The sequence below is a fragment of the Alterinioella sp. B-7 genome (assembly GCF_056857775.1).
In genome coordinates, this window is sequence record NZ_JBSXNT010000031.1 from 225,294 (window position 1) to 282,964 (window position 57,671).

Below are 57,671 nucleotides of genomic sequence, written 5' to 3' on the forward strand. Positions count from 1 at the left end.
AGGCTTTGACCGCCGCGCATGCGGTTCCGCTCAACCGCCTCAATGCGCCGGTGACGATCACCACGGGGCGCAGGCTGCGGGATGAGGGCTGGCCGCACGGGGCCGACAGTCTGGTGATCATGCTGGACGGCGAGTGCAGTTTCCGTGCGCTCGACCCCGACGGCCTGCATATCTGGTGGAGCGCCTATGCCGGGATGGCGGAGGAAATCACCTTCTCCGGCCCGGTTGCGGAGGTGACGGAGAAGATCGTGGACACCCGCGCCAAGGCCCGCGCACGCCACGGATGGATCATGGACATCTACCTGCTGCGCTACGACACCCCGGCCTGAAACCGACGCGAATGCCGTCGCGGATGGGCGGTTACAGAGCTGTCCCGGCGGTAGGCTTCAAGCCATGACACTCGCCATCCCCGCCCCTTCGCCGGTCTTTCAGCGCATCGCGCGGTTCACGCTGGACCAGTCTGCCCGCGACATTCCCGAGGCCACACGGGCGCGCGCCGCCCTGCTGCTGCTCGACACGCTCGGCATCTGCGCGGCGGCGGCCCCGATGGAGGCGGGCCGCATCGCGCGCAATATCGCGGTGGCGCTTTACGGCGCGGGAACGCCCGACCTTTCCGCGCCGATCCTCTTCGACGGTCGCCGCGCCAGCCTGGCCGGGGCCGGGTTTGCTGCCGCCAGCCAGATCGACAACCTGGACGGGCATGACGGCTACAACCCGACCAAGGGCCATATCGGGGTGGCGGTGGTGCCAGCGCTGGCCGCTTTGGCCCAAGCCCGCCCCGATCTGCGCGGCACGGATGCCCTCGCCGCGCTGGTCATGTCCTACGAAGTCGCGGGCCGGGCGGCGATCGCGTTGCACGCCACGGTCAGCGACTACCATACCTCGGGCGCCTGGAACGGGCTTGGCGTTGTGGCGCTGGCGGCGCGGCTGCGGGGCCACAGCGCCGATCAGCTGCGCCACGGGTTCGGCATCGCCGAATATCACGGCCCCCGCAGCCAGATGATGCGCGAGATCGCCAACCCGACCATGCTGCATGACGGGTCAGGCATGGGGGCGCTGGTCGGGCTATCGGCGGCGATCATGGCCGAGCAGGGCTTTACCGGGGCCCCCGCGATCACGCTGGAGGGGGAAGAGGCCGCCCCCCATTGGGACGATCTGGGCACGCTCTGGCAGACCGATCTGCAATATATCAAGCCCTACCCGATCTGCCGATGGGCGCATGCCCCGATTGATGCGGCGCGAATGCTGCGCCCGAAACTGGACCCCGACCGGATCAGCGCCATCAGAATTCGCAGCTTCGCCAATGCGGTGGCCCTCTTTCCCGGCATGCCGGAGACGACCAGCCAGGCGCAATATTCCCTGCCCTTCGCGGTCGCCACGATGCTGGTGCATGGCGAGATCGGAGTGCCGCATATCTCGGGCGCGGGCCTGCGCGATCCCGACGTGGCCCGCCTGGTTGCGCGCACGCAGCTTGAGGTCGCGCCCGAACATGAGGCGCGCTTCCCCGAGGGGCGATTGGCCGATCTCTCGATCACGCTGGAGGATGGCGAGGTGCTGCAATCGGGCGAGGTTCACGCGCGCGGCGGGCCGGAGCATCCGTTCTCCGAAGCCGATATCTGCGCCAAGTTCATGGGCCTCGCAGCACCTGTCCTGGGCGACGCCCGCGCCGGTGCCATTCGAGACGCAACACTGGCGCTGGCCTGCGAGGACGTCCCCTTCTCGACCCTGACAGACCTGCTGACCGATCCGCCCTAGGCGCTGGCGAACAGCCCCGCGTGCTCTTCACGCAGGGCGTTCTTCTGCACCTTGCCCATGGTGTTGCGTGGCAGGTCATCGGCGATGATCACCCGGCGCGGCTGCTTGAAGCGGGCAAGCTCGCCCTCCAGCCCTGCCAATACCTGCGCCTCCATCAGGCCCCGCCCCTCTTGCGGGACCACCACCGCCACGACCGCCTCGCCCATATCGGGATGCGGCACGCCGATCACCGCGCTTTCCAACACGCCGGGCAGATTGTCGATCACCGCCTCGACCTCTTTCGGATAGATATTGAACCCGCCCGAAATGATCAGATCCTTGCCGCGCCCGACAATATGGACATAGCCATCTTCATCGACCCGCCCCAGATCGCCGGTGAGGAAAAAGCCGTTCTCGCGCAACTCCTCCGCCGTCTTTTCCGGCATTTTCCAATAGCCCGAAAAGACGTTTGGTCCCCGCACTTCCAGCATTCCGATCTCGCCCCGCGGCAGCTCCGCCCCGGTCTTGGGGTCGCAGATTTTCAACTCCACCCCCGGCAGCGGAAAGCCCACCGTGCCCGCGCGGCGTTCGCCGTCATAGGGGTTGGAGGTGTTCATGTTGGTCTCGGTCATGCCGTAGCGTTCAAGGATCGCATGGCCGGTGACCTCCTGCCATCTGGCGTGCGTCTCGGCCAGAAGCGGCGCGGAGCCGGAGATGAAGAGCCGCATGTTGCGCGCGGCATAGGCCAGCCCGAACTGCCGGAGCAGCCGCGTGTAGAAGGTCGGCACGCCCATCAACGCGGTGGTCTGCGGCATCACGTCGAGGATCGCGCCTTCGTCGAAGCCCTGCAGGAACAGGCAGGAGCCGCCCGCCATCAGGGTGATGTTGGTGGCGACGAAGAGGCCATGCGTGTGAAAGATCGGCAGCGCATGGATCAAGACGTCATCGCTGGTGAAGTGCCAATAGTCGCGCAAGGTCTCGGAGTTCGAGGCCAGCGCCCCGTGGCTCAGCATCGCCCCCTTCGAGCGGCCCGTCGTGCCGGAGGTGTAGAGGATCGCGGCCAGATCGTCGGCGTTACGCGGGACGGGGTCGAACCCGGGCCGTTCCGCATCGCGCGCGTCCGCGAGGGTGCCGGTCTCATCCGCCGCGATGGTCATGAGGTTCGGCACGCCGCAGTCGCGCGCGAGCCCTTCAAGCGCCGCATGTTTCTGCGCATCGCAGACCAGCAGCGTGGGCGTCGCGTCGCCCAGGAAATAGCGCAGCTCGCTTTCCGTGTAGGCGGGGTTCAGCGGCAGGAACACCGCACCGGAGAGGACACAGCCGAGATAAAGCTCCAGCATGGTTTGCGTCTTGGGGGCCTGCACCGCCACCCGGTCGCCGACGTGAACGCCCATGCGCCGCAGCGCGTTGGCGATCCGCTCGGCATTGGCGAAGAAATCACCATAACTGGTAACGCGGTCGGTGCCGACATGGCGCAGGAACGGCGCGTCCTCGCGCCCGACCGAGGCGGCGCGCAGGCGGTGGGCAAGATGGTTGGCGTCATACATCGGGCAAACGGGCCTTTCCGTTGTGGGTTTTCGGGTCAACCATGCGTCACCACCGGATCAATCGGCCCGAGCGGCCCGCCCATCGCCATCTCGACCGCGCGCGCGACCTGCAACAGGCGTGCCTCGCCGCGCGGGGGGCCGATCAGTTGCAGGCCCACGGGAACGCCGTGCCGGTCGCGTCCGACGGGCACCGACAGCGCGGGCAGACCGGCGGTCGCGGCCAGGAAGGAAAACCGCAGCCAGTCGATGTAGTCGGTCAGCGTCTGCCCCTCGATCTCGGTCGGGAACTCTTCCTCCACCGGGCCGGGCATCAGGCCGACGACGGGGCAGGCCAGCACGTCGAAATGTTTGAGGAAGGCGACCATGCGGTCGAAGATGTCGGATTTGGCGCGGCCCGCCGTGACGATGTCATCAAGGCTCAACTCACGCCCCTGCTGGATGTTCTGCCGCAGGCTGGCCTTGAACTGCGCCTGCACGGTCTCGGGCAGTGCGCCCGCGCCGTTGGCCCAGAGAAGCGCCCGCGCGGTGCGGTAAGCATGGTCGAGGCCGGTCACGTTCGGGCAATCCTCGGAGATCATGGCGCCCGCGCGTTCGACCTGACCCAGGGCGCGGCGCAGATGGGTCTCGACCTCCGGCGCGCAAGGAGCAAACCCGCCCAGATCGGGGGTGAAGGCGATGCGCACATGGGGGTCGGCCTCGGCCACCGCCTGCTGATAGGAGGTCTGGGGCGGCGGAAAAGAAATTGCCCAATCGGGGTTGAACCCCGCCATCGCGTCGAGGAACAGCGCGCAATCCCGCACCGAGCGCGCCATCGGACCCTGCACCGCCTCAAGGTGGAACCCGTTGCCCGCCGGCCCCGGCCCCGCGATACCCGGCGAGGGGCGCATACCCACGACACCGCAGAAGGCTGCCGGCGTGCGGCAGGAGCCCGCGAGGTCCGAGCCGTGGCTGAGCCAGACCTCGCCGGTGGCCAGCGACACCGCCGCCCCGCCCGACGATCCGCCCGCGTTCAGCGACGTGTCCCAGGGATTGCGGGTCATGCCGAAGACCGCGTTGAAGGTGTTGGCGCCCGCCCCCATCTCGGGCGTGTTGGTCTTGCCCAGGACGACGCCACCGCGCGCCTCCAGCCGCAACACCAGCGGCCCGCTTTCCTCGGGCACGAAATTGGCCAGGCCCGGCGTGCCCCAGGTGGTGCGCACGCCCGCGACGGGCGTCAGGTCCTTGATGCCGATGGGCAGCCCGGCCAGGTATCCGGGGTGATCGACCTGCGAACCGTCCAGCTCCGCCTTGCGCGCGCGGGTCTCGCAGAGCGTCGGCATGGCGTTGACATCGGGCTCAACCGTGCCAATCCGCGTGATCGCGACGTCGATCAACTCATCCCGGCTGACCTCGCCCTTTTTCAACAGCGCGACAGCCTCATGGGCCTGCAATGCGCAAAGCTCGGGCCCGGTGAATGGGGGCATTTCTGGTGTCATGGCACTCCTCCGTCAGGGCCGAACATGGCCCATCCCTCCCCCCTAGGCAATCGCCGCCGCGCCGATCATACTCGGCCCCATGACAGTGACCCCGCCCCGACCCCGGCCAATGCGAACGGCGATGCGCAATCTTGCGCTGCTGGTCTTGCTGGCCATCGGTCTGGCGCTGGCCGCCCTGCCAAGGATCGAGCGTTATTTCATCGCCGAGACGGCGGCGCGCGAAGAGGCGACGCTGCGCCTGGCCACCGCGTCCCTGCGCGGCGCGCTGGCCCGGTCCGAGGCGCTGCCCGCGCTGCTGGCCGAACGCCCGATCCTATCCGAGATCCTGCGCGACCCGGACAACGAGGGCCTCTTGCCCTTTGCCAATGAACAATTGCGCCAGACCGCGCTGACGCTGGAGCTGGCCGACATCTTCGTCATGGACCTGCGCGGCAACACCATCGCGGCCAGCAATTACCGGCGCGAGGCGTCCTTCGTCGGACGCAACTTCGCCTACCGGCCCTATTTCACGGACGCGCTGTCGCTCGGGCGCGGGCGGTTTCACGCGCTTGGCGTCACCTCCGGGCAGCGCGGCTACTATTTCGCCGCCCCGATCATCGACAATACCGAACTTCTGGGCGTGGTCGCGGTCAAGATCCATCTCGACACGTTCGAGCAGACCTGGCGCGACGGCGACAACACCATCATCGTGATGGATTCGAGCAATGTGATCTTCCTGTCGGACCGGGAGGAATGGCATTTCAACACGCTCGGGCCGATCCCCGATGGCGCGCGGGGCCGGATCGCGGCGACCCGGCAATATCCGCTGGACCAGTTGACCCCCCTGCCCGCCACGCGCGAGCCGCTTGGCCCCACGACCGAACTGCTGCGCATCGGAGCCGAGGAATATGTCACCAATATCGGCCTCATCGCTGCCGCGGGCTGGCGCGTCTGGGTGCTGACGCCGACCCGCCACGCGATCTTGCAGGCACGTCAGGCGCTGGCCTCGATCATCCTCGTCATCCTCTTTGCGGGGCTGGTCGGCGCGCTCTTCATCCAGCGCCGCGCGCGGCTTCTGGAACGCTTCGACCAGCAACGCCACCACAGTGAAGTTCTGGAGGCCCGCGTCACGGAACGCACCGCCGACCTGCATGACGCCAACGCGCAGCTGCGCCAGGAGGTCGAGGAACGCCGCCTGACCGAGGCGCGGCTGCGCAAGACCCAGACAGACCTGGTGCAGGCGGGCAAGCTGGCCGCATTGGGGCAGATGTCGGCAGCCCTCAGCCATGAGTTCAACCAGCCGCTTGCCGCCGTGAAATCCTATGCCGACAACGCCGCCACCTTCCTCGACCGCGACCGGCCCGAGGAAGCACGCCAGAATATCGGACTGATCAGCCAGATGGCCGACCGGATGGCCGCGATCTCGAAACACCTGCGCAACTTCGCCCGCCGTCCGCAGGAGAAAATCGGGCCGGTGCCGCTGCTGCCCGTTCTCGACGACGCGCTGGCACTGATGCGGGCGCGGCTGGCCGAGGTGGGGGCCGAAATCAGCTATGACCGGCCGGAAGAGGAGATCACCGTCATGGGCGGCCAGGTGCGGCTGCAACAGGTGCTGGTGAACCTTCTCTCCAACGCCATCGACGCGATGGAGGATCAGGAGGTGCCGGTCATCGAGATCAGCGTCGAGACCCGCGGCGGGCGCTGGCAGGTTTCGGTGCGCGACCACGGGCCGGGCCTGTCGGAGACCTCGCTGGCGCAGCTATTCGACCCGTTCTTCACCACGAAGAGCCCCGGCAAGGGGCTCGGGCTCGGCCTGTCGATCTCCTACAATATCGTGCGCGATTTCGGTGGCAGGCTGGCCGCGCATAACCATGAAGGCGGCGGCGCGGTCTTTACCGTCGATCTTGCCCCCGCCAGCGATGAGACGGAGATCGCCGCGCAATGACGTCCGAGACCATCCTCTTTGTCGATGACGAGGATCACCTGCGCCTGGCCGCCGAGCAGAGCCTGCAGCTTGAGGATCTGGACGTGACGACCTTCGCCGATGCCGCAACGGCGCTGTCCCATGTCGCGCGCGATTTCGCCGGAATCCTGGTGACCGACATAAGGATGCCCGGCATGGACGGGCAGGAATTGATGGCCCGCGCGCTGGAGATCGACCCGGAATTTCCCGTGATCCTGGTCACCGGGCATGGCGATGTCGAACTGGCGGTGCGGACGATGCGCGACGGGGCCTATGATTTCCTGGAAAAACCCTATGCCCCCGCAAGGCTGGTCTCGACCGTGCGCCGCGCGCTGGACAAGCGGCGGCTGACGCTGGAAAACCGCGCCCTGCGCAGCCAGGTCGGCGGGCGCGACGCGATCGAGGCGCGGCTGACGGGACGCTCGGACGTGATGATCAGGCTGCGCGGCCAGATCCGCGCCATCGCGGAAACCGGGGCGGATGTCTTGATCGAAGGCGCGACCGGCACCGGCAAGGAGGTCGCGGCCCGCGCGCTGCACCGCGCCTCGTCCCGCGCGGCAAGGCCCTTCGTGCATATCAACTGCGCCGCCCTGCCCGCCGACCTCATTGAAAGCGAGCTTTTCGGGCATGAGGCCGGGGCCTTTCCCGGCGCCACGCGACCGCGCTACGGGCGCTTTGAACATGCGCGCGGCGGCACCGTGTTCCTCGATGAGATCGAAAGCATGACGCAGCCCGTGCAGGCCAAGCTGCTGGACGCGATCCAGAACCGGGTGGTGACGCGGCTCGGCTCGAACGATCCGGTGGAGCTTGACGTGCGTTTCATCGCCGCCAGCAAGCAGGACCTCAAGGCCGCCGCCGCCGCCGGTCAGTTTCGCGCCGATCTGCTCTACCGGCTGAATGTCGTGACGCTGCGGATGCCGGACCTGACCGAACGGCGCGAGGATGTGCCGCGCCTCTTCACGCAACTGGTCCACGAGGCCGCCGCCCGATACAAGCGCCCCTCCCCCCCCATCCCCGGTGCGGTCCTGACCGCCGTTGCCGCCCGCGACTGGCCCGGCAATGTGCGCGAATTGCGCAATGCCGCCGACCGCTTTGCCCTGGGTCTCGACCTCGATATCGGCGAGGCGGCGCCGCAGGAGGCCCGCAGCCTGAGCGAGGCGATGGCCGCGCATGAGAGATCCCTCATCGCGGCGAGCCTGACCAGCCATGGCGGCAGCCTCAAGGAGACCTACGAGGCGCTCGGCCTGTCGCGCAAGGCGCTCTACGAGAAGATGCAGAAATACGGGCTGGACCGGGACGCGTTCCGCCGGGACTGACCGCGATGGGCGGATTTCGACACATGATTGCGACGCCATGGGGCCCGACCGACCCATCGGGCCAGGAAATGTCGCGTCGATGCCCCTTGCGGCCCTCAGCGCCCTTGCCCTGGGGGAAGCCGCGCCCGCATGAGGGGGGTTGAGCGGATCGGGGCCTTGTGTCCCTTGCCGCCAATTCCAAAGGGAGAGGAAAACACATGACCTTCAAGAAACTCACCGCGCTTGCCATGACCAGCGCCCTTGCGAGCACCGCCGCCTTTGCGGAAAGCCACGAGGACCGCAGCGACTGGCCCGAGAGCTTCACCGTCGGCACCGCAAGCCAGGGCGGCACCTATTTCGCCTATGGCTCCGGTTGGGCCAACCTTGTGGCGGAAGAGCTTGGCCTGACCGGCGGCGGCGAAGTGACCGGCGGCCCGATGCAGAACATGGCGCTGGTCCATACCGGCGAGGCACAGTTCGGCATGACCACGATGGGCCCGGCGGCGGAAAGCCTGCAAGGCACCAACCCGATCGCGCCCGGTCTGCAAATGACCAATGCCTGCGCCATGTTCCCGATGTACCAGACGCCGTTCTCGATCACCGCGCTGTCGTCGTCGGGCATCATGTCGGTCGCGGATATTCCCGATGGCGCGCGCATCGGCTTTGGCCCCGCGGGTTCCACCTCGGACACCTATTTCCCGCGCATGATGGAAGAGCTCGGCGTCAACTTCGAGCGCCGCAATGGCGGCTGGTCCGACCTTGGCGGGCAGTTGCAGGATGGCCTTCTGGACGTGATCGCCTTTGCCGCCGGTGTGCCGGTTCCGGCTGTCAGCCAGCTTGAGGTGCAGACGGATGTGAACATCATCGAGTTCACCGAGGAAGAGCAGGCCGCGATCATGGAAGCCTTCCCGGTTTCCGCCTTCGAGATCTCGGCCGATATCTACACCACGCTGGAAGAGCCCGCGCGCTCGGTCTCGATGTGGAACTTCGCCATCGCCAATTGCGACCTGCCGGAAAGCTTCGTCTATGCCGTGGTCGATGTCGTGATGTCGGACAATGAGCGGATGATGAATATCCACCGCGCCGCACGTTCCACCCTGCCCGAGAACTGGGACAAGAACACCGTCATGATGTGGCACCCCGGTGCGGCCCGCTGGTTCACGGAAAACGCAGGCGCCGAGATTGCCGCCGACATGATCTACGGCGACATGTGATCGAAACCGGGCCAGTGGCCTGACACAGACGCCGCGTCCGGCTATGCTCGGGCGCGGCATTTTTTCAAACACCGGGGGAATCCCCGTGCGACACGCGCGGGGAAGCGGAGGGGACAATGACCACCAACACAAACGAGATCGACGAGATCGTGCTCGCCGAAGGCGTCGATGAGGAGCCGGTCGAGAAGAACCGCCGCCTCTTCACCGGGCCGTCCTTTGTCTTTATCGCCACCTTCTCGGCGCTCTATGCGGGCTTTCACATGCTGGCGCTCAACGGCGTGTCGATCAGCGACTGGACCGGGATCGAGATCCCCTTCCTGCCGACATTCCCGATGGAAACCTGGAATTTCCGCATTGTCCACGTCTCCGGCGCTTTGGCGCTCGGGTTCCTGCTATTCGCCGCGCGGCTGTTTCCCGATGACGAAAAGCCCGAAACCCGGACCCTGTCGCTGATCGGATACCTGCTGCTGATCCCGGCGCTTCTGGCCGGCTACATGGCCGTGAAATTCGCCTTTGTTATCAACAGCGGCACCTTGCCCGAAATGGGCGGGCTGACCACATGGGCCGCCTTCCCCGGCACCGAGATCTACGCGCAGGAAGTGCGCTGGTTCGGCATTCCGCTGCTCGTCGCCACCGGCGGCGCGATCGTTCTGGGTTGGTTCGAGAACACCCATCGCACCCGCTTTTCCACCTCGGATGTCGTGCTGGCGGTCTGCGGGGTCGTCGTCGCGCTCTACCTTGTGCCGATCTACTCCACCGCCGCGCGCAACTCGGTCGGGACCACCTTCGTGCCGATTGGCGTGGCATTTGCCGCCACCGCCGGCACCGCGCTGATCCTTGAGCTGACGCGCCGGGTCGCGGGGCTGGCGCTGGTCATCATCACCGGTGTCTTCCTGATCTACACCTTCACCGCGCATCTGCTGCCCGGCATCCTGGCCGTGCAGACGCCCTATAACTGGCAGCGCTTCTTCGGCTTCGTCTACACGGATGCGGGTATCCTGGGGCCGACCACGGCCGTCTCTTCGACCTATATCATCCTCTTCATCATCTTCGCGGCCTTCCTTCAGGCGTCGAAGGTGGGCGATTACTTCGTCAACTTCGCCTTCGCCGCGGCGGGGCGCGCGCGGGGCGGGCCCGCAAAAGTGGCGATCTTCGCCTCCGGCCTGATGGGCATGATCAACGGCACATCCGCGGGCAACGTCGTGGCCACAGGCTCGCTGACCATCCCGCTGATGAAGAAGGTCGGCTATCACAAGAAGACCGCCGGCGCGATCGAGGCCGCGGCCAGTACCGGCGGGCAGATCATGCCGCCGATCATGGGCGCGGGCGCCTTCATCATGGCCGAGATCACCGGTATCCCCTATACCGAGATCGCCATCGCGGCGATCATCCCCGCCGTGCTCTACTTCGCGTCGATCTACTTCATGGTCGACCTCGAGGCCGCCAAGCTGGGAATGCGCGGAATGCGCGAGGACGAGCTGCCCAAGTTCAAGCAGCTTGTGCGCCAGGTCTACCTGTTCATCCCGATCATCATCCTGATCGTGGCGCTGTTCATGGGCTATTCGGTGATCCGGGCGGGCACACTCGCGACCGTCGCCGCCGCCGTGGTCAGTTGGCTGACGCCGCACCGGATGGGCCTGCGCGCCATTATCAAGGCGTTCGAGCTGGCGGGTGTCATGTCGATCCAGATCATCACGGTCTGCGCCTGCGCCGGTATCATCGTGGGCGTGATCTCCCTCACCGGGGTCGGCGCGCGGTTCTCGTCCTTGCTGCTTGGCCTGGCCGAGGCCAGCCAGCTTCTGGCGCTGTTCTTCGCCATGTGTATCGCCATCCTTCTAGGGATGGGGATGCCCACCACGGCGGCCTATGCGGTGGCGGCCTCGGTCGTGGCGCCGGGCCTGGTGCAGCTTGGCATTCCGGCCCTGACGGCGCATTTCTTCGTCTTCTACTTCGCCGTCGTTTCGGCGATCACGCCCCCCGTGGCGCTGGCCAGTTACGCGGCGGCGGGGATATCGGGGTCGAACCCGATGGAGACCTCGATGGCGTCCTTCAAGATCGGCATCTCGGCCTTCGTCGTGCCCTTCATGTTCTTTTACAACTCGGCGATCCTGATGGACGGCACCTGGTTCGAGATCATCCGCGCCGCCGCAACCGCGACCGTGGGCGTGTTCCTGTTGTCCTCGGGCGTCCAGGGCTGGTTCATGGGAGGCCGCATGGCCTGGTTCATGCGGGTGGCGATCATCGCCGCGGCGCTGTTCCTGATCGAGGGCGGTTGGGTCTCGGACGTGATCGGGATCGGCGGGGCCGTGGCGGTCTTCTTCATCCAGAAGCTGTTCCACCCCGCCCCAGACGCCACCTTCGACGTGCGCGGCGCGGACTGACGACTGCGCGCAGAGATGAGATAGGGCCGTCCCGGATGCGGGGCGGCCCTTTTCGTTTCCCCCGTAAAGGCCACAAAGAAAAACGCGCCCCGGTCAGGGGGCGCGGCTTTCAGGGCAGCAATATTCGTGTCAGCTCAGGCGGCTTCGGCCTGGCTGCGGCGTTCGCTTTCCTCACGGCTGAGCGCGACAGAGGTGCGCACACCGTTCGAGACAAAGGCCATCAGCCCCGTCACGACACGCTCGTTCGGGTCGATCCCGGCACAGGACAGCACTTCGCGGCCATCGCGCGAGCGTGCCCAACGGGCGATCTGATCGGGCCCGTTGCCGTATTTCTTGTCATCTGCAATGGCGTCATCCAAAGCGGCGAGGACCACGGCGGCAAAAAGCTTGCGCGACCGTTGGCCCTGTTCGAAGTTGAATGCCGTTCCATCAACGAAATCTCTCATTCCGTCGTCCTTTTATTGCTCTTGCATTTCCGGCGGTCCACCCGTTATGCCCAATCAAAGCCGATTCGTGTGTGCAACTTTTGCATATGTGCCATGCGCACCCCGCATGGCTCAGCTCGAATTCGCGCTATTTCCGGTGTCTTGCCACCCTACCAAGCGGCAGATATAGGTCCGGTCAACGAAATCTCAACCTTTTGCCACGGAAATGACACATGCCAAAAATCAACGGCAATGAAATTCGCCCCGGAAACGTGCTGGAGCATAATGGCGGCCTCTGGGCCGCGGTGAAGGTCGATCACGTCAAGCCCGGCAAGGGCGGCGCCTTCGCCCAGGTCGAGATGAAGAACCTGCGCAACGGCTCGAAATTGAACGAGCGCTTCCGCTCGGCGGACAAGGTCGAACGGGTGCGGCTGGAGCAGAAGGATCAGCAGTTTCTCTATGAAACCGACGGCATGCTGGTCTTCATGGACACCGAAACCTACGAGCAGATCGAACTGCCCGCCGACCTTCTGGGCGACCGCCGCCCGTTCCTGCAGGACGGCATGACAATCGTGGTGGAATTCCACGAAAGCGAGGCGCTGAACGCATCCCTGCCGCAAAAGGTGACCTGCAAGATCGTCGAGACCGAGCCCGTGGTGAAGGGCCAGACCGCCGCCAACAGCTTCAAGCCCGCGGTGCTGGACAACGGCGTCAAGGTCATGGTGCCGCCTTTCGTGGGCCAGGACGAGATGATCGTCGTCAACACCGAGACCATGGAATACTCCGAACGCGCGTGACGAAAATCCTTGTCCAAGGGTTTTCACGCCCGAAGAGGTTTTTTGAAAACTCTTCCGACCGCGAACGCTAGCGCCGCCCGCCCCAGGGCGATGACGGCGGCGGCCTGCGCCCCTGTCCGGTACGGGGGATGCGCGTTGTTGCGGTCGGCTCCACCTCGCGGGGGCGCGCGCGGCGCGGTCGGGAAACGGCCCGGTCGTCAAACGCTTCTTCATGCGGCGGGTGGCCGTGGGTCGCATTCCAGAAGGCCGGCCCGCCCCGCCGCAACCAGACCGGCACCGCCAGCACGACACCGGCGATGAAGCCACCGGCATGGGCCCAATAGGCGACCCCGCCGGTCAGCGTGTCGGCCGCCGCGCCATTGACCAACTGCATCCCGAACCACAGCCCCAGCATCAGCCAGGCGGGGACCGTGATGACCCGGAAAAAGACAAACAGGATCAGCAGGAAATCGACCCGCGCACGGGGGAACATCAACAAATATCCGCCCATCACGCCCGCAATCGCGCCCGAGGCCCCCACCATGGGAACCGGCGAATAGGGGTTGGCGATCATCTGCCCGAAGGCCGCCGCCACGCCCGCCGCGAGGTAGAAGACCAGGTAGCCCAGATGGCCCATCTGATCCTCGAGATTGTCACCGAAGATCCACAGGAACAGCATGTTGCCCGCCAGGTGCATCCAGCCGCCATGCAGGAACATCGAGGTGAAGATCGTGTAGGTCTGGTCGCCCTGGCTGACCTGCGCGGGCACCAGCGCCCAATCGGCGTAGAACGCCATCAACAGGCGCGGGGCCTCACCGATCGAGGGGAAATAGCTGAGGAAAACGCCGATATTGATCGTGATCAGAACCCAGGTGACAAAGGGCTTTCGTTCCGACGGGTTGTGATCGCGCAGGGGCAGCATGGGGTTCAGATTGCCCTTCTGCCGGTCCCGGTCAAGGGGGCGTCAGCGCGGGCTGCGCTCAATCCTCCAGGTCGTCGGCGGCCAGCGCGAGGCGAATCTCGCGGCGCACCAGTTTGCGCACATTGCGCGTGATGCGCTGGCCCAACTCGCCCTGCAACTCCTCGCGCACGACCTCGGCGACGATCTCGCGCAGGGTTTCCTCGTCCACGAAACCGGCATCCTCATCGGGGAAGGTAAAGGGCCCCTCGCCCAGATCCTCGACCTCCGAGCGGTCACGCGGCTCCGGCTCAGGCTCAAGATCGGCCGCCAGGTCCGGGGCGGGGTCTTCCGGGGCAACCTCCTCGGGCACCTCCTCCGTCACCGCGTCCTGCGGCTCGGTCTCCACCTCATCCGGCGCCGATGCGTCCTCCTCGCCCTCATCTTCCCGCGCACCCTTGCTGATCACGGCAGAGAGCACACCCGAGACGGCCATCTGGGCGGCCCGCGCCTCGGCCAGTTCGCGCGCGGCGAAGGGCGGTGCCTCGTCGGGGGAGGAAAAGGCCCCCTCCTCCGGCTCATACTCGGCCAGCGAACTGGACCGGCGAATGAAGGAGATCGGCGGGCTGTCGTCAGGCGCGTCCACCGCGTCATCCTCCGCCATGTCATTGGCGAGTTCCGCGGTCTCGGGGGCCTCCCGTGCGTCCGTGGCCTCATCCTCGGGGGGCGCGTCGTCGTCCGGCTCCGGCATGTCAGCCACATCCGCCATATCCGCCTCGGGCTCTGCATCCGTCAGGGGCGGGGAATCGTCGAACGCGACCGGCTCCGCCGGGTCCGCGTCATCGCCCGCGTCAGCATCCTCGACCGGCTCGCCCCACAATTCCTGCGCCCAATCCGTCCCCTCATCGCGGGACGGGTCGGGGTCGTCGCCACGCGGCGTGATCGGCACCCAGGGGTCCTCGGGGTCGGTCACACGCAAGGCGGGCGTCAGCACCAGCTTGTCCGGCGCGGTGGCATCCCCACCCTCGCCGGCCGGGGGCACGGCCTGCGTCCCCTCCGCCGGGTGATGTTCCGAGACAAGCCTGCGGATCGACGACAGGACATCCTCGATCTCATCGGATTTCATTGGGTCTGCCATGTCCTCACCACTCCGGTTTGGCTGCACCTGCCTCATGCGCGCGCCATCATTTTCACGCAAAGATACAGCCACAGGCCCGTTCGCACAATGGATAGGTAAATTTGCAGCGATTTCAGCCTGTCGGCTCAGTCCCGCCCGAGCCGGTCCAGCACCGCATCCAGCCGCTCGCCGCGCACCGTGGGCGTATGGATGGGTGCACGGTTGACCGCGTCGTAATAGGCCGTGGGATCGTATTCCGGCACGTCCAGGTTCAGATGCTCGACCGTCAGCAGGCCCATCGCCGCCAACAGGCCATAGCTGGCCTGGTAAAGCGATGTCTGCGCCTCGATCAGCCCGATCCGGGCATCCAGCAGATCCTGTTCGGCGTCCAGCACATCCAGCGTCGTGCGCGCCCCGAGCGAGGCCTCCTCCCGGACGCCTTCAAACGCCAGCCGGTTGGCGCGGATCTGCTGCTGCGAGGCCTGGATCGAGGCCGAGGCGATGCGGATCTGGGCGAAGGCATTGCCGATGCTCTGGTTGACCCGGCGCACGGTCTGGTTCAGCTCGGCCATGCTGGCATGCAGCGTGGCCAGCGCGATCCGCTCGGACGAGGCCAGCCGCCCGCCATTGTAGATCGGCTGCGAGAGGCTCAGGGTCAGCGAGGCGCTGGCGGAATCCTCGAACCATTCGCTGCGATCGGCGGGATCGACGGAACCCTCGGCGCGCAGGCTGAGGCTGGGGCCGTAATCGGTGCGCGCGGCGGCCAGGTTCAACTCGTCGGCGCGCTGGCCGTGTCTTCCGGCCTGAATCGAGGGGTGGTTCTGGCGCCCGATCTCCAGCGCCTCCTCCTGGCTGTCGGGCAGCGAGGGGATCACGCCCGGGCCGCTCAACGCACCGGGGCGGCGACCGACTGCCAGCAGGAACAGTTCGGAATCGATCATCAGCGCGCCCTGCGCCGAGACCAGCGCCCGCCGCGCCTCGGCCAGGCGCGCCTCGGCCAGCGCCACATCGGTGCGGGTATCCTCGCCGACCTCGAACCGGTCGCGCGCGGCACGCAACTGCTGCGTGATCACGCGCAGATTGCTTTCGCGGACGCTGACGACCTGCGCATCGCGCCAGACCTGCAGATAGGCGGTCACGGCGTCCAGCAACACCTGCTGCTCTAGGCCGATCAGCGATTGCCGCGTCGCCAGCACGGTTTCCCGCGCCGCGTCGCGCAAGAGTCTGCGCCCGCCACCATCATAGAGCAGCATCTCGGCGGTCAGCGTCAGCCGGTCGGTCTGGCGCGTGGTCGGCGTCTGCCACCGCGACGACGCGATGAAGGTGATCACCGGGCGCAAACCCGCCACCTGCTGTGCCACGCCTTCATCCTGTAGCCGCAGAAGATAGCGGTTCTGTTCCAGCACGTCGGAATTGCGATAGGCGGCCGCCAGCGTGTCGGCCAGGGTTTCGGCCCGCGCCACCTGACCGAGACCGATGATGGACAGCATCAGGACCGCCAGGAAGGAGGACAATATTCTTGTGAAACGCATCGACTGTCGCCCCTGTTCAACCTGATACCCCGCCCCGGAATGATCGGCGCCCTGCCTCAAAACACGAATTCTTCGGCGCGGCGAAATCCGGGCAATACCGGGGCTGTGGCGTTGAACGACATGCGCCAGAAGACCCGTCCATCCAGCTTGTGGCCGATCCGGGCCTCGCCAAGCGCACCCGTCATGAAGATCGCCGCGATCCGTCCGCCTTCCTTGAGCTGGTCCAGCAGGGCCGGCGGCACCTCTTCCACGCCGCCCTCGATGACGATCGCATCATAGGGCCCGTGCTTGACGCTGCCCTCGGCCAGGGGCCCTTCGATCACAGCGACATTGTCGACACCCTGCGCGGCCAGGATATCCTGCGCCTCGGCGGCCAGGTCCGGCACATCCTCAATGGCGATGACGGCCTCGGCCAGATGCGCCAGCACTGCGGCGGAATAGCCAAGCCCGCAGCCCAGATCCAGCACCAGGTCGCCCGGCTGAATATCCAGCGCGTCCAGGATCTTGCCCATCGTGCGCGGCTCCAGCACCACGCGGCCGCCTTCCAGCGTCACGTTCTCGCCGACATAGGCCACGTCGCGCAGGCTGTCGGGCAGGTAGGCCTCGCGCGCGACATCGAGCATGGCCTCGATGATGTTGAACTTGGTGACATCCTGCGGGCGCACCTGCGTATCAACCATCATGGTGCGGAGAGCGGTGAAATCCTGCATGATCACATCCAGCGGCTTGTTATCGTTTCGCCCGTCTTGCCACAGGTGTCCCGGCAGGGCAACGCAGGAAGGACGCCTGCCGCGAAGGCAAGGGCGAAACGTGGCACGAAAGCCCCGCGAACCTGCTTGCACCCCGCCCCGCTTTGAGGCAAAACCAGCGCCAGACCACAAGCGCGGCGAGTTGGCGGAGTGGTGACGCAGCGGATTGCAAATCCGTGTACACCGGTTCGATTCCGGTACTCGCCTCCACCCTCCTCCGCATCATCCACCTCCCCGCACGTCAGGCCGTCGCACCTGCCGTCCCGCCCGTCCCCTGCCGCCGCGCGGCGCGTTTTTCGCCGAGCATCAGCATCGCGGGCGTCACCACAAGCGTCAGCACCGTGGCCACCACCAGCCCGCCCGCGATGGCGCTGGACAGTTCCGTCCACCATTGTGTCGAAGGCGCTCCGTAGACGATCTCGCGGGTGAAGAAGTTGATGTTGAGGCCGATCACCATTGGCATCAACCCGAGCGCGGTCGTGATCGAGGTCAGGACCACGGGCCTCAGACGTTGCGCGCCCGTCCTCAGCGCGGCCTCCAGCGGCGACTGGCCGGATTTCTTGAGGTCGTTATAGGTGTCGATCAGGACGATATTGTTGTTCACCACGATACCGGCCAGCGCGATCACGCCGATGCCGCCCATCACCACCCCGAAGGGCCGCCCCGTGATCAACAGGCCAAGCAGCACGCCCGCGATGGAGAAGACGATGGCGCTCATCACCACGAAGGCCTGGTAGAAGCTGTTGAACTGGGTCACCAGGATCACGAACATCAGGAAGATCGCCGACAGGAAGGCCGCGACCAGGAAATTCATCGCCTCGGCCTGGTCCTCGGCCTCGCCCGCGAAGGAGAACTCGACCCCCTCGGGCAGGTCCGCGGCCTCCAGCGCCTGCGTCAGCGCGATGACCTGGTCGTTGACCAGGAGTCCGGGGGCCACATTGGCCTCGATGGTGACGACGCGCCGCTCGTCGATGCGCCGGATGGTGCCGGTGCGTTCCACCGGCTCGAAGGTCACGAAATTCGAGATCGGGACCGAGCCCGCCGCCGTCGGCACACGCATGTTGCCAAGCTCGGACAGGGACCGGTCCTCGTAGGGGAACCGCACCCGGATATCCAGCGTGCCGTCGGTGTCGTCGGGGCGGTATTCGGCGACCGCGATGCCGCGTGTCAGCAGTTGCAGCGCCTGCCCCAGCAGGCTGACATCGGCACCGTAGCGGGCCGCCTCGGCCCGGTTCACGATCACCGCGACCTCGACGCCCGGCAGCGGGCGGGTATCGGTCACATCGGTAAAGCCGCCGACGCGGTCCATGATCTCGCGGATCATCTCGACCGCAGCGCCCTGCGCCTCGCCCGTGCGCGCGGTGACCTCCAGGTTGACGGGCTTGCCCGCCGTCGGGCCGCCGCTTTCGGTCTGCACCTGCACGTCGATGCCTGCAAGATCGGTCATCGCCTGGCGGATATCCTCGCCGATCTCGGCGGCCGGGCGGCGGGTGTCCCAGGGCGTCAGCTCAAGCTGGATGGTGCCGATGGTCTCCTCGTCGCCCTGCCCCGCGCTCATGGTCGAGCGGGCGTAGACGCTGGCCACCTCGTCGAATTCCAAGAGGCGGCGTTCCACCCGGCGCACCAGGTCGTCGCGCTGGAAGATCGAAAAATTGTCGCGCGCGCGCACCTGCACCTGCATGAATTCCGGTTCGACCGAGGGGAAGAAGCTGAGGCCGACACCGAATTGACCATAAAGGCCGAAGCTGCCCAGAAGCATCGCCAGTGTCAGCAGGACCGTCGCGGCGGGGCGCAGAATGGCCCAGTTGAGGACGCGGACATAGGCCCCCGTCACCCCGCCGATCCGCCGCGGATCGCCCGAGTCCGCCGCCGCCAGCGCCGCCTTCGAGGCCGCCGTCTGCGGCTGGCGCTTGCCGATGATGCCACCCATGACGGGAATGAAGATCAGCGCCATGAAGAGCGAGGCAAAAAGCGTCAGGATCACCGTGATCGGCAGGAATTTCATGAATTCGCCGACCATGCCGGTCCAGAACAGGAGCGGGAAGAACACGCTGAGCGTCGTCGCGGTCGAGGCGATGACCGGCCAGGCCATGCGCTTGGCGGCATTGGCATAGGCTTTCTTCGGCTCCACCCCTTCCTGCAATTGCCGGTCGGCAAGTTCGGTCGTCACGATGGCCCCATCGACCAGCATCCCCACCACCAGGATCAGCGAGAAGAGCACCACGATATTCATCGTGTAGCCCATCACCCACAGCGCCGTGACCCCGGCCAGGAAGGCGCCCGGAATGGCCAGCCCCACCAGCACCGCCGAGCGGAAACCGAGGGCATAGACGATCACGATCATGACCAGCGCCACGGCGGTGATCACGTTGGCCTCCAGGTCGCTCAGCAGATCCTCGACCTGTTCGCTCTGGTCCTGAAGATAGGTGATCTCGACCGTTTCGGGCCAGTCGACGCGCAATCGCTCGATCCGGTCGCGGACCTCGGCGACGGTCTCGATGATATTGGCGCCCGAGCGTTTGGTGACCTCCAGCGCCAGCGCGGGCTGGCCGTCGATGCGGGCAAAACCCGTGGGGTCGTCGAAGGCGCGCCGCACCGTTGCCACGTCGCCGAAGGTCACGACCGTGTCGTCGCGCACCAGCACCGGCATCGACATCACATCGGCCAGATCCTCGATCAGCCCCGGCACGGTCAGCACGATCCGGCCTGCCCCGGTCTCGATGGCGCCCGCCGCGATCAGGCGATTATTGCGGGTGATCTGGCCGATCAGCTCGTCAAAGGACAGGTCATAGGTCTGGAACACGGTCGAATCGATCAATACCTCGACGAATTCCTCGCGTTCGCCGCCGATATCGACCTCCAGCACGCCGGACAGCGATTCGATCTCTTCCTGCAATTCCTCGGCCAGGTTGTTCAGGGTGCGTTCCGGCACCGGGCCCGAGAGGATGGCAGTGATGATCGGGAAGAGGGCCGTGTTGATCTCGGTCACGGTGATGTCATAGGCATCTTCGGGCAGGTCGCCCGCAATCCGGTCCACCGCCTCGCGGATGTCGCTTAGCACCTCGTCATTGTCGAGGCCCGGCTGGAACTCCAGCTGCACGCTGGCCGAGCCCTCGGCGGCAAAGCTTGTCATGCTGTCGAGGCCGGTGATGCCCGCGAATTCCTGTTCCATCGGCTCGATCAGCAGGCGTTCGGCGTCGGTCGGGCTGATCCCGTCCAGCCCGGTATGGATATAGAACAGCGCCAGCGGCACTTCGGGGCTGGCCTCCTTCGGGATCGAGACATAGGCATAGGTCCCGACCGACAGCATCACGATCAGCGTCATGGCGACGACCCGCGCGCGGGAAAAGGCGGCGTCGATCAACCCGCTCACTGGTCGTCCTCCGCCAGTTGCGGGCGCACGGTCTCGCCGTCGCTGACGAAACCCTGTCCGATGGTGATCAGGCGCACGCTGTCGGGCAGGCCGGTGACCCAGATCCCCTCGATCTCGGCGCGGACGACCTCGATGGGGTGGAACCGGACGATATCCTCGTCATCGACGATCTTGACGCCCAACTGCCCGGCGGGGCTGAGCGAGACAATCGACGGCGACATGAAATGCGCCGTCACTTCCGTGGTCGGGATGGTGATCCGGGCCGAGATGCCGGCGGCAATGGCGCCATCCTCGTTCGGCAGGGTCACCTCGGCCAGGAAGGTCCGCGTGGTCTCGGCGGCGGAGGTGCCGACAAAGCTGACCACGCCCTCGCGTTCCTCGCCGGTGATGAATTGCACGGTGGCGGGCTGGCCGCTTTGCAGGCGGGTCAGCGATTGCTGCGGCACCTGGAAGGACACCGTCAGCGGCGCGTTATCGACCAGCCGCGCGACCTGCGATCCGGCCTGCACGAATTCGCCCGTATCCAGGTCCAGCAGCTCGATCCGGCCCGCGAAAGGCGCGGTGATGATCAGATCCTCCAGCGCCTCCTGGGCGGCGGTCAGCTGCGCCTCGGCCTGCGCGAAGGCCGAGCGCGCCTGCTGCACCCTGTCCTGGGTGGCGACGCCGCGTTCCAGCAGGGTCTCGGCATTTTCCAGGTCGCGTTCGGTGCGGGTCACCTCCTGCTCTGCCCGTGCCAGTTCCGCCTCGGCGCTGGCCGAGCTCAGCCTTGCGATCTCGGCCCCCTCCTCCACGTAGCTGCCCATGGTGGCGGAGACGCTGGCAACCTCGCCCGTGGCCTCGGCCATGATCATGCGGTCGCGATCGGGCATCGCCTGCCCCTCGGCGGTGAAAAGCAGCGTCACCGGTTCCGCCTCGGACGGCTGAACCACGACCGAGACCGGCTGCGGTTCGCCCGTCTCGGGCGCGGCGTCCTCCTCCTCGCTCGGCAGGACGAACCCGCTGCCCATCCAGCCGACAACCGCCAGAAGGATGATCCCGGCGATCCAGGTCGAGCGCGACGCGCCCTTATCGGCGGAAAACTCCAGGGTGTCGCCCCGGTCCGACCGTGTCGCGGAATCTGTCATGGCGTTGTCCCTTTTGTCTGCCGCCCAAGGCGCAGAATTTTCCCGTGGCCAAAGGGCAGTGACTGTCCCTGAAACCCGGCAAGAGTCAAGAATTCCCCGGCGTCTTCGGGTGAGGTAGCGAGGAATCGGTGTGGATCAAGGTGGAAGGGGCGCCCGTCAAATTTCAGTTTGACTGAAGTTTGCTTCATCTTTTTGAGTTTGACTGATGCGACGGCCCGCAGGCATCCTGCCGCAAACTGCGCCGACCGAGAGGACTCCGCCCATGCCCGACACCAAATTCAACCTCATCGCGGGCAGTTGGACCGCCGGAGTGTCCGAGATCGAGAACCGCAATCCCTCGGACATCACCGACCTCATCGGCCTGTTCACCCAGGCCAGCGCCGATCAGCTTGAGGCGACGCTGGACCGGGCGCGCATCGCACAGGCAGACTGGGCGGGCTACGGGTTGGAGCGTAAGCAGGCCGTCCTGATGGCCATCGGGGCCGAATTGATGAGCCGCGCCGAAGAGCTTGGCACGCTCCTGTCCCGCGAAGAGGGCAAGCCGCTGGCCGAGGGCCGTGGCGAGGTCTATCGCGCCGGGCAGTTCTTCACCTATTACGCCGCTGAAACCCTGCGCCAATTGGGCGAGAACGCCGACAGCGTCCGCGCGGGCGTCGAGATCGACGTGCGGCGCGAGCCCGTCGGCACCGTCGCCGTCATTTCCCCGTGGAACTTCCCCACCGCCACCGCGTCATGGAAGATCGCGCCCGCGCTGGCCTATGGCAACGCCGTGGTGTGGAAGCCCGCCAACCTCACCCCCGCCTCTGCCGTGGCGCTGGCCGAGATCATCGACCGGCAGGACATCCCCAAGGGGCTCTTCTCGCTCGTCATGGGGTCGGGGGCGGATATCGGCCAGCGTCTGGTCGAAAGCCCCAGGATCGACGCGATTTCCTTCACCGGCTCGGTGCCCGTGGGCAAGGGGATCGCGGCGGCGGCGATCCAGAACCTCACCCGTGTGCAGATGGAGATGGGATCGAAGAACGCCCTTGCGGTGATGGACGATGCCGATCTTGACCTTGCGGTGACGCTGGCGCTCGGCGGGGCCTTCGGCGGCACCGGACAGAAATGCACGGCCTCTTCGCGGCTTGTGGTGCATGACCGGGTCCATGACGCCTTTGCCGAGAAGCTGGTGGCAGGCGCGCAAGCGATGAAGGTCGGCCACGCGCTGGAGGACGGCACCCAGATCGGGCCGGTGGTGTCGGACCGGCAGCTTTCGGAGAACCTCGATTTCGTGCGCCTCGGCAAAACCGAGGGCGCGGAACTGGCCTGCGGCGGCGTGCGGCTGGAGATGCCGCATGACGGCCACTACATGTCGCCCGGCGTGTTCCTGAACACGCGCAATGACATGACCATCAACCGCGAGGAGATGTTCGCGCCGCTGACATCCGTGATCAAGGTCGGCAGCTACGATGAGGCCCTGGCCACGGTCAACGACACGCGGTTCGGCCTGACCTCGGGCATCGTCACGCGCAGCCTCGCCCGCGCCACGCATTTCCGCCGCAACGCCCGCACCGGCGTCGTCACCGTCAACCTGCCCACGGCAGGCACCGATTACCACGTGCCCTTCGGCGGTCGGGGCGACAGCAGCTACGGCCCCCGCGAACAGGGCCGCGCGGCGGCGGAGTTCTACACCACGGTCAAGACCGCCTATATCAGCGCCGGAAACCCGGCATGAGGATCGACGGGCTGCAATACAGCAACTGGTCGCCCAGGATCTTCCGCCAGCTGCGCGAGGGCGGCGTCGATGCGATCCATGTGACCATCAGCTATCACGAGACTTTCCGCGAGACGGTTCTCAATTTCGAGAAATGGAACCGCTGGTTCGAGGAGCATTCCGATCTGATCATGAAGGGCCACTGGGCCAGTGACATCGACCGCGCCCGCAAGACGGGCCGCACGGCGGTGTTCTTCGGCTTCCAGAACCCCGCGCCCATCGAGGATGACATCGGGCTGGTCGAGATCGTCCACAGCCTCGGCGCGCGCTTCATGCAGCTGAGCTACAACAACCAGTCCCTGCTGGCGACGGGCTGTTACGAGGCGGAAGACCCCGGCATCACCCGCATGGGGCGTCAGGTGATCCGCGAAATGAACCGCGTCGGGCTGGTCGTGGACATGAGCCATTCGGCGGACCGCTCGACCATCGAGGCCGCCGACATTTCCGAGCGCCCCATCGTCATCAGCCATGCCAACCCGCACGACTGGCAACCCGCCCTGCGCAACAAGCGCGACGCGGTGATCCGCGCGGTGACGGAGCGTGGTGGCATGTTGGGCTTTTCGCTCTATCCTCATCACCTCAAGGGGAAATCGGACTGCACGTTGGACAGCTTCTGCCAGATGGTCGCCGACACGGCGGCCCGCTACGGGGTCGAACATCTCGGCATCGGGTCGGACCTGTGCCAGGATCAGCCCGACAGCGTCGTCGAATGGATGCGCGTGGGCCGCTGGTCGAAGGAGATCGACTATGGCGAAGGCTCTGCCGCCGCACCGGGGTTTCCGCCCATGCCCGCCTGGTTCCGTGACAACCGCGATTTCGGGAATGTCGAGGAGGGATTGCGCGCCACCGGCCTCAGCGCCGAGGAGGTCGCGGGCATAATGGGTGGCAACTGGTACCGGTTTTTCGCCGAGAATTTCACCCCGAAAGGATGACGCCGATGCGCGACCCGGCCCGCACCCACATCCCCCGCCGCCCGCCGGCGCAGGTGATGCGGCTGAGCCGGCTCGGGGTTCTGCACCAATCCCGCCTCAGCTTCATGCGGGTGCTGACACGGCGCATGGCGGCTGAAGAATGGACTTTCACCCGGCCCGTCTTCGAAATCGACGCGCAGGGTGTGGGCCATGCCGTCTATACCGCGCATACGCCGGAGCGCCGCTATTCCCTCATCGCCTTCGCGCATGACCTGCCTGCCGATCAACGCTCGGACCGGGTCATCGCCGAGGCCTGGGATGCCACCTTCTGCCTCTACGATGGCGTGCCGACCGGCGCGGATATCGACCGGCTGCGCGCCAATGTGCCCTTGCAGGAGGCAGGCCGCATCTCGGAAACCGAGCTGTCGCTCTCTCGCGCCAACCGCTCCGTCCGGTTGTGGGCGCATGTCGTGGACCGGCTGGCCCGCGGGCAGCAGCCCGACCCGGCCCGGATCGACGCCGTCGGCTACCTGATGCGCACCACCGCCGTCTACGGCTCGGGCAAGTTCGGCGCGGTGGATCGTGAAATAATCGCCGACCGCCCCGAAATGCAGGTGCCGTTCCAGGCCGAAATGCTCTCGGTCTACCTCACGCGCGTCTTCGTGCGCGACCTCGTGCAGCACATGGCGCACGCGACAGGCGGGGACCGGGCGGCGACGCTCGACCCCAGCATCGCGCGACGCCTCGGGATCGGCAATTCGACCGGCCTTGGAATGGCCCCCTTCATCGTCAATCATCCCGTCCTCTTCAACAACTGGATCATGGCGCGGGAAGAGGCGATTGCCCGCGTCCGCTCGGTCGTAACCGCCACCCCGCAGGAGGCCGATACCTTCCGCGCGCTTCTCGACCGCAGCGCGTTTTCCGTCGTCCGCTGGCGCTCCGACCACCCGATCCAGACCGAGCGACTCGGTCTTCTGCGCGCCGATCTGGTCGCGCTGATGGCATATGTGGCGGTGTCCGATCTGGCCACGGATTATCCCTGGAACCGCCTGTATCAATGGGCTGAAGCGAACCTGCATGAGGACGCGCAGGAGCTTGTCGCCTCGCTGATACTGGAACCTTACCCCGATCTGGTGGACGGTCTTGCCTCCTGCATGGCCGATGGCAACCCGGATGCGTTTCATATCGACGGCGCACAAAGCGTGGCCGAAACGCGCGCCGCCCTTGCCGAGTGCTTCAGTTGGGCGTTCGACCTGGACTGGAGCGCGCCGTCGAATTGCGCCCGCGCCTGGTATGTGTCGGAAGAAAAGCTGGAGCCCCGCCTCGGTGAGCGGTTCGACGAACCGATTGCCGATTACGAACAACCCCTCGCGCCCGCCCGCGATGCGGCAGCAGCCTTTCATGCGTTGGACAACTACGCCGGTGACACCGCCATCGCCGAGTTCCTGCTGGCCCATCCCCAGCACCGCCAGAGCATCCGGCGCGCGCAGATCGCCCGTATCGCGCCCTATGCCGAGATCCGCGACAACATCATTTCCGCCGACCTCCTGCCCATCGACATGCTGCGCGCCAAACTCTCGTTCTTCGGGGCCACGCATTTCGACCCGCGATCCGACCGGTGGGTGCGGATTGCCATGTATACCGGCGCGCCCTACCCCGAGGATCTGACGCCCGCCAGCGCCGAGCACTGGATCTACCCCGAGGCCCCGCCATGAGCCTCTCCCTGAACGAGATCGAGGCCACGGCACGCAAGGCTGCGCGCGGGGCGGGCCTGTCCTGGGGCGAGGCAGAGGAGGCCGGGCGCGCCACGCGCTGGTTGTGCGCGCACGGGCTTGACGGCTGCGGTGACCTGGCGGTGCTGCTGCGCGGGCCGCGCCATGCGGGGCCGGACATCTCCCCCGGCCAATGGTCGGCATCGCGCCCGCTCTGCGCGCTGCGCACCGGCATCGCGCTGTCCGATTTCGCGCATCTCCTGCCCGGCGGCCCGATCCGCCTGACGCCCGTCGCGCATCCCCGCCTGCTCCTGCCCTTCGCCAGTGCCGCCGCGCGCGCCTTGTGCAAGACCATCACCCTGCACAGCGCTGGTTTCATTGCCACGACAGACGGCACCCAGACTGCCCTCACCGGCCAGCCGCAGTCCAAGGCCACCGTCACGCTCACCCTCGGCGGCGCGGTCACGCGGCCCCTGCCCAGCGCCCGCCGCGCCACGCCCGCGCCCACAGATTGGGCCCGGCTTCTCTCCTTCGCCGCCCGCACCTACGCCCCCGCGACCGAGGCCTCGCGCCTTGCCGGGGCGGGGGCGGGCCTCTCCGACAATGACTGATCCGAGGCCCCCATGATCCAGACCAAGACCCTGACGCTCTCCGACATCGAAGACCTCGCCATGCGCGCGCTGGTCGCCGCCGGCACCTCCGAGGCCAATGCGCGGCCCCTGGCCGTCGCCACCGCCGCGACCGAGGCAGATGGCGTCGCCTCCCATGGCCTCGCCTATATCCCGATCTATTGCGAACATGTCGGGTGCGGCAAGGTCGATGGCCAGGCGCGGCCCGTGCTGACACATCCGCGCCCCGCCGCGCTCCATGTCGATGCGGCGACCGGCTTTGCCCATCCCGCGATTGATCTGGGGTTCGAGCAACTGATTCCGCTTGCGCGCGACCAGGGCATCGCGATCCTCAACATCCATGACAGCTACAATTGCGGCGTCCTGGGCTATCACACCCACCGTCTGGCCGCCGCCGGTCTGGTAGGGTTGGGCTTTACCAACGCGCCCGCCTCGATCGCGCCCTCGGGTGGGGCGAGGCCCGTCATCGGCACCAACCCGTTCTCGCTGGCCACGCCGGGTGACGGCGGTGAGGTCGATCTGCTCATCGACCAGAGCGCCAGCACCATCGCCAAGTCCGAGGTGATGAAACACGCGCGAGAGGATCGCCCGATCCCGGTCGGGTGGGCGCTGGACCCGGACGGCAATCCCACGACCGACCCGAATGTCGGGCTCAAGGGCTCCATGGCCCCCTCGGGCGGCTACAAGGGCGTTGGTGTGGCGCTTTTGGTCGAGGTGATGGCAGCGGCGCTGTCGGGGGCAACGCTCGGCAAGGATGCGGCCCCGTTTTCGGGCACTCAGGGCGGGCCGCCCAAGACCGGGCAATGCTTCATCGCGATCCATCCCGGCGCCACCAGCGGCGGCCATTTCGGCACCCGCATGAGCGATCTCATCGCCGCGATCCGGGCGCAGGAGGGCGCACATCTGCAAGGCGACGGGCGGCGCGCGAAACGGGCCGAGGCCAAACGATCCGGCGTTGCGGTCAATACCGCCACGCTGGACAAGATCGCGGCGATCGTGAACTGACGCGCCGGTCAAGGTGGGGGCGCTGCCAAGGGGGCCTGACGCGGACCGGACCCCGCTACCCTTTCGCCGCCAACCCCGCCAGCCGCACGCAGACCTTCGTTGCCGCAGCCATATCCTGCACGCTGATCCATTCCAGCGGCCCGTGAATCTCCTGCATGCCGGTGAAGATGTTGGGGCATGGCACCCCCATCTCGGTCAGGCGCGACCCGTCGGTGCCGCCCCGGATCGGCTTGGACAACGGCTCGATCCCCTCCGCCTGCATCGCCGCACGGGCGAGGTCCACGGGGCTCATGTCCTCCTCCAGCCAATAGCGCATGTTGCGATACTGGTGGCGGATCTCGCAGGTGATCCGGGCGCGCGGCTCGCGCGCGGCGACGGTGGCGCAGACCTGTTTCAGCAGCGCGCCCTTGGCCTCCAGCCCCGCCATCTCGAAATCGCGCAGGATCAGCTTGATCGTCGCCTCCGCCGCGTTGCCCTCGATCTCGCCCACCAGGATGAACCCCTCGCGCGCCTCCGTCACCTCGGGCGTCGGGCAGGCATGGGTCAGCGTCTCGACGATCCGCGCCGACAGGATCAGCGCGTTGACCAGCTTGCCCTTGGCGTCACCCGGATGCGCCGAGACACCCGTTACCACAACCTTCGCGCCATCGGCCGAAAAGCTCTCGTAATCCAGCTCACCCAGTTTGGCCCCGTCGAACGTATAGGCGAAATCGGCGCCCAGATCGCCCGGCAGGGGCTCGGTCACGCCGCGCCCGATCTCCTCGTCGGGCGTGAAGGCGATGCGGATCCTGCCGTGCGGACTCTCGGGGGTCTTCAGCAGGTGTTCGGCGGCGGTCATGATGATCGCGACGCCCGCCTTGTCATCGGCCCCAAGCAGCGTGGTGCCGCTGGCGGTGATGATGTCATGCCCCTCCTTGCCCGCCAGATAGGGCGAGGTCCGGGGCGACAGCACCAGGTCGGGCGCGTCGGCAAAGCTGATATCGCCGCCGTTATAGCCGCGATGCACCACCGGTTTCACCCCGGTCGCGTTATAGGCGGGCGCGGTATCGACATGGGCCAGGAGGCCGATCACCGGGGCCTCGACGCCCGGGCTGGCCGGGATCGTGGCCAGCACGACGCCGTAATCGGTCAGCCGCACGTCCTCGGCCCCGATCTCCTCCAGTTCCGCCTTCAGCAGGTTGAGCATGTCATACTGGATCTCGGTGCTCGGGGAGGTGGGCGATGCCTCGTCGCTCTGGCTGTCGATGGCGGCATAGCGCACAAGCCGGGTTTCCAGCGCGGTATCGAAATCGGATCGCATCGGGGGCCTCCTTCTGGGGTTCTGCGCAGAAGAGGCCCGCAAAGCGGAGGCGGTGTCAAGATCGGGGGATGTCAGGCGAGGCCATCCACCAGCACGCCCTCCTCCAGCCGCAAGACCCGGTCCATCCGGGCGGCAAGTTCGAGGTTATGGGTGGCGATGAGCGCGCCCATGCCGGTGTCGCGCACCAGCGCGATCAGCCGGTCGAAAACCTGGTCCGAGGTGGCGGGGTCGAGGTTGCCCGTGGGCTCATCGGCCAGCAAAAGCCGGGGCGCATTGGCCAGCGCGCGGCAGAAGGCCACCCGTTGCTGTTCGCCGCCCGACAGGGCCGAGGGGCGATGGTCGGCGCGGTCCTTCAACCCCACCTGGGCCAGCAGCATCCCGGCGCGCTCCGTCGCCTCGGCCCGCGCGACACCATTGGCCAGTTGCGGCAGCACGATGTTCTCGGCGGCGGTAAACTCCGGCAGCAGGTGGTGGAACTGGTAGACGAAGCCGATCTGCCTGCGCCGCGCCGCCGTGCGCTTGCGGTCACGCGCGCCGCTTAGCCCTGCCCCCATGATCTCGACCGTCCCCGCATCGGGCGTGTCGAGCAGCCCCGCGATATGCAGAAGCGTCGATTTCCCCGCGCCCGAGGGGGCCACCAGCGCCACGACCTCGCCCCGCGCGATCCGCGCCGAGGCCCCGCGCAGCACGCGCAACTCGCCCGGCTGGCCCAGTTTGTAGCCCTTCTCGATGCCGTCGAGGCGCAGCACCGTGTTACTCATAGCGCAGCGCCTCCACCGGGTTCATCCGCGCCGCGCGCCGGGCCGGGATGAAGGTGATGGTGAAGGAAAGGCCAAGCGACAGCGCCACCGCCGACAGGACATCCCCCCATTCCAGCCTTGCGGGAAGGGTCGAGAGGAACCGCACGGACGGATCCCAGACGCCGCCCCCCGCCATCCAGTTGACGAAGCCGAAGATCGGGTCGATCCAGATGGCGAAGGCCACGCCAAGCGCGACACCGGCCAGCGTGCCCGCCACGCCCACGGACGCGCCGCAGATGAAGAACACGCGCAGGATCGAGCCTTCGGACAGGCCCACGGTGCGCAGGATGCCGATATCGCGGCTCTTGTTCTTCACCAGCATGATCAGGCCCGAGACGATGTTCATCGTGGCGATCAGCACCAGGATCGAGAGGATGATGAACATCACGTTATCCTCCATCTGCAAGGCGCGCAGGAACGATCCGGAACTGTCGCGCCAGGTCCAGATGATGGCGTCGGCCCGCGCCGCGCGGGTCAGCGGCAGGACCATCGCATCGACCTCCTCGGGGGTCTCGACGATGATCTCGACCTCGTCGGCAACGCCGTCGCGGTTGAAATAGGTCTGCGCCTCCCCGAACGGCAGATAGGCGCGGACCCGGTCGATATCGTAGCGCCCGACCTGGAAGATATAGACCACCTCATAGGCGGAGATACGCGGGCTGGTGCCGAAGGCCGTGCGCGCGCCATCTGGCGAGATCAGCCGGATCCGGTCGCCCACCCCGACATTGAGGCTGCGCGCCACGCCCGAGCCAAGCGCGATACCCTCTTCAAAGCGCGACAGGTCGCCCTGCGCGACCTCGGGATCGGCCACCAGCGGCACCTGCGCCAGGTCGGCGGCACTGATGCCGATCACCTCGACGCCCGCATTGGCCCCCTCGCCCGTCGCCATCACCTGGTTCCTGATGATCGGGAAGGCATGGGTGACGCCGGGTACTTCGCGCAACCGCTCGGCCACGGCCTCGTAATCCGGCAGGACACGCTGGACCCGCCCCGACTGGTTCTCGCGCGCCATCGGGATCACGCTGGCATGGGCGTTGGCGCCCAGGATGGTGCCGACGAACTCGTGCCGGAAGCCCGAGCGCACGGCCAGCGTCGCGATCAGCGCCATCACCGCCAGCATGATCCCCAGGAAGCTGATCCAGGTCATCACGCTGACCCCACCCTCGGCCCGTTTGGCGCGCAGGTAGCGCCAGGCGATGAGGAACTCGAACCCGGCAAAGGGCCTGGTGGTGGAGGGTCTGGGGGCGGATGGCATGGCTGCTCCTGGATCGCGCGCGCCGCTTGGGGGCGCTTGGCGCGAACCCTACCCCAAGGTGGCGGCGGCGGAAAGAAGCAATGGGCTTTGCGCGGGGGGCCGTGCTAGCGTCGCCGCGACTGACAGATGAAAAGGTGCCCGATGTCCCCGAAATCCACCATGCTGCTTGGCGCGCTGACCGCCGATGCCGCCAGCCTTGGGTTGCACTGGCTCTATGATCCCGCCCGTATTGCCGAAATTGCCGAGGCGCGCGGCACTGCCGCCTTCGCGCCCGTGGAGCCTGCGTTCTTCGACGGGGCCAAGGGCTATTTCGCCCATGCCGGACGGCGCGCGGGGATGCTCAGCCAATATGGCGAGGTGCTGTGGCTGGCGATGCGCGTGACGCGGAGTGAGGGCGGGTTCGACGGGGGTGCCTACCGGCGGGCCTACGCCGCCCATTTCGGCGCGGGCGGGCCCTATCAGGGCTATATCGACCGTCCGACCCGTGCCGCGCTGGCCAATATCGCGGATGAGAAGGCCGAGACCGGGGTCGACGACGATCAACTGCCCGCCACGGCCACCCTGCCCGCCATCATGGCGGCCTATCATGGGCAGGACCACCTTGCGGAGAAGGCCCGAGGGGCGCGCGAAGTGACCAATATCAACCCGGTCGCCGACGCCTATGCCGCCGCTTTCACCGACCTCCTGGGCCGTGTGCTGTCCGGCGAAGACCTGCCGGCCGCGATAGGGGCCGCCGTGGCGGAGGCCGATAGCGGCATCCGCCACGCTCTGACCGACGCGCTGAAAACCGACGAGGCCAGTTCCACCGACTATGCCGAAAGGATGGGCCGCGCCTGTCACCTGCCGATGGCCGGGCCGGTGATCATGCACATCCTGCGCCACGCCACCAGTTATGCCGATGCGGTCGAGCGCAATATCCGCGCGGGCGGCGACAGTGCCGGACGGGCGATCCTGATCGGGGCGGTGATGGGCGCGGTGCATGGGCTGGAGGGGCCACATGGCATCCCCTTGGACTGGGTGCTGCGGCTAACAGATGGTGTCGCGATCTGGGAGGATTGCCGCGCGTTGGCAGGGTAAGTGTGCCGCGATTTCGAAATCGCGTGCGAGGCTTTTCGAAAAGCCTCCGCCCCCTCAGACCATCTGGCGCCGCCGCAAGAGCCGCGCCAGGAGGCCCGCCAGCGCCGCCAGAAGGCCATACCCCGCCAGGAACCCGATCGCGGCAAAGCCCACGCCGAGGAACGAGACGGGCAGCGCCGGCTGGAAATCCTGCATCGCGCGGCGGCCGATCTCGGTATCCAGACGCGCGGGCATCAAGAGCAGCCGCTCCAGCGGCCCGGCGGCGCGCAACAGGGTCAGGTCGGCGCTCAATGCTTCAAACCGGGTCAGGGTGCGGGTCATGTCGGCATTGCGCGCGTTGAGGAACGCGGTGCCGGTCAACTCGTCCAGCGCCTGGTAGCGGGTCAGCCCGGCGGCTTCAGCCGAGCGGTCGAAATCCTCGACCACCACGGCCAGTTCATCGACCGCGCCCGCGAGGCGTTGCACATATTGGGTGGAGGCCTCGGGGAATTGCGCCAGCGCCGCCGCGCCGGTGATCCCCGCTACAAGAGCCAGAATTTTCATGGTCCGCTCTGCCCTGTCTTCTTATTGTTAGCGCCAGACTAGCACAAAAGGACAGGCAGGGGGAGGGGTTAGATCCGGCCCCCAAGCCGGGCCGGTTCTCTCGGTATATCCCGCGCATCGGGTCCTGCCCGCCCCTTCACAAAACCGTGATGACAGGCCCCGCGCCGTGACATCGTGTCCAGAGGACGACAAGGTTGCGCCGCGGCCCCGTGCCGCGATCCCGCGTCATCCGTTCATTTCATGCGGAGCATCATGACGCGCAGACAGCCTTAAAGGAGACGAAAGATTGACCATCAAGACCATTGCGAAAACCGCCATTGCCGCCACCGTCCTTGCCGCGACCGGCACCTCGGCCAGTGCCTTCGGCTTCGACATCTGCGAGGACGTGACCATGCGCCTGCACAACAATTCGGGCCAGGCGGTCCAGGTCTATGATCTGGACTACTACGATTACGGCCAGAGCCTCTGGCGCTCGGAACCGGTGCCGGATCACATTATCCAGGACGGCTATTACTTCACTTTCACCCAGAACCTCGAAGACGTTGAGAACGCGCAGACGCTCCTGCGGTTCCGCTACCGCGTCACCCAGGGGGGCCGGTGGAGCGGCGGCTATACCGTGCAGGGAAACACCTTCACCTGCCGGAACAATTCGACAGTCAATGTCTACCTGAACTGACAGTCTGACAAGAAAACGCCGCGCCTCGGGGATGTCCGGGGCGCGGCGCTTTTCCTCTTGAAGCGAGATCAGCCCCGATGCGCGGCGTAGATCTCGACGATCCTCGCCACCGCTGCCTCGGGCGGCATTTCCTCGCTTTCGCCCGTGCGGCGCGAGGTCAGCTCCACCACCCCGTTCTTGAGGCCACGCGGCCCGACGGTGATGCGCCAGGGCAGGCCGATCAGGTCCATGGTGGCGAACTTGCCGCCCGCGCGTTCATTGCGGTCATCATAGAGCGGATCGAGCCCCGCCGCCGTCAGCGCCTTGTAGAGCGCCTCGCAGGCCGCGTCGGCTTCCTCGTCGCCCTGCTTGAGGTTGACGATGCCGCAATGGAAGGGTGTCACCCCCTCGGGCCAGATGATGCCCTTGTCGTCATGGCTGGCCTCGATGATCGCGCCCAGAAGGCGGGAGACGCCGATGCCGTGGCTGCCCATATGGACCGGAACCTTCTCGCCATCCATCGTCTGCACAGTCGCGCCCAGGGCGTCGGAATACTTGGTGCCGAAATAGAAGATCTGGCCCACCTCGATGCCGCGCGCGACGCGGCGGCGCTCCTCGGGGACGTCGGCGAATTTCGCCTCGTCATGGGTCTCGTCGGTGCGGGCATAGCGGCTGGTGAACTCTTCCAGCACGGCCTGGCACTGCTCGACGCTGTCGTAATCGACCTCGCGGTCGCCGAATTTCAGGTCGGTGATCTGGGAATCGTAGAACACTTCCGACTCGCCGGTCTCCGCCAGCACAAGGAATTCATGCGTGTCGTCGCCGCCAATCGGCCCGCTATCGGCACGCATCGGGATCGCTTGCAGCCCCATCCGTTCATAGGTGCGCAGGTAGCTGACCAGGTGGCGGTTATAGGCGTGCAGCGCATCTTCCCTGGTCAGGTCGAAATTGTAGCCGTCCTTCATCAGGAATTCGCGCCCGCGCATGACGCCGAAACGCGGGCGGATCTCGTCGCGGAATTTCCACTGGATCTGATACATCGTCAGCGGCAGATCCTTGTAGCTGGACACATTGGCGCGGAAGATGTCGGTGATCAGCTCTTCCGCCGTGGGCGTGAACAGCATGTCGCGCCCGCCGCGGTCCTTGATGCGCAGCATCTCCTCGCCATAGGCATCGTAGCGCCCGCTCTCGCGCCACAGGTCGGCGGACTGGATCGTCGGCATCAGCATGGCCAGGTGTCCGGCGCGGGCCTGTTCCTCATGCACGATCTGTTCGATCCGGCGCAGCACCTTGTAGCCCAAAGGCAGCCAGGAATAGATCCCCGCCGCGGCCTGCTTGATTAGCCCCGCGCGCAGCATCAGGCGGTGGCTGACGATCTGCGCCTCGGCAGGGGTTTCTTTCAGGACGGGAAGGAAATAGCGGGTGAGGCGCATCTTGCGGGGGTTCCTTGGCAAAGTGACGTGCCCGCTGCTTATGCGATCACCGGGGGGAAAGGCAATGCGGCGGTCTCTCTGCGTCGACGCAGAGATGCCGCGCGGGGTCGACCCCGCGCCCTCCGCTCCCTCAGCGCTGCTTGTGCTTGACCACCGGATCGGCCCCGATCGCCTGTGCCAGCGCCTCGAACCGGGCCTGCGCGACCTCGCTGAACAGATCCCGTCCCATCTTGGAGCGCAGGGTCAGTTGCAGGATGCCTTTCTTGGGATAGAGCTTGAGCGCCCCGTGATCTTGCGGCCGCTCCAGCGTGAACATCGCGCCGAAGCGCATCGCGCGGCCAAGGATCTCGGCCTCGCGCTGGTCCTTCTCGGCCAGAAGCGTCATCAGCGGTTCGAAATTGGTGCCCTTGCGCGAGGATTTGTAGCGGTGCAGCAGCGCCAGCCCCAGATAGACCCGCTCGCCATGTTTCAGCGCCCCCAGATTGGCCCGCGTGGCATTGTCGAAACAGACCTCGGCGCGGTAATCGGGATGCGCGCGCCAGCTGACATCGTGCAAGAGGCAGGCCGCCCGCATCACCCGCTTGCGGGCGGGCCGGACCGAGCCGAAGAGCGGTTCGATGAACTTGAACAGCGCCCGGCCAAACCCCGGCATCCGTGCGTTGAGACTTTCCATCATGTAGGCCGCCTCGATCAGCGGGTCGCGGTTGCGCTGCTCGTCCGACATCTGCTCATAGAGCATCCCCTCGCGGATCCCGTAGGAGGACACCGCCACCTCATCGGGCTTGACGCGGTTCACCAGCTCCTTGAGCACAAGCGCCGCCAGCGGCACCAGCCGCATCCGTTCGGCGCTGGTCCCGGTGCGATCGCGCAATTCGTCCAGGTCGGCGGCGTCGATATACTTGATCGTGTCGCGGATATCCTTGCGGGACATGCGGTATTCATGCAGCACCTTCAGGGGATAGCCGCGCCGTTCCATGTCGATCCGCGCAATCGCCCGCCACGAGCCGCCGACCAGGAAGAGGCGCTCGGGCCTGTCCGGAAATTCCTTCTGCAACGCCGCGATCGTGTCCTTGATATGCGCCTTGACCGCCTTCTTGCCGCCCTTGATCCCCTGCAATTTCAGCGGCCCCAGGTCCGAGCTGCGGCAGGTGCCGATATCGCCATTGCCCTTCAGCTCGGCCAGCTCCATCGAGGAGCCGCCGATATCGCAGATCATGCCCTCGGCCCCCGGCCAGCCAAGCAGCACGCCCTGCGCCGACAGGCGGGCCTCCTCCTCGCCATCGACGACATGGATGGTCAGCCCGGTCTCGGCCTCGGCCTCGGCGCGGAACTCGGGCCCGTCCTCGGCCTCGCGCACCGCAGCCGTGGCAACCGCGATCAGGGCCGAGACATTCATGCCCGAGGCCAGCGCCGCGAACCGTTTCAGCGCCGCCATCGCGCGCGGACGCCCCTCGGCGGACAAGCGCCCCGTCTCGGCGAAACCCGCGCCAAGGCCGCAGAGCACCTTTTCGTTGTAGAAATAGGCAGGCGAGCGCGCCGCGCCATCGAACACCACCAGCCGGACCGAGTTCGAGCCGATGTCGATCACGCCCACCCGCGCCAGTGCCCGCGCGGTCGGATCCTGGAACAGCGGGCGGGAAAACAGGCCCTGGCCCGGGGGCAGTGTGTCACGGGTCTGGGTCGGCATCGCGTCGCTTCGGTCCATCTCGTCCTGTCCTCAAATGCCGTCAGTTTACGCGAAGGTCAATCATGTGAATGGGTCAATTCCGGCACGTCCTTGGCCCCCGCCGATCCGCGCCCCGACAAGGACGGGTTCTGCATGAAGAAACGGTGACAGGAAAAGGGCCGGTCGATCGCATCCAGATCGGGCCGCAAAAAGGTGCCATCGGGCTGCAACACCCACGATTGCGCCACATCGGCGAGGTTCGCCGCCATGATCTGGCTGACGATCTGCGCCTTGACCGTGGGGTTGGTGCATTCGACCAGCGTTTCCACCCGCCGGTTGAGGTTGCGCCCCATCCAGTCGGCGGAACTGATATAGACCCGCGCCTTTTTCGACGGCAACCCTGCGCCGTTGCCGAAACAGACGATGCGGCTGTGTTCCAGGAACCGGCCCACGACGGATTTGATGCGGATATTCTCGGAAAGCCCTTTCACCCCCGGCCTCAAGCCGCAGATGCCCCGGATCACCAGGTCGATCTTCACGCCCGCCTGGCTGGCCTCGTAGAGCGCGTCGATGACATCGGGTTCGATCAGGCTGTTCATCTTGGCCCAGACCGCCGCCTTGCGCCCCTCGCGGGCATGCGCGGCCTCGGCGCGCAGGCTGTCGATGATGGTGGATTTCAGCGAGAGTGGCGAGATCGAGAGGTTCTCCAGCCCCTCGGGCTCCGCGTAACCGCCGATATAGTTGAAAACCTTGGTGGCATCGCGGCCAAGCGCATCGTCGCAGGTGAAAAGGCTGAGATCGGTATAGAAGCGTGCCGTGATCGGGTGGTAATTGCCGGTGCCGAAATGGGTATAGGTGACCAGCCGGTCGCCCTCGCGCCGGACCACGGCGCTGATCTTGGCGTGGGTCTTGTAGTTGATGAAGCCATAGACGACATGCGCGCCCGAGCGTTCCAGCTTGCGCGACTGCCGGATATTGGCGGCCTCGTCGAAGCGCGCCTTCAACTCCACCAGCGCGGTGACGGATTTGCCGTTCTCGGCGGCCTCGCAAAGCGCATCGACGATGGGGCTCTCGTTCGAGGTGCGGTAGAGCGTCTGCCGGATGGCCACCACGTTGGGGTCGCGCGCGGCCTGCGCCAGGAACCGCACCACCATGTCGAAAGTCTCGTAGGGGTGATGCAGCAGCATGTCCTTTTGCCGGATCGCGCTGAACATGTTGCCGTCATGGTCCTGCACCCGTTCCGGCACGCGCGGGGTGAAGTTGGGCCACATCAGGTCCGGGCGGCCCTCCAGCACCAGTTCCTTGAGGCGCGCCAAGCCAATCATGCCGGTGACCTCCACCACCTCGTCGCCGATCACATGCAGATGCTCGGTGATCTGGCGCTGCAATGCCTCGGGCGCGCCAGACGAGATCTGCAACCGCACGACATGGCCCCGGCGGCGGCGCTTCAGCGCGGTCTCGAACTCGCGCACCAGGTCTTCGGCCTCTTCCTCGACCTCCAGGTCGCTGTCGCGCAGCACGCGGAAGATGCACGACCCGGTCAGCTTGTAGCCGGGAAAGAGCGCGCCCAGGTTGAGCAGCAAAAGCTCCTCCAGCAGCAGCACGCGGGTCTGCCCCTCGGGCGCGGGCAGCGGGATGAAGCGATCGACCTGCGCCGGGATCGGCAGCAGCGCCTGCAACGGGCGGCCATCCTTCGCGCTCTTCATCTGTAGCGCCAGCACGATGCCCTCGTTCGGGATGAAGGGAAAGGGATGCGCCGGGTCGATGGCCAGCGGCGACAGCACGGGAAAGACATTGGCCAGGAAGACCGCATCCAGCGCCGCTTTGTCCTCCTTGGTCAGCGCATCGCGCGCGACGACGGTGATTCCCGCCTCCTCCAGCGCGGCGCTGACCGTGACCCAGGCCGCCTGCTGCGCCCGCATCAGGCTGCGCGCATCGGCATTGATCAGGCGCAGCTGCTCGACCGGGGTGCGGCCATCGTCGGAGGGCGTGGTGTTGCCCTCCTGCGCCAATTCGCGCAGGCCCGCGACGCGCACGGTGTAGAACTCATCGAGGTTCGCCGCCGAGATCGAGATGAAGCGCAACCGTTCCAGCAGCGGCACGCGGGTGTTCTCGGCCTCTTCCAGCACGCGCCAGTTGAAGGCCAGCCAGCTGAGTTCGCGGTTGAAGAAGCGCGCCGGACCTTCGGTCTGCGCCTCGGGCAGGTCCACGGGCTCGGCCAGGGGGGCGGAGAGGAAATCAGCACCGACCATTCATCTGCTCCCTTGCATGTGCGTCCGGGCGCAGCCTGACACTCATTCCCCGTCTTCCGCAAGTATCGCCCGGATCATCGCCTCGCCGGGTTTCTTCTTGTCGCGCAGCGATTGCGCGTCGATCCGCGCGATCAGCCTCTGCGCTGCGGCAAAGGACCGCTCCATGCGAAGCAGCGCATAGGGGATCAGGCGCGGGGCCAGGCGCAATTGCCGGTCGGTGGCGAGCTTGACCATCAGCGCCGCCAGAAGCGCGTCATCGGGCGCGTCGAGTTGCAGGACACCCGCCTGCTGCACCCGGCTTTTCAGATCGGCCAGGCGCAGGGGCCAGCGCGCGGGCGCGGTCCGGGCGGTCAACAACAGCGCGCCCCCCTGCCCCGCAAGCACGTTGTGAATATGGAACAGCGCGGTCTCCGCCGCCTCCGTCAGGCCCCGGTCCACATCCTCGACCGCCAGCGCGGGGCCCAGCGTGGCGGGGTCCAGCCCCTCAAGCTCGGCCGCGCCGACGACCTGCGCGCCTGCCGCCTCGGCCCAGACATGCGCCAGGTGGGTCTTGCCCGCGCCTTGCGGGCCCGTCAGCACCATCTTGCCACGCGGCCAGTCGCGCCAGGCGTCGATGCCCGCCACGGCGGTCGCGTTGGCGGGCGAGACGAAGTAATCGTCACGGCCAAGCGCGGGTCGGGCGGCCAGGTCGAAAGTCAGTTGTTCCGCCATGGCTCAGCCGTCTTCTTCCCGCGCCCGGCCCGTCTGCCCGCGATAGAGCAACCCGTCGCGATAGCGCTCGCCCAGGTAGCGCATGACGACGCCGATGACGGCAGCGACCGGCACCGCGATCAGCATGCCCGCGAAGCCGAAAAGCGCCCCGAAGGCCGACAGCGCCAGCAGCAGCCAGACCGGATGCAGCCCGACAGAATCGCCGACCAGCTTGGGGGTCAGGATATTGCCCTCGACCGCCTGGCCGATCATGAAGATGCCCGCCACGGCGGCGATCCAGTACCACTCGCCCCAGAACTGGAACAACGCCAGCCCCACGGCCAGCACGCCGCCGAAGAGCGCCCCGATATAGGGAATGAACGAGATCAGTCCCGCGAAGAGGCCCACCACCAGCCCGAATTGCAGCCCCACCAGCATCAACGCGACGGCATAGAACGTGCCCAGGATCAGGCAGACCGTGCCCTGCCCCCGGATGAAGCTGGCCAGCGTGGCGTCGATATCGCGGGCCAGGTCGCGCAGCACCGGCGCATGGTCGCGCGGCAAAAGCTCGTCGATGCGCGCGATCATCCGGTCCCAGTCCAGGAGCAGGTAGAAGGCCACCACCGGCGAGACCACCAGCACGATGATCCCGCTCAGCGCACTGCCCGCCGAGGCCAGCACCGAGGAGGCCAGCGACCCCGCCTGGCTGCGGGCGGATTCCATCAGGTCGGCAAAGGCCTGCCGCATGGCGCTGTTCTCGTTCACGATCGAGGGGAAATATTCGATGACCTGTTCGCGCGCGGTCTCGTACAGGCGCGGGGCGGCGTCGATCAGGTCGATCACCTGGGTGACCAGAAGCGGCACGACCAGCAGCAATGTCAGCAGCCCGACCAGCACCGCCAGCGCGAAGATCACCACCGTGGCCCAGGTCCGCGTGAGGCCCCAGGTTTCAAGCCGGTCTGCCAGCGGGTCCAGGATATAGGCGATCGCCGCGCCCACGATGAAGGGCAGCAGCACGTTGCCCAGGGCCCAGAAGAGCGCCAGGAAAACGGCGGTGAACACGGCCCAGAAAATCAGCTGCTGTTTCGCGGGAAGGGCCATGGCAATACCTCTCGGGGGAAGGTCCGACCACCTTCGCGTTGCCGCCAAGCTGCCCCCCTATCGGAGGGTTTTCAAGGTGCAAGCGGTCGATTTCTGGCCGGAACTGGCCGGAAATCCCGACGATTTCCGTTGAAATCGGCCCCGACAGCCCCATTTGCAAACAATCATATCTCTTCTACTCAGGGAAGCCGATGCTGCTGCGCGCCATTGACCGTTTTTTCTCTCATGACGCCTCGGGCGGGATCTTGTTGGGCCTGTCGGCCATCGCCGCCCTCCTGGTGGCCAATTCGGCCCTGCAACCGACCTATGACTGGCTGCTGAGCCTGCCTTTCGCGGTGACGCTGGATGGCGGCGGGCTGGAGAAGCCGCTGATCCTGTGGATCAATGACGGCCTCATGGCGATCTTCTTCTTCCTGATCGGGCTGGAGCTGAAGCGTGAGATCCTGGAAGGCAAGCTGAAGAACCCGCGCGACGTGATCCTGCCGGGCATGGCGGCCGTGGGGGGCATGGCGATGCCGGCGCTGATCTTCGTCGCGCTGAACTGGGGCAATCCCGAGACCATCGGGGGATGGGCCATTCCGGCGGCGACTGATATCGCCTTCGCACTTGGCGTGCTGGCGCTGGTCGGCAGCCGCGTGCCCTCGGCGCTCAAGGTGTTCCTGCTGACGCTGGCCATTCTCGACGACCTCGGGGCGATCGTCATCATCGCGCTGTTTTACACCGCCGAATTGAAGGTCAATTACCTCTTGATGGGGCTGGTGCCGCTGGCGGGCCTGTTCTGGTTCAACATCAAGGGCGCCCACCGGGTCGCGCCGTCGCTGATCCTGGGCCTGATCCTCTGGGTGCTGGTGCTGAAATCGGGCGTCCACGCGACGCTTGCGGGCGTTGTCACCGCCTTCTTCATTCCGCTGACCGACAAATGGGGCAAGTCGCCGCTGCATTCGCTTGAGCACGGGCTGGCCCCTTACGTGCTGTTCCTGATTGTGCCGATCTTCGCCTTCGCCAATGCTGGCGTATCGCTGGAGGGGCTGTCCCTTGCCGACCTGATGGCGCCCCTGCCGCTCGGCATCGCGCTCGGGCTGGTCCTGGGCAAGCAGATCGGCGTCTTCGGCCTGACCTGGCTGACCGTCAAGTCCGGCCTCGCGCAGCTGCCGCATGGCGTGACCTGGGTGCATATCTACGGGCTCGCCTGTCTTGCCGGAATCGGCTTTACCATGTCGCTTTTCATCGGCTCGCTCAGCTTCGGCGACGCGGCGCTGATGGATGCGGTGCGGTTGGGCGTGCTGTCCGGCTCGCTGGTCTCGGGGCTGATCGGGTTCACCGTGCTGCGGTTGAGCTCCAACCCCGCGGCCGAGGACGACGCACAGCCCGCGCAATCGTGACGCGAAAACGGCGGGCCATCACTTGCGCAGGGCCCGCCGCATGATCTTGCCGGTTGCCGTCATCGGCAGGCTGTCGGCCAGCACCACCTTGCGCGGCACCAGATGGGCCGAGACGCGGGTGCGCACCAGGTCCTTGAGCGCCGCCTCGATCCCCGCGCCATCCGCACCGTCGCGCAGCACGACATGGGCGACCACGGTCTCGGTGCGGATCGGGTCGGGTTCGCCCACCACGGCGGCCATCACCACATCCGGGTGACGCAAGAGCGCCGCCTCGATCTCGGACGGGCCGATCCGGTAGCCCGCCGAGGTGATCACGTCATCGTCGCGGGCATGGAACACCAGGTGCCCATCGCTGCGCCGCGTCGCCAGATCGCCGGTGCGCAACCAGCCATCGCGGACCTTTTCCGCCGTCGCCTCGGGCTTGTTCCAGTAGCACAGGAACGCCACCGGGTCGGGCATCCTGAGGCAGACCTCGCCCACCTCACCCGTTCCGGCCTCATTTCCCTCCGCCTCCAGCACCGCCACGTCATGCCCCGGCACCGGCAGCCCCATCGCGCCGGGGTGCCGCTCCATCCCGATGACGCTGGAGGCGACCAGCAGGTTGGCCTCGGTCTGGCCGTAAAGCTCGCCCAGGTCGGCGCGCAGGGTCTCGCGCCCCCAGTCCAGCAGATCGCCGCCCAGGGGCTCGCCGCCCGAGCTGACCGCGCGCAGGCGCACCCCCTGGGGCAGCCGCGCCCCCCGCATCAGCCGCAGGCCCGTGGGCGGGATGAAGGCGTTGCTGACGCCCTCCTCGACCAACAGGGCAAAGGCGGCGTCGGGGTCGAATTTCGCAAACCGGTGGCTGACCAGCGGCACGCCGTAATAGAGGCAGGGCATCGCCATATCCATCAGCCCACCGATCCAGGCCCAATCGGCGGGCGTCCAGCCGATATCGCCGGGGCGGGGAAACAGGCTCTGCGTCAGTTCCGTGCAGGGCAGATGGCCAATGAGGAAGCGATGCGCGTGCAGCACCCCCTTGGGATCGCCGGTGGTCCCCGAGGTGTAGATCATCATCGCCGGATCATCGGCCCCGGTGGCGACCGGCTGAAACCCCCGCGCCGGTGTCCCGATCAGGTCGGGCAACGACAGCACGGGGGGCTTGGCCGCTCCGGTCGAAATCACCACCTCCAGCCCCGGCAGGTCGGGGCAGAGCGCCAGCACCCGGTCGAGATTGGCCGGATCCGTCACCAAGGCCCGCGCGCTGCTATCGGCAAGCCGGTAGCGCAAAGCATCCTCGCCGAACAGCGTGAAGAGAGGCAGGGACACGGCCCCCAGCTTCATCGCCGCGAAATGGGTGATCAGCGCATGAGGGTGCTGCGCCAGCAGGATCGCGACCCGGTCGCCCGCCCCCACGCCCTTCGCCGCCAGCGCGACGGCCAGCCCGTCGGACGCGCGTTTCATCTGGCCATAGGTCCAGACCTGCCGCGCGCCATCCCCGCCGCGATGGATCACCGCCACGCGGTCGGGGTCGGCACGCGCCCAATCATCGCAGCACAGCGCCGCGATGTTCATGTCGGAAGGAATATCCCAGGAAAACCCGTCCCGCAGCGCCTGCCAATCGCGGGCCTCGCGAAAGAGGCGACGCTCCATGTCCCTATTGACCTGCCGTGACCGTCAGCGTCACCAGGTCGGTCAGGCTGACGCCAAGCGCCTGCATCGCGGCCAGCGAGATGCGGCTGCCCGATCCGGCCGCGCCGCCCGAGGGGCGCAGCGTGACATCGGCCGAGGCCCCGCCTTCGGTGGTGATCCGCCCCGGTGTTTCCGAGGTCACAAGCGGCGTCTCCAGCCACAGGCCGGGCTCCGCCGGATTGCCGAGCGACGCGACGGTTTGACCAAGCGTGCCGGGTTCGACCGGGGCCTCCTGTGCGCCCGCGTCCTCGGCCTCTTCGGCCTCCTCCGCCGCAGCGCTTTCATCCGGCAGCGCGGCCATGTCCTCGACCTGATCGCTCCCGCGCCCGCCGCCCGGAAAGCCGCCACCCAGGGAACCGGGAATGAGATTGGAACAGCCCGCCAGCAGCGCCACCGTTCCGACCATCACCAACATGCGTGCAATATCTGTCATGGGCGAAAGCCTAGGCGCAATTCGCGCATGCTTCAATGCTTGCGAGAGGGCCACGCGGGGCATAGATAGGCCCCATGTCCCAAACCGCCCCCCTCATCGACCCGTTCGCCCGCGCCATCACCTATCTGCGCGTCTCGGTCACAGATCGCTGCGATTTCCGCTGCGTCTACTGCATGTCCGAGAACATGACCTTCCTGCCGAAGAAGGAGCTTCTGACGCTGGAGGAACTGGACCGCATGTGCTCCACCTTCATCCGGTTGGGCGTGCGCAAGCTGCGCATCACGGGCGGCGAGCCGCTGGTGCGCAAGGGGATCATGACCTTTTTCCAGGGCATGAAGCGGCATCTGGACAGCGGCGATCTGGACGAATTGACCCTGACCACCAATGGCAGCCAGCTGGCGCGTTTCGCCGATGACCTGGTCGCGGCGGGGGTGCGCCGGGTCAATGTCTCGCTCGACACGCTGGACGAGCAGAAGTTTGCCGACATCACAAGGTGGGGCCGCCTGAAACAGGTGCTGGCGGGCATCGACGCGGCCCGCGAGGCCGGGTTGCGCATCAAGATCAACGCGGTGGCACTGAAGGGCTTCAACGAGGATGAGCTGTTCACCTTGCAGGAATGGTGCGCCGCGCGTGACATGGACCTGACCTTTATCGAGGTCATGCCGATGGGCGACCTGGGCAACGAGGACCGGCTGGACCAGTATTGGGACCTCAAGGACCTGCGCGCGCGTCTGGGCGAGCGATTCACCCTGACCGACCTGGCCGAAAGCAGCGGCGGCCCCGCGCGCTACGTGCGGCTGGAAGAGACCGGACAGAAGATCGGCTTCATCACCCCGCTCACACATAATTTCTGCGAAAGCTGCAACCGGGTGCGTCTGACCTGCACGGGGGAACTTTACATGTGCCTGGGCCAGGAAGACATGGCCGACCTGCGCGCGCCGCTCAGGGCGTCTGCCAAGGACGACCTGCTTGAGGATGCGATCCGCAAGGCGATCTCCCTGAAACCCAAGGGCCATGATTTCGACTATTCCCGGCAGGCCGTGGATGGCCAGATGAGCCGCCACATGAGCCATACGGGCGGGTAGACCGGGGGCGGTTTCGCCGCCTTTGGCGACGATCCGTGGGGGGCGCTGCCCCCCAAACACCCCCCGAAGTATTTGCACCAAGGTGAAGATGGGTCATGTCGACCCTATCCTCATCTTCTTCGCGGAAAAACCTGCTGTCGGCGGACGATGCGCCTGGGGGCCACGAAACCTGCTCAGGCCGCAGGCATCCGCCGTTCCACGATCTCGGCCCACCACGAACAGCCCGCCGGGATCGCCTCGTCGTTGAAGTTGTATTCCGGGTGGTGGACCATCGCCGTGTCGCCATTGCCCACCAGGATATAGGCGCCGGGGCGTTCCTCCAGCATGAAGGCGAAATCCTCGCCGCCCATGACAAGGGGCGCATCGGCGCAGTCGCCGGAAACGGCGCTGGCCACCTCGGCGGCAAACGCCGTCTGTTCCTCGGAATTGACCATGACGGGATAGCCGCGGCGATAGTCGATCTCGGCGCGGCCGCCATAGGCGCGCGCGGTCAGGTCGACGATCTCCCTCATGCGCGCCTCGGTCAGGTCCTGCACCTCGCCATCCAGCGTGCGCACGGTGCCTTTCAGATGCACCGTTTCCGGGATCACGTTATGCGCCTTCGACCCGGTCTCGAAGCTGGTGACCGAGACCACGACCTGTTTCACCGGATCGACATTGCGGCTGGCGATGGTTTGCAGGGCGATGACGATCTGGCTGGCGATAACGGTCGTGTCCAGCGTCTCATGCGGTTTGGCGGCATGGCCGCCCTTGCCGGTGACATGAATGTCGAACTGGTCGGCGGCGGCAAAGAACGAGCCCGGACGGATCGCGAAGCTGCCCACCGGGCGTCCCGGCCAGTTGTGCATGCCGTAGACCTCCTGGATGCCGAAGCGCTCCATCATGCCGTCATCGCACATCTCCTTGCCGCCGGCGCCGCCTTCCTCAGCGGGCTGGAAGATCACCACGACCGTGCCGTCGAAATTGCGCGTCTCGGACAGGTATTTCGCCGCGCCAAGCAACATCGCGGTATGCCCGTCATGGCCGCAGGCATGCATCGCGCCGGGTGTCTTCGAGGCATAGGGCAGCCCCGTCGCCTCGAGGATCGGCAGCGCATCCATGTCGGCGCGCAGGCCGATCACCTTGCCCGAGCCGTCCGACCTGCCCTTGATCACGCCGACAACGCCGGTGCGCCCGATGCCCGTGACGATCTCGTCGCAGCCGAACGCCTTGAGCTTTTCGGCCACCAGCGCCGAGGTGCGGTGCGTGTCATAGAGGATCTCGGGGTTTTCGTGAATATCGCGGCGCCATTCGGTGATCTCGGGCAGCAATTCGGCAAAACGGTTCTTGACGGGCATCGGCCTGACCTTTCCGGGATGAGGGGTGTTTGCGGCAGAAGGTGACCGATCCGCGCGGCGGCGGCAAGGGGGTCATGTGCGGAACCGCGACAGTCGGAACGGGGTCAGGTCATGGCCCGGATCATTGCCCGCAATCAGGTCGGCCATCACCCGCCCGTAGCCCGGTCCGATCCCGAAGCCATGCCCGCTTGTCCCGGTGGCGATGCTGAGGCCGGGCAGCGCCGCGTGGCGTTCCATCACCGGCAATTCGTCGGGCAGCACGTCGATCATGCCCGCCCATTCGGTCCGCACCGATACCTGCGCCAATGCGGGCCAGGCCGCCTGGAACCGCCGCCGCGCCTCGGTCAGCCAGCGCCGGTTCGGGGCCGGGTCCAGCACCCGCATCCGCTCGAACGGGGTCTCGTCATCTTTCTCCCATCTGCGCGCCGTGCCCCAGGCATCGGGGTAGCCCTTGGGGGCCATCGCCCGGTAGCGCCGGCCGAACGGGTCACTACGAAGTTGCGGCCAGAAGGCACGGAAATGCCGGAACGCATCGGGGCCGATCCAGAAATCATGCGCGTCCGACAAGGCCAGCGTGTAGCCGCCATCGACCCGCCTGCGAAAGGCCAGGTCGTCAAAGAGCGCGCCCCCCTCATGCACCGCCTCCATCGGGTCGGTCGCCATGACCGAGGCGCGCACCGAGAGCTGCGGAATGTTGACCCCGTGGCGGCGCAGGAAGAGCGACGACCACGCCCCGCCCGCGACCAGAACCTCGGGCGCGCGGATCAACCCCTGCACGGTCCAGAGCCCCGCGACACGGCCCCCCTGCACATCCAGCACCCGCGCCGCGCAGTCCTCGACGATCACCGCGCCCCTGCGCACCGCCGCGCGGGCCAGGGCGGGCACCGCCTGCCACGGCTCGGCCCGCATGTCGCTGGCCGTGTGCAGCCCGCCCACCACCGGCAGGGTGCAGCCCGGCAGCTTGGCGCGGACCTCCTCCGCCGTCAGCATGACCGAATCGACGCCCGATCCCTCGACCGAGGCCAGCCAGGCCCGATGCCGCTCCAACGCGGCCTGATCCTTGGCGAGATACGTCAGCCCCGATTGCACCAGCCCAAGGCCCTCACCGGTCTCGGCCTGCAATTGATGCCACAGTCGGCTCGCCTCCATCATGATCGGCAGCTCGGCAGGGTCGCGGCCCATCTGGCGGACCCATCCCCAGTTGCGGCTGCTTTGTTCGCCCGCGACGCGGCCCTTTTCGACGACCACCGCGCGCAGGCCCTTCGCGGCAAGGTGATAGGCCGTCATCACGCCGATCACGCCCGCGCCGATGATCACCGCATCGGCAGCCTCGGGCAACGGGCCGGGGTGTTCGACGGGCCGGTGCAGGCCGATCGGAAATTGCGTCATTCGCAGAGCGTCTTGAGCAGCCGGTCCATGAACGCCTCTCCGGCCTCGAACTGCGCGACCGAGATGAATTCGTCGGGCTGGTGCGCCTGCGCGATATCGCCGGGACCGCAGACGACCGCCGAATACCCCTCGGTCTGGAACTGGCCCGCCTCGGTGCCGTAGCTGACGACATGGGTGGCGTTGTCGCCGGTGAGGCGGCGCACCAGCGCCTCGGCCTCGCCGTTCTCCTCGGGGCGCAGGCCGGGCACGTTCCAGCTGGAGGACAGATCGATATAGCTCGACGGCCGCACCGCCTGCATCTGCGCCTCCAGCTTGCGCACCTCATCGACGTAGCGCTGGCCCCATTCATCCGCGTCCTCGCCCGGCACGCAGCGAAAGGACATCAGGAAATGGCAATCCTTGGCGGTGATGTTATGCGCCGTGCCGCCCTCGATCACACCGACATGCAGGGTCGTGTAGGGCGGATCGAAGAGGGCATCGGCCCCGGTCGCGCCCCGCGCGCGGTTCTCGGCATTCATCCTGTTGCCCCAGTCAATCAGCTTGGCCGCTTCCATGATCGCCGACACGCCCCGGTCAATCAGCGAGGAATGCACCTCGAAGCCGCGCACATGGGTGACGAAGCCGATGCCGCCCTTGTGGCCCGTGACCGCCTGCATCATCGAAGGCTCTCCGATGATCGCCAGCGCGGCTTTCGGCACCACGCCCTGCATCGCCCGGATCATCGGTGGCGCGCCGATACAGCCGATCTCCTCGTCGCGGCTGAGGCAGATTTGCAGCGGTCGGGTCAGGGGCGCCTTGGCCGCGCGCGCCGCGAGACCAAGCGCCAGCGCGTCGAACCCTTTCATGTCGCAGGTGCCGCGCCCGAAGAGCTTTCCGTCCCTTTCCACCACGGTGAAGGGATCGGTGGACCAGGCCTGCCCCTCGACCGGCACAACGTCGGTATGGCCCGACAGAATGACGCCGCCCTCCACTTCCGGCCCGATATGGGCAAAGAGCGAGGCCTTGCGCCCATCCTCGGTATAATCGCGATGGCAGGTCACACCCAGATCGTTCAGATAGCCCTCGACCCAATCCACGAGGTCGAGATTGCTTTCGCTGCTAACGGTCGGAAAAGACACCAGCTTTTCCAGAATTTGACGCGAAGTCATGGCGGTGGTCATTGGCGGGGCGCTCCTGGTTGCTTGCCGCCAGCCTGATCCCGCCGCCGGGGGAGGTCAAGGCCACGCCCCGCAACCCTTTCATTCTGCCGGAAAATCCCGTCGCGGGCATGGTGGAGCTTCAAACCGCTTGCGGGAAAAGCGAATCCTGTTACCGTTACCGGCAAATCAGCACCCGCCCGTCAGAGGCGGGGCATGTCCAACCGGTGAGGCGTCTTGAGATGCTAGATGGGGCAAAGCCCTCCGTCCTTGATGTCAAGGACCTCAAAACCGTTTTCAAAACCCGACGTGGGGAGGTTCACGCGGTCAACAATGTCAGTTTTCACCTGGAAGCGGGTGAATTGCTTGGCGTTGTCGGCGAAAGCGGTTCCGGAAAATCCGTGACCATGATGTCGCTTATCGGCCTTCTGCCATCGCCGCCCGCCGAGGTGCGCAATGGCCAGGTCAATTTCGGCGGAATGGACCTGCTGCGCGCCGATGAGGACCAGTTGCGCGCCATCAGGGGCGCGCGGATCGGCTTTGTCTTCCAGGACCCGATGACCTCGCTCAACCCGGTCTTCAATGTCGGCTTTCAGCTGATGGAACCCCTGCGCAAGCATATGGGGCTGAGCAAATCCAAGGCCCGCAAGCGCGCGGTGGAACTGCTGGAACTGGTCGGCATTCCCGACGCACAGCGCCGCCTCAAGGATTTTCCGCACCAGTTTTCCGGCGGCATGCGCCAGCGCGTGATGATCGCCATCGCGCTGGCCTGCGACCCCGAGGTGCTGATCGCGGATGAGCCGACCACGGCGCTGGACGTCACCATCCAGGCGCAGATCCTGGAACTGGTCGCCGAGCTGCGCAAGAAACTGGGCATGGCGATCGTCTGGATCACGCATGACCTTGGCGTCATTGCGGGCATCGCCGACCGCGTGCTGGTGATGTATGGCGGCCAGGTCGTCGAACAGGGCCCGGTGCGGGAGCTTTTCGCCAACCCCAAGCATCCCTATACCCGCGCGCTTCTGGAAACCGTGCCGCATGTGCGCGGCGCGCGGGCCGAGCGGCTGAAGGTGATCCAGGGCCAGCCGCCGATGCTGTCGGGCCAACCCACCGCCTGCCCCTTCCGTGACCGCTGCCCCGAGGCGATGCCGCGCTGCGCGCAGGAAAACCCCTGGCGGATCAGCGTCGGCCACAGCCACGATGTCGCCTGTTTCTGGGATCCCGATACCGGGGAGGCGCGCGATGTTTGACGCCAGCCAGCAGCGCAAGCTCGTCTCGGTGCGCGGGCTCAAGATGTATTTCCCGATCTACACCGGCCTGTTGCGCCGCCATACCGGCGACGTGAAGGCGGTGGATGGTGTCAGCTTTGACATCTACGAGGGCGAAACCCTTGGTCTTGTGGGCGAATCCGGTTGCGGCAAGTCGACCTGCGGGCGCGCCGTGCTGCGGCTTTACGAACCGACCGAAGGCTCGATCATCATCGACGGCAAGGAACTGGCCTGGGACAATATCGAGGCGCGCCGGATCAGTGACCAGGCCGACAGGATCGGTCGATGGGCGACCTGGGCGGCCTTCTTGCTGGGTGCGGCGCTGGTGATCTGGCTCGGCGCGACCGAGATGCTGACCGGGGCCTGGCCGATCGTGATCGCCGTGCTGGCCGTACTGGTCGCGACCTATCTGGTTTCGCGCCTGTCGCGTTCCGTGATCTACCGGCTGCGCGGCGCCTCGGAAGGTGTCTCGGTCGATGAGTTTGCCCCAGATGACCGCGCCCTGCGCCGCATCCGGCCCACCATGCAGATGGTGTTCCAGGATCCGCAGGCCAGCCTCAATCCGCGCATGACCGTGGCCGACATCATCGGTGAGCCGCTCAGCGAGCATTCCAACAAGACCGGCAAGGAACGGCTGAACCGCATCTACGAGCTGATGGACGAGGTCGGCCTCAACCGCGATTTCGCCAACCGCTACCCGCATGAGTTTTCCGGCGGCCAGCGGCAGCGTATCGGCATCGCCCGCGCCCTGGCGCTGAACCCCAAATTCATCGTCTGTGACGAGCCCATCGCGGCGCTCGACGTGTCGATCCAGGCGCAGGTGGTGAACCTGCTGGAAGACCTCCAGACCGAGCTTGGCCTGACCTACCTTTTCATCAGTCACGACCTGTCCATGGTGCGCCATATCGCCGACCGCGTGGCGGTCATGTATCTGGGCAAGATCGTCGAACTGGCCCCGCGCGACGGCCTCTACGAGGATCCGCACCACCCCTATACCAAGGCACTGCTCTCGGCCGTGCCCGAACCCGACCCGGTTTCCCATGACGAGGCCAACCGGGTGATCCTGCAAGGCGATGTGCCAAGCCCCTCCAACCCGCCCAAGGGCTGCAATTTCTGCACCCGCTGTCCCAGCGTGATGGATATATGCCACCAGATCGACCCCGAGTTTCGCGAAGTTTCGGCGGGCCGCTTCGTCGCCTGCCACCTGTTCAACGATACCCAGACCGCCGGCTGAACCGGCGGCGTCCGAGGCAATAAGAGCAAACCAACAAGGAGAGACACATGAAACTAAGACATCTCATGCTCGGGGCCGCAGCGGCGTTTGCGCTGTCCCCCGCGGCAGCGCTGGCTGAAAGGGGCTCGGACGGCCAGCTCAACATCATCTACTGGCAGGCACCCTCGACGCTGAACCCGTATCTGTCGGGCGGCACCAAGGAGGTCGAGGCGGCCTCGCTGGTGCTGGAGCCGCTGGCCGGCTTCGACAACAACGGCGAACTGGTTCCGCGTCTGGTGGACGAGATCCCCACCGTGGAAAACGGCGGCGTCTCCGAAGACCTGACCTCCATCACCTGGGTCCTGTCCGAGGGCATCACCTGGTCCGATGGCAGCCCGGTCACGGCCAATGACGCCGTGTTCACCTGGCAATACTGCACCGATCCCGAAGGCGGCTGCGCGCAGGCGTCCTATTTCGACGGGGTGGAAAGCGTGGAAGCGGTCGATGACCGGACCATCCGCATCAACTTCACCGCGCCCAAGCCGTTCCCCTATACCGCGCTGGTGGGGGCTGAAAGCCCGCTGATCCAGGCCGCACAATTCGCGGATTGCCTGGGCGCGGCGGCCCCCGAATGCACCGAGGCCAACTTTGGCCCGATCGGCACCGGCCCCTTCGTCGTCACCGAGTTCCGTCCCAATGACGTGATCACCTACGCGGCGAACGAGAACTACCGCGTGCCGGATCAGCCGGCCTTTGCCACCGTGGTCTTCAAAGGCGGCGGCGACGCGGCCTCCGCGGCCCGTGCGGTTCTGGAAACCGGTGAATTCGACTATGCCTGGAACCTCCAGATCGACCCGACCATCCTGGCCGAAATGGAAGCCAACGGCATCGGCGAGGTCGTGACCGCCTTCGGCACGAGCGTCGAGCGTCTGCACCTGAACCAGACCAATCCCGACCCCGCGCTTGGCGACATGCGCTCCACCCTGGAAGGCGGCGAACATCCGTTCCTGACCGACCCGGCCGTGGGTCAGGCCATGTCCATGGCCATCGACCGCGCGCTTTTGGTGGAAATCGGCTATGGGGCCGGTGGTCAGGCCACCTGCAACGTGCTGCCGGCGCCCGAGCTCTATGCCTCGACCGCCAATGACGACTGCCTGACGCAGGATCTCGAAGGTGCCGCGCAGGTGCTGGAAGATGCCGGTTGGGTCGATGAAGACGGCGACGGCGTGCGCGAGCGCGACGGTATCCGCCTGAGCGTTCTCTACCAGACCTCGACCAACGCCGTCCGTCAGGACACCCAGGCGCTGGTCAAGCAGTGGTGGGAAGAAATCGGCATCGAGGTCGAGCTGCGCAACATCGACGCGTCGGTCTTCTTCGGCGGCGACCCCTCCAGCCCGGACACGTTCCAGAAGTTCTATGCAGATATCGAGATGTATACGAACAACTTCGCGGGCGTCGATCCCGAGGCCTACATGGCCAACTGGCGCTGCAACGAGATCCCTGGCCCCGACACCCAGTGGCAGGGCTCGAACATCCAGCGTTTCTGCGACCCGGCCTATGACGCCCTGGTCGACGAGATGGCCCAGACCGCAGCCCTGGAAGAGCGCGGCCGCCTGGCGCAGGAGATGAACGACATGCTGGTGCAAAGCTACTCGATCATCCCGCTGATCCACCGTGGCGGCGTCTCGGCCCATGCCGTGACCCTGGAAGGTGTCCGGATGTCCGACTGGGATTCCGAGCTGTGGAACATCGCCGAATGGTCGCGGGCCGAGTAACCCCGGTCTGACCTGATATCACCGGCCCCTCCGGCCCGCGCATTCGCGGGTCGCCGGGGGGGCCACCCCTTCCCCGCCCATGGCACGCTGCCAGACTTCTGAACCGAGGCGCCCATGCTGACCTTCACGCTCCGTCGCTTGCTCCTGGCAATCCCGACGCTTCTGTTCATCAGTCTGATCATTTTCCTGATCCTCGACCTGGCCCCGTCCGACCCGACGGCCAGCCTGCCCCTGACGATCCCGCCCGAAGTGCGCGCCGAGATCCGCGCCTCGCTCGGCCTCGATGAGCCGATGGTGGTGCGCTTTGCGCTCTGGTTGCAGCAATTCTTCATCAACGAGCCGCTGAACCTGCTGGAGCAATGGACCGGCCTGAGCTTCGGCGATGGCGACCGCACCCGCGTGATCTCGTGGCAGACCCGCAGCCCGGTCGTCGATATCATCGCGCAGCGCATGCCGCAGACCCTGTGGGTGGTCGGCACCTCCTATGTCGTCGGGATCCTGATCGCGGTGCCCATCGGGGTGATCTCGGCCTACCGGCAATACAGCTGGTTCGACCAGATCGGCACTTTCGTCTCGATGCTCGGCTTCTCTGTCCCGACCTTCTTCACCGGCGTCCTCTTCATCGTCATCTTCTCGGTCCAGCTTGGCTGGTTCCCCTCGGTCTACGACACCACCCATGTGGTGACGGATTGGGCGAGCTTCGTGGTGCAGCTCAAGCAGATCATCATGCCGGTGATGGTCCTGGGCCTCTACAATGCCAGCCAGATCAGCCGCTTCATGCGCGCCTCGATGCTGGACAACCTGAACCAGGATTACGTGCGCACCGCCCGCGCCAAGGGCATGACCGAGCGGGTCGTGGTCCTGATCCACGTGCTGCGCAACTCGATGATCCCGGTCGTCACCGTCATCGCGCTTGGCGTGCCGCAGGTCTTCGGCGGCGCGATCATCACCGAGCAGGTGTTCAAGGTGAACGGCCTCGGCCAGTTGCTGATCGTCGCCATCCAGAGCGGCGACATCCCCACCGTGCAGACGCTGACCTTCATCTTCGCGGTGCTCATCGTGCTCTTCAACCTGATTGCCGACGTCCTCTATGGCGTCCTTGACCCGAGGATCCGCTATGACTGATCTGGCCAATGTGAACGAGCAACAGGGCTACCGTGCGCCGCGCAACCAGTGGTGGGATGTCTGGGACCAGTTCAAGACCCACAAGGGGGCGCTGTTCGGGCTCGGCTTCTTCGTCTTCATGCTGCTCTTCGTCTATGTCGGCCCCTATCTGTGGCCGATCGACGCCACCTATATCGACATCCGCGCCCGCAACCAGGGCGCCTCCTGGGCGCATCCGATGGGCGCCGACCAACTGGGCCGCGACACGCTGGCCCGGATGATGGCGGGCGGACGCACCTCGATCGCCGTGGGCCTGACCGCAATGGCGCTGAGCCTGTTGCTCGGCACGTTCGTGGGCGTGATCGCGGGCTATTTCAAGAAGCTCGACGGGCCGCTGATGCGGCTGACCGACCTCTTCCTGGCGCTGCCGCTGCTGCCGCTTCTGCTGGTCATCATCATGCTGTTCCGCGACACGCTGCGCAGCACGTTCGGGCCGGAAAACGGCATCTTCATCCTCATCGTCTTCGTCATCGGCATCACCAGCTGGATGCAGGCCGCCCGCATCGTGCGTGGCGACGTGCTGGCCCTGAAGGAGCGCGAGTTTGTGCTGGCGGCGAAATCCATCGGCACGCCCTCGCACCGGATGATCACCCGTCACGTGCTGCCCAACGTGATGTCGCCGATCATGGTCTCGGCCACGCTCGGCATCGCCAACGCGATCATCACCGAAAGCGCGCTGTCCTTCCTGGGGCTCGGCTTTCCGTCCGACTACCCGACCTGGGGGCGGCTGTTGTTCGATGGCACCGAATGGCTGCAAAGGAACCCCGAGCGGGTGATCTGGCCGGGCTTGGCGATCTCGCTGACGGTGCTGTCGGTCAACTATATCGGCGACGGTCTGCGCGATGCGCTGGATCCGAGGATCCGCGGGCGGTAAGCGAAGGATTTCGCCGCGCTTCGCGCGCCGATCCGCGGGGGGCTGCCGCCCCCCGGACCCCCCGCAGGTATTGTCGGCAAAATGAAAGGGAAGGCGGCGCATGACCTGTCGTCCCGGTCGCCTGCGGGCCGGGGCCACGCAATGGGCGCGCGTTGCCCGCGCGAAAGCGATGTGCTACCATTCGACAAGCGCGTAAAGAATGCGTGCGGAGCAGGAAACGCGCGGAAAAATCGCAGATGCTGGATGCCACCGATCGCCGTCTTCTGAGGGCGATACAGGACAATGCCCAATTGACGGCGCAGGATCTGGGCGAGATGCTCAACCTCAGCCCCAGCCAGGCCGGACGCCGCCGCCAGAGGTTGGAGGCGTCGGGGATCGTGACCGGTGCGCGCGCGGTGGTCGCCCCGCAGGGCCTGGGGCTGCATGTGCAGGCCTTCGTGCAGGTGCAGATGAAGACCCACAGCGCCGAGATCGACACCAGTTTCGTCACCTTGCTGCGCGAGACGCCCGAGGTCACGGCCGCCTTTACCCTGACCGGCGAAGCGGATTACCTGCTGCGGGTCTGGTGCGAGGATTTGCAGGCGCTGCACCGGCTGATCCATGGCCGCCTGCTGCCCCATCCCAATGTCGCGCGGGTGCAGTCGCAGATCGTCATGGACCAACCCAAGACCGACGCGCCGCTGCCGGTCTGACCAGAAAACGGAGACGTCACGCCCCTTATGGACAACATCCTCTTCCAGTCCACGATCTTCCTTGCCGCCATGGTCATCGCGGTGCCGCTGTCGGTCCGCCTGGGGCTCGGCTCGGTCCTGGGCTACCTGATCGCCGGGATCGTCATCAGTCCGATCCTGAACCAGGCGGGCGTCGATCCTGTCGAATTGCAGCATTTCGCCGAATTCGGCGTCGTCATGATGCTGTTCCTGATCGGGCTGGAGCTGGACCCCAAGGGGCTGTGGGACATGCGCGACAAGCTGCTGCGCCTCGGCACCGCGCAGGTTCTGGTCTCGACGGTGGCCATCGGGGCGCTGGCCTACTGGCTCGGCCTCAGCTGGCAACCGGCACTGGCGGTCGGGCTGATCTTCGCGCTGTCCTCGACCGCCATCGTCTTGCAGACGCTGACCGAAAAGGGGCTCTTGCGCACGACCGGCGGGCGCTCCTCGTTCTCGGTGCTGCTGACGCAGGATATCGCGGTCATCCCGATGCTGGCAATCCTGCCGCTGCTGGCGATCCCCTCCCCCGCGGTGTTCAGCCCGGACGGGGCCATCCAACGCCCCTCGGTCACCGCCGCCGCCGCCGAGGCGCAGGAGGCGGGCATGTCGCTGGTCGACGGTCTGCCCGCCTGGGGCGTGACCCTCATCACAATCGCCGCCGTCGCCGCCGTCATCATCGGCGGAAAATACCTGACCCGGCCGCTGTTCCAGTTCATCCACATGGCCCGGATGCGCGAGATGTACACGGCCGTGGCGCTGGTCATCGTGGTCGGCATCGCGCTGCTCATGGTCCTCGTCGGCCTCTCGCCCGCGCTTGGCGCCTTTGTCGCGGGCGTGGTGCTGGCCAATTCCGAGTTCAAACACGAGCTCGAGGCCAATATCGAGCCCTTCAAGGGCCTGCTGCTCGGCCTGTTCTTCATCACCGTGGGTGCCAGCATCAGGTTCGGCGTGCTGTTCTCCAACTTCGCCATCATCATCGGGCTGACGCTCGCGGTGATGATCATCAAGGGGCTGATCCTCTTCGTGATCGGGTGGGTCTACGGGCTCAAGGGGCGCGATCAGTGGCTCTTTACCCTCGGCCTGGCACAGGCGGGGGAGTTCGGCTTCGTCCTCATTTCCTTCGCGGTCACGCAGCATGTGCTGTCGCAATCGCTGGTCGAGATCCTGCTGCTGGTCGTCGCCCTGTCGATGCTGCTGACGCCGCTGGTCTTCATCATCTACGACGTGCTGTCCTCCTATATCTCCGAGTCCGGCGAGACCGAACGCGAGGCCGACGAGATCGACGCGCCGGAGGAGATCATCATCGCAGGCACGGGCCGTTTCGGACAGGTCGTCAACCGCATGGTGCAGGCGGCGGGCAAGCGCACGGTTGTTCTGGACAACGATCTTGCCACGATCCAGCTGATGCGCCGCTTTGGCTATCACGGCTTCTTCGGCGATCCGACCCGGCCCGAACTGCTGCACGCCGCGGGGCTGGATCATGCCACGGTGCTGGTGGTGGCGATGGATGACAAGGAAGACGCCGTGCAACTGGTCGCCTATGCCCGCCAGCGCCGCCCCGATCTGCATATCGTCGCGCGCGCCTATGACCGGGTGCATGTCTACCAACTCTACCAGGCCGGGGCCAATGACATCGTGCGCGAGATGTTCGACAGCTCGCTGCGCGCCGGGCGCTACGTGCTGGAGAATGTCGGCCTCACGGAATACGAGGCGCATGAGATGGAGATGGCCTTCTACCGCCATGACCGGCAGGTGCTGCGCGAACTGGCCGAGCTGTGGAAACCCGGCACCCCGCTGGCCGAGAACAACGCCTATGTCGAACGCGCGCGCGAGTTGAACAACACGCTGGAAACGGCGCTGGCGACGCAGCTTG

Annotated in this window: 46 protein-coding genes and 1 tRNA gene (2 of these 47 cut by a window edge); 24 read left to right on the forward strand and 23 right to left on the reverse strand. The window is 66.4% G+C overall.

All coding sequences use genetic code 11. The annotated features are described in order from the left end of the window. On the forward strand, nt 1-329 hold the end of the coding sequence (gene cobF / locus AC13C7_RS09410; RefSeq protein WP_482867320.1) for a precorrin-6A synthase (deacetylating). It extends 430 nt beyond the left edge of the window; 329 of the gene's 759 nt are visible here — the last part of the coding sequence; the start codon falls outside the window, past its left edge; it ends in the stop codon at nt 327-329. Nucleotides 330-393: 64 nt separating this feature from the next. Then, nucleotides 394-1,755, forward strand: coding sequence for an MmgE/PrpD family protein (locus tag AC13C7_RS09415; RefSeq protein WP_482867321.1), 1,362 nt, complete (start codon nt 394-396; stop codon nt 1,753-1,755). On the opposite strand, the gene AC13C7_RS09420 is transcribed toward AC13C7_RS09415, so the two are convergent. Next, nucleotides 1,752-3,281, reverse strand: a complete 1,530-nt coding sequence (locus AC13C7_RS09420) for a malonate--CoA ligase (RefSeq protein WP_482867322.1) — start codon at nt 3,279-3,281, stop codon at nt 1,752-1,754. The genes AC13C7_RS09415 and AC13C7_RS09420 overlap by 4 nt on opposite strands. A 35-nt stretch (nt 3,282-3,316) precedes the next feature. Further along, nucleotides 3,317-4,756 carry an amidase gene (locus AC13C7_RS09425; protein WP_172320938.1) on the reverse strand — a complete coding sequence of 480 codons (1,440 nt, stop codon included), beginning with the start codon at nt 4,754-4,756 and terminating at the stop codon, nt 3,317-3,319. A gap of 121 nt (nt 4,757-4,877) precedes the next feature. Between AC13C7_RS09425 and AC13C7_RS09430 the strand changes: the two genes are divergently transcribed. The 4 genes from AC13C7_RS09430 (at nt 4,878) to AC13C7_RS09445 (ending at nt 11,588) form a co-directional block, all read left to right on the forward strand. Then, a complete protein-coding gene (locus AC13C7_RS09430) occupies nt 4,878-6,680 on the forward strand; it encodes a sensor histidine kinase (protein ID WP_235952753.1) in 1,803 nt (600 codons plus the stop codon). Continuing rightward, on the forward strand, nt 6,677-8,014 hold the full coding sequence (locus AC13C7_RS09435) for a sigma-54-dependent transcriptional regulator (protein ID WP_172320940.1): 1,338 nt from the start codon (nt 6,677-6,679) through the stop codon (nt 8,012-8,014). Before AC13C7_RS09430 ends, AC13C7_RS09435 begins: the two co-directional genes overlap by 4 nt. Before the next feature lie 197 nt (nt 8,015-8,211). Further along, entirely contained in the window at nt 8,212-9,207 is a 996-nt protein-coding gene (locus AC13C7_RS09440) for a TAXI family TRAP transporter solute-binding subunit (protein WP_172320941.1), read from the forward strand. 116 nt (nt 9,208-9,323) lie between these two features. Continuing rightward, a complete protein-coding gene (locus AC13C7_RS09445) occupies nt 9,324-11,588 on the forward strand; it encodes a TRAP transporter permease (RefSeq protein WP_172320942.1) in 2,265 nt (754 codons plus the stop codon). Nucleotides 11,589-11,722: 134 nt separating this feature from the next. Here the strand turns inward: AC13C7_RS09445 and AC13C7_RS09450 are convergent, their stop codons facing one another. Next, nucleotides 11,723-12,034, reverse strand: a complete 312-nt coding sequence (locus tag AC13C7_RS09450; protein WP_172320944.1) for a DUF6280 family protein — start codon at nt 12,032-12,034, stop codon at nt 11,723-11,725. Nucleotides 12,035-12,246: 212 nt separating this feature from the next. On the opposite strand from AC13C7_RS09450, the gene efp reads away from it, so the two are divergent. Continuing rightward, nucleotides 12,247-12,810, forward strand: a complete 564-nt coding sequence (gene efp / locus AC13C7_RS09455; RefSeq protein WP_172320945.1) for an elongation factor P — start codon at nt 12,247-12,249, stop codon at nt 12,808-12,810. A gap of 67 nt (nt 12,811-12,877) precedes the next feature. Here the strand turns inward: efp and AC13C7_RS09460 are convergent, their stop codons facing one another. The 4 genes from AC13C7_RS09460 to AC13C7_RS09475 form a co-directional block, all read right to left on the reverse strand. Continuing rightward, the gene (locus AC13C7_RS09460) at nt 12,878-13,711 is read right to left on the reverse strand and encodes a rhomboid family intramembrane serine protease (protein ID WP_172320946.1); all 834 of its coding nucleotides are present in this window, start codon (nt 13,709-13,711) and stop codon (nt 12,878-12,880) included. Nucleotides 13,712-13,769: 58 nt separating this feature from the next. Then, the gene (locus AC13C7_RS09465) at nt 13,770-14,825 is read right to left on the reverse strand and encodes a hypothetical protein (RefSeq protein ID WP_172320947.1); all 1,056 of its coding nucleotides are present in this window, start codon (nt 14,823-14,825) and stop codon (nt 13,770-13,772) included. A gap of 125 nt (nt 14,826-14,950) precedes the next feature. Then, a complete protein-coding gene (locus AC13C7_RS09470) occupies nt 14,951-16,336 on the reverse strand; it encodes a TolC family outer membrane protein (protein WP_172320948.1) in 1,386 nt (461 codons plus the stop codon). A gap of 56 nt (nt 16,337-16,392) precedes the next feature. Further along, nucleotides 16,393-17,046, reverse strand: a complete 654-nt coding sequence (locus tag AC13C7_RS09475; RefSeq protein ID WP_172320949.1) for a protein-L-isoaspartate O-methyltransferase family protein — start codon at nt 17,044-17,046, stop codon at nt 16,393-16,395. Between the two features lie 175 nt (nt 17,047-17,221). Between AC13C7_RS09475 and AC13C7_RS09480 the strand changes: the two genes are divergently transcribed. Continuing rightward, nucleotides 17,222-17,295 (forward strand) — tRNA-Cys (locus tag AC13C7_RS09480). Between the two features lie 31 nt (nt 17,296-17,326). Here the strand turns inward: AC13C7_RS09480 and AC13C7_RS09485 are convergent. Continuing rightward, nucleotides 17,327-20,458, reverse strand: coding sequence for an efflux RND transporter permease subunit (locus AC13C7_RS09485; protein WP_482867323.1), 3,132 nt, complete (start codon nt 20,456-20,458; stop codon nt 17,327-17,329). Then, nucleotides 20,455-21,582 carry an efflux RND transporter periplasmic adaptor subunit gene (locus tag AC13C7_RS09490; protein WP_482867324.1) on the reverse strand — a complete coding sequence of 376 codons (1,128 nt, stop codon included), beginning with the start codon at nt 21,580-21,582 and terminating at the stop codon, nt 20,455-20,457. Before AC13C7_RS09490 ends, AC13C7_RS09485 begins: the two co-directional genes overlap by 4 nt. 262 nt (nt 21,583-21,844) lie before the next feature. Here AC13C7_RS09490 and AC13C7_RS09495 point away from each other — a divergent pair, with 262 nt between their 5' ends. From AC13C7_RS09495 to AC13C7_RS09515, 5 genes are read left to right on the forward strand one after another with little or no spacing between them, the layout of a single operon-like run. Further along, nucleotides 21,845-23,296: an aldehyde dehydrogenase family protein gene (locus AC13C7_RS09495; RefSeq protein WP_482867325.1), complete on the forward strand. Its 1,452-nt coding sequence runs from the start codon at nt 21,845-21,847 to the stop codon at nt 23,294-23,296. Then, nucleotides 23,293-24,267, forward strand: coding sequence for a membrane dipeptidase (locus tag AC13C7_RS09500; RefSeq protein WP_482867326.1), 975 nt, complete (start codon nt 23,293-23,295; stop codon nt 24,265-24,267). The genes AC13C7_RS09495 and AC13C7_RS09500 overlap by 4 nt, the downstream gene beginning before the upstream one ends. A 5-nt stretch (nt 24,268-24,272) precedes the next feature. Beyond that, the gene (locus AC13C7_RS09505; protein WP_482867327.1) at nt 24,273-25,961 is read left to right on the forward strand and encodes a hypothetical protein; all 1,689 of its coding nucleotides are present in this window, start codon (nt 24,273-24,275) and stop codon (nt 25,959-25,961) included. Further along, complete coding sequence (locus AC13C7_RS09510; RefSeq protein ID WP_482867328.1) at nt 25,958-26,569, forward strand: DUF3726 domain-containing protein; 612 nt, start codon at nt 25,958-25,960, stop codon at nt 26,567-26,569. The genes AC13C7_RS09505 and AC13C7_RS09510 overlap by 4 nt, the downstream gene beginning before the upstream one ends. A 12-nt stretch (nt 26,570-26,581) precedes the next feature. Further along, a complete protein-coding gene (locus tag AC13C7_RS09515) occupies nt 26,582-27,592 on the forward strand; it encodes an Ldh family oxidoreductase (RefSeq protein WP_482867329.1) in 1,011 nt (336 codons plus the stop codon). A 55-nt stretch (nt 27,593-27,647) separates the two neighbouring features. Here AC13C7_RS09515 and pepT read toward each other — a convergent pair whose 3' ends face one another. The 3 genes from pepT to AC13C7_RS09530 all read right to left on the reverse strand — a co-directional run bounded on the left by pepT (nt 27,648) and on the right by AC13C7_RS09530 (nt 30,947). Continuing rightward, nucleotides 27,648-28,892, reverse strand: coding sequence for a peptidase T (gene pepT, locus AC13C7_RS09520; RefSeq protein ID WP_172321506.1), 1,245 nt, complete (start codon nt 28,890-28,892; stop codon nt 27,648-27,650). Nucleotides 28,893-28,963: 71 nt separating this feature from the next. Continuing rightward, complete coding sequence (locus AC13C7_RS09525) at nt 28,964-29,653, reverse strand: ABC transporter ATP-binding protein (protein ID WP_482867330.1); 690 nt, start codon at nt 29,651-29,653, stop codon at nt 28,964-28,966. Next, nucleotides 29,646-30,947, reverse strand: a complete 1,302-nt coding sequence (locus AC13C7_RS09530; RefSeq protein WP_482867331.1) for a lipoprotein-releasing ABC transporter permease subunit — start codon at nt 30,945-30,947, stop codon at nt 29,646-29,648. The genes AC13C7_RS09525 and AC13C7_RS09530 overlap by 8 nt, the downstream gene beginning before the upstream one ends. Nucleotides 30,948-31,088: 141 nt before the next feature. Here AC13C7_RS09530 and AC13C7_RS09535 point away from each other — a divergent pair, with 141 nt between their 5' ends. Continuing rightward, nucleotides 31,089-32,024, forward strand: a complete 936-nt coding sequence (locus AC13C7_RS09535) for an ADP-ribosylglycohydrolase family protein (RefSeq protein ID WP_482867332.1) — start codon at nt 31,089-31,091, stop codon at nt 32,022-32,024. Nucleotides 32,025-32,078: 54 nt separating this feature from the next. Here AC13C7_RS09535 and AC13C7_RS09540 read toward each other — a convergent pair whose 3' ends face one another. Beyond that, nucleotides 32,079-32,567 carry a DUF2937 family protein gene (locus tag AC13C7_RS09540; protein WP_172321510.1) on the reverse strand — a complete coding sequence of 163 codons (489 nt, stop codon included), beginning with the start codon at nt 32,565-32,567 and terminating at the stop codon, nt 32,079-32,081. A 286-nt stretch (nt 32,568-32,853) separates the two neighbouring features. On the opposite strand from AC13C7_RS09540, the gene AC13C7_RS09545 reads away from it, so the two are divergent. Next, nucleotides 32,854-33,243, forward strand: a complete 390-nt coding sequence (locus AC13C7_RS09545; protein WP_172321511.1) for a hypothetical protein — start codon at nt 32,854-32,856, stop codon at nt 33,241-33,243. Nucleotides 33,244-33,311: 68 nt separating this feature from the next. Here the strand turns inward: AC13C7_RS09545 and proS are convergent, their stop codons facing one another. The 5 genes from proS to AC13C7_RS09570 form a co-directional block, all read right to left on the reverse strand. Further along, complete coding sequence (gene proS / locus AC13C7_RS09550) at nt 33,312-34,655, reverse strand: proline--tRNA ligase (RefSeq protein WP_482867333.1); 1,344 nt, start codon at nt 34,653-34,655, stop codon at nt 33,312-33,314. 130 nt (nt 34,656-34,785) lie between these two features. Continuing rightward, nucleotides 34,786-36,360, reverse strand: a complete 1,575-nt coding sequence (locus AC13C7_RS09555; RefSeq protein WP_482867334.1) for a Ppx/GppA family phosphatase — start codon at nt 36,358-36,360, stop codon at nt 34,786-34,788. Between the two features lie 38 nt (nt 36,361-36,398). Continuing rightward, nucleotides 36,399-38,573, reverse strand: coding sequence for an RNA degradosome polyphosphate kinase (locus AC13C7_RS09560; RefSeq protein ID WP_172321513.1), 2,175 nt, complete (start codon nt 38,571-38,573; stop codon nt 36,399-36,401). Nucleotides 38,574-38,615: 42 nt separating this feature from the next. Beyond that, the gene (locus AC13C7_RS09565; protein WP_172321514.1) at nt 38,616-39,284 is read right to left on the reverse strand and encodes a P-loop NTPase family protein; all 669 of its coding nucleotides are present in this window, start codon (nt 39,282-39,284) and stop codon (nt 38,616-38,618) included. Nucleotides 39,285-39,287: 3 nt separating this feature from the next. Then, nucleotides 39,288-40,364, reverse strand: coding sequence for an AI-2E family transporter (locus tag AC13C7_RS09570; RefSeq protein ID WP_172321515.1), 1,077 nt, complete (start codon nt 40,362-40,364; stop codon nt 39,288-39,290). A gap of 191 nt (nt 40,365-40,555) precedes the next feature. On the opposite strand from AC13C7_RS09570, the gene nhaA reads away from it, so the two are divergent. Next, nucleotides 40,556-41,746: a Na+/H+ antiporter NhaA gene (gene nhaA, locus AC13C7_RS09575; protein WP_172321516.1), complete on the forward strand. Its 1,191-nt coding sequence runs from the start codon at nt 40,556-40,558 to the stop codon at nt 41,744-41,746. An 18-nt stretch (nt 41,747-41,764) separates the two neighbouring features. On the opposite strand, the gene AC13C7_RS09580 is transcribed toward nhaA, so the two are convergent. Further along, nucleotides 41,765-43,375 (reverse strand): AMP-binding protein, encoded by a 1,611-nt coding sequence (locus tag AC13C7_RS09580; protein WP_482867335.1) that lies wholly within the window; start codon nt 43,373-43,375, stop codon nt 41,765-41,767. Nucleotides 43,376-43,379: 4 nt separating this feature from the next. Continuing rightward, complete coding sequence (locus tag AC13C7_RS09585; protein WP_172321518.1) at nt 43,380-43,847, reverse strand: D-galactarate dehydratase; 468 nt, start codon at nt 43,845-43,847, stop codon at nt 43,380-43,382. Between the two features lie 74 nt (nt 43,848-43,921). Between AC13C7_RS09585 and moaA the strand changes: the two genes are divergently transcribed. Next, on the forward strand, nt 43,922-44,932 hold the full coding sequence (gene moaA, locus AC13C7_RS09590; protein ID WP_172321519.1) for a GTP 3',8-cyclase MoaA: 1,011 nt from the start codon (nt 43,922-43,924) through the stop codon (nt 44,930-44,932). A gap of 173 nt (nt 44,933-45,105) precedes the next feature. Here moaA and AC13C7_RS09595 read toward each other — a convergent pair whose 3' ends face one another. The 3 genes from AC13C7_RS09595 to argE form a co-directional block, all read right to left on the reverse strand. Next, nucleotides 45,106-46,269, reverse strand: coding sequence for a M20 aminoacylase family protein (locus AC13C7_RS09595; protein WP_446117773.1), 1,164 nt, complete (start codon nt 46,267-46,269; stop codon nt 45,106-45,108). Nucleotides 46,270-46,341: 72 nt separating this feature from the next. Then, a complete protein-coding gene (locus AC13C7_RS09600) occupies nt 46,342-47,658 on the reverse strand; it encodes an NAD(P)/FAD-dependent oxidoreductase (RefSeq protein WP_482867336.1) in 1,317 nt (438 codons plus the stop codon). Next, on the reverse strand, nt 47,655-48,818 hold the full coding sequence (gene argE / locus AC13C7_RS09605) for an acetylornithine deacetylase (protein WP_482867337.1): 1,164 nt from the start codon (nt 48,816-48,818) through the stop codon (nt 47,655-47,657). Before argE ends, AC13C7_RS09600 begins: the two co-directional genes overlap by 4 nt. 218 nt (nt 48,819-49,036) lie before the next feature. Between argE and AC13C7_RS09610 the strand changes: the two genes are divergently transcribed. The 7 genes from AC13C7_RS09610 to AC13C7_RS09640 all read left to right on the forward strand — a co-directional run. Further along, nucleotides 49,037-50,044, forward strand: coding sequence for an ABC transporter ATP-binding protein (locus tag AC13C7_RS09610; RefSeq protein ID WP_172321523.1), 1,008 nt, complete (start codon nt 49,037-49,039; stop codon nt 50,042-50,044). Further along, complete coding sequence (locus AC13C7_RS09615; protein ID WP_328700574.1) at nt 50,037-51,296, forward strand: oligopeptide/dipeptide ABC transporter ATP-binding protein; 1,260 nt, start codon at nt 50,037-50,039, stop codon at nt 51,294-51,296. Before AC13C7_RS09610 ends, AC13C7_RS09615 begins: the two co-directional genes overlap by 8 nt. Before the next feature lie 47 nt (nt 51,297-51,343). Beyond that, a complete protein-coding gene (locus AC13C7_RS09620; protein WP_172321524.1) occupies nt 51,344-53,050 on the forward strand; it encodes a peptide ABC transporter substrate-binding protein in 1,707 nt (568 codons plus the stop codon). A 114-nt stretch (nt 53,051-53,164) separates the two neighbouring features. Continuing rightward, nucleotides 53,165-54,175 carry an ABC transporter permease gene (locus AC13C7_RS09625; RefSeq protein ID WP_172321525.1) on the forward strand — a complete coding sequence of 337 codons (1,011 nt, stop codon included), beginning with the start codon at nt 53,165-53,167 and terminating at the stop codon, nt 54,173-54,175. Then, complete coding sequence (locus tag AC13C7_RS09630) at nt 54,168-55,088, forward strand: ABC transporter permease (protein ID WP_172321526.1); 921 nt, start codon at nt 54,168-54,170, stop codon at nt 55,086-55,088. The genes AC13C7_RS09625 and AC13C7_RS09630 overlap by 8 nt, the downstream gene beginning before the upstream one ends. 236 nt (nt 55,089-55,324) lie before the next feature. Next, the gene (locus tag AC13C7_RS09635) at nt 55,325-55,780 is read left to right on the forward strand and encodes an Lrp/AsnC family transcriptional regulator (protein ID WP_482867338.1); all 456 of its coding nucleotides are present in this window, start codon (nt 55,325-55,327) and stop codon (nt 55,778-55,780) included. A gap of 27 nt (nt 55,781-55,807) precedes the next feature. Continuing rightward, nucleotides 55,808-57,671, forward strand: the 5' portion of a protein-coding gene (locus tag AC13C7_RS09640) for a cation:proton antiporter domain-containing protein (protein ID WP_446169319.1). It continues 104 nt past the right edge of the window; the window shows 1,864 of its 1,968 coding nt (coding positions 1-1,864); the start codon lies at nt 55,808-55,810; its stop codon lies off the right edge, out of view.

Coding starts and splice junctions, on each gene's coding strand:
- AC13C7_RS09415 (WP_482867321.1), top strand. CDS start 394: ATGACACTCGCCATCCCCGCCCCTTCGCCGGTCTTTCAGCGCATCGCG.
- AC13C7_RS09420 (WP_482867322.1), bottom strand. CDS start 3,281: ATGTATGACGCCAACCATCTTGCCCACCGCCTGCGCGCCGCCTCGGTC.
- AC13C7_RS09425 (WP_172320938.1), bottom strand. CDS start 4,756: ATGACACCAGAAATGCCCCCATTCACCGGGCCCGAGCTTTGCGCATTG.
- AC13C7_RS09430 (WP_235952753.1), top strand. CDS start 4,878: ATGCGCAATCTTGCGCTGCTGGTCTTGCTGGCCATCGGTCTGGCGCTG.
- AC13C7_RS09435 (WP_172320940.1), top strand. CDS start 6,677: ATGACGTCCGAGACCATCCTCTTTGTCGATGACGAGGATCACCTGCGC.
- AC13C7_RS09440 (WP_172320941.1), top strand. CDS start 8,212: ATGACCTTCAAGAAACTCACCGCGCTTGCCATGACCAGCGCCCTTGCG.
- AC13C7_RS09445 (WP_172320942.1), top strand. CDS start 9,324: ATGACCACCAACACAAACGAGATCGACGAGATCGTGCTCGCCGAAGGC.
- AC13C7_RS09450 (WP_172320944.1), bottom strand. CDS start 12,034: ATGAGAGATTTCGTTGATGGAACGGCATTCAACTTCGAACAGGGCCAA.
- efp (WP_172320945.1), top strand. CDS start 12,247: ATGCCAAAAATCAACGGCAATGAAATTCGCCCCGGAAACGTGCTGGAG.
- AC13C7_RS09460 (WP_172320946.1), bottom strand. CDS start 13,711: ATGCTGCCCCTGCGCGATCACAACCCGTCGGAACGAAAGCCCTTTGTC.
- AC13C7_RS09465 (WP_172320947.1), bottom strand. CDS start 14,825: ATGGCAGACCCAATGAAATCCGATGAGATCGAGGATGTCCTGTCGTCG.
- AC13C7_RS09470 (WP_172320948.1), bottom strand. CDS start 16,336: ATGCGTTTCACAAGAATATTGTCCTCCTTCCTGGCGGTCCTGATGCTG.
- AC13C7_RS09475 (WP_172320949.1), bottom strand. CDS start 17,046: ATGCAGGATTTCACCGCTCTCCGCACCATGATGGTTGATACGCAGGTG.
- AC13C7_RS09490 (WP_482867324.1), bottom strand. CDS start 21,582: ATGACAGATTCCGCGACACGGTCGGACCGGGGCGACACCCTGGAGTTT.
- AC13C7_RS09495 (WP_482867325.1), top strand. CDS start 21,845: ATGCCCGACACCAAATTCAACCTCATCGCGGGCAGTTGGACCGCCGGA.
- AC13C7_RS09500 (WP_482867326.1), top strand. CDS start 23,293: ATGAGGATCGACGGGCTGCAATACAGCAACTGGTCGCCCAGGATCTTC.
- AC13C7_RS09505 (WP_482867327.1), top strand. CDS start 24,273: ATGCGCGACCCGGCCCGCACCCACATCCCCCGCCGCCCGCCGGCGCAG.
- AC13C7_RS09510 (WP_482867328.1), top strand. CDS start 25,958: ATGAGCCTCTCCCTGAACGAGATCGAGGCCACGGCACGCAAGGCTGCG.
- AC13C7_RS09515 (WP_482867329.1), top strand. CDS start 26,582: ATGATCCAGACCAAGACCCTGACGCTCTCCGACATCGAAGACCTCGCC.
- pepT (WP_172321506.1), bottom strand. CDS start 28,892: ATGCGATCCGATTTCGATACCGCGCTGGAAACCCGGCTTGTGCGCTAT.
- AC13C7_RS09525 (WP_482867330.1), bottom strand. CDS start 29,653: ATGAGTAACACGGTGCTGCGCCTCGACGGCATCGAGAAGGGCTACAAA.
- AC13C7_RS09530 (WP_482867331.1), bottom strand. CDS start 30,947: ATGCCATCCGCCCCCAGACCCTCCACCACCAGGCCCTTTGCCGGGTTC.
- AC13C7_RS09535 (WP_482867332.1), top strand. CDS start 31,089: ATGTCCCCGAAATCCACCATGCTGCTTGGCGCGCTGACCGCCGATGCC.
- AC13C7_RS09540 (WP_172321510.1), bottom strand. CDS start 32,567: ATGAAAATTCTGGCTCTTGTAGCGGGGATCACCGGCGCGGCGGCGCTG.
- proS (WP_482867333.1), bottom strand. CDS start 34,655: ATGCGCCTCACCCGCTATTTCCTTCCCGTCCTGAAAGAAACCCCTGCC.
- AC13C7_RS09555 (WP_482867334.1), bottom strand. CDS start 36,360: ATGGACCGAAGCGACGCGATGCCGACCCAGACCCGTGACACACTGCCC.
- AC13C7_RS09560 (WP_172321513.1), bottom strand. CDS start 38,573: ATGGTCGGTGCTGATTTCCTCTCCGCCCCCCTGGCCGAGCCCGTGGAC.
- AC13C7_RS09565 (WP_172321514.1), bottom strand. CDS start 39,284: ATGGCGGAACAACTGACTTTCGACCTGGCCGCCCGACCCGCGCTTGGC.
- AC13C7_RS09570 (WP_172321515.1), bottom strand. CDS start 40,364: ATGGCCCTTCCCGCGAAACAGCAGCTGATTTTCTGGGCCGTGTTCACC.
- nhaA (WP_172321516.1), top strand. CDS start 40,556: ATGCTGCTGCGCGCCATTGACCGTTTTTTCTCTCATGACGCCTCGGGC.
- AC13C7_RS09580 (WP_482867335.1), bottom strand. CDS start 43,375: ATGGAGCGTCGCCTCTTTCGCGAGGCCCGCGATTGGCAGGCGCTGCGG.
- AC13C7_RS09585 (WP_172321518.1), bottom strand. CDS start 43,847: ATGACAGATATTGCACGCATGTTGGTGATGGTCGGAACGGTGGCGCTG.
- moaA (WP_172321519.1), top strand. CDS start 43,922: ATGTCCCAAACCGCCCCCCTCATCGACCCGTTCGCCCGCGCCATCACC.
- AC13C7_RS09595 (WP_446117773.1), bottom strand. CDS start 46,269: ATGCCCGTCAAGAACCGTTTTGCCGAATTGCTGCCCGAGATCACCGAA.
- AC13C7_RS09600 (WP_482867336.1), bottom strand. CDS start 47,658: ATGACGCAATTTCCGATCGGCCTGCACCGGCCCGTCGAACACCCCGGC.
- argE (WP_482867337.1), bottom strand. CDS start 48,818: ATGACCACCGCCATGACTTCGCGTCAAATTCTGGAAAAGCTGGTGTCT.
- AC13C7_RS09610 (WP_172321523.1), top strand. CDS start 49,037: ATGCTAGATGGGGCAAAGCCCTCCGTCCTTGATGTCAAGGACCTCAAA.
- AC13C7_RS09615 (WP_328700574.1), top strand. CDS start 50,037: ATGTTTGACGCCAGCCAGCAGCGCAAGCTCGTCTCGGTGCGCGGGCTC.
- AC13C7_RS09620 (WP_172321524.1), top strand. CDS start 51,344: ATGAAACTAAGACATCTCATGCTCGGGGCCGCAGCGGCGTTTGCGCTG.
- AC13C7_RS09625 (WP_172321525.1), top strand. CDS start 53,165: ATGCTGACCTTCACGCTCCGTCGCTTGCTCCTGGCAATCCCGACGCTT.
- AC13C7_RS09630 (WP_172321526.1), top strand. CDS start 54,168: ATGACTGATCTGGCCAATGTGAACGAGCAACAGGGCTACCGTGCGCCG.
- AC13C7_RS09635 (WP_482867338.1), top strand. CDS start 55,325: ATGCTGGATGCCACCGATCGCCGTCTTCTGAGGGCGATACAGGACAAT.